Source organism: Rapidithrix thailandica, from assembly GCF_039710355.1.
Taxonomy (GTDB): domain Bacteria; phylum Bacteroidota; class Bacteroidia; order Cytophagales; family Flammeovirgaceae; genus Rapidithrix; species Rapidithrix thailandica.
This window is the reverse complement of record NZ_JBDKWZ010000002.1, coordinates 288,356-346,026: the sequence shown is the minus strand read 5'-3', so window position 1 is coordinate 346,026 and position 57,671 is coordinate 288,356. Positions and strand designations below refer to the sequence as shown.

Annotated in this window: 48 protein-coding genes (2 of these 48 running past the window's edge); 21 read left to right on the top strand and 27 right to left on the bottom strand. The window is 38.9% G+C overall.

What is annotated here, in order from left to right; genetic code table 11:
- The 9 genes from AAG747_RS04890 to AAG747_RS04850 form a co-directional block, all read left to right on the top strand.
- On the top strand, window positions 1-1,348 hold the 3' portion of the coding sequence (locus tag AAG747_RS04890; protein WP_346820017.1) for a TonB-dependent receptor. It extends 1,055 nt beyond the left edge of the window; only the last 1,348 of its 2,403 coding nucleotides appear in the window; its start codon lies beyond the left edge, outside the window; it ends in the stop codon at window positions 1,346-1,348.
- Window positions 1,349-1,667: 319 nt separating this feature from the next.
- The gene (locus AAG747_RS04885) at window positions 1,668-2,942 is read left to right on the top strand and encodes an efflux RND transporter periplasmic adaptor subunit (protein WP_346820016.1); all 1,275 of its coding nucleotides are present in this window, start codon (window positions 1,668-1,670) and stop codon (window positions 2,940-2,942) included.
- 109 nt (window positions 2,943-3,051) lie between these two features.
- A complete protein-coding gene (locus AAG747_RS04880) occupies window positions 3,052-4,413 on the top strand; it encodes an ABC transporter permease (protein ID WP_346820015.1) in 1,362 nt (453 codons plus the stop codon).
- Window positions 4,414-4,466: 53 nt separating this feature from the next.
- Window positions 4,467-5,921, top strand: coding sequence for a TolC family protein (locus AAG747_RS04875; RefSeq protein ID WP_346820014.1), 1,455 nt, complete (start codon window positions 4,467-4,469; stop codon window positions 5,919-5,921).
- Between the two features lie 173 nt (window positions 5,922-6,094).
- Window positions 6,095-7,429, top strand: coding sequence for a TlpA family protein disulfide reductase (locus AAG747_RS04870; RefSeq protein WP_346820013.1), 1,335 nt, complete (start codon window positions 6,095-6,097; stop codon window positions 7,427-7,429).
- Window positions 7,430-7,748: 319 nt separating this feature from the next.
- The gene (locus AAG747_RS04865; protein WP_346820012.1) at window positions 7,749-8,645 is read left to right on the top strand and encodes a nucleoside phosphorylase; all 897 of its coding nucleotides are present in this window, start codon (window positions 7,749-7,751) and stop codon (window positions 8,643-8,645) included.
- A gap of 9 nt (window positions 8,646-8,654) precedes the next feature.
- Entirely contained in the window at window positions 8,655-9,365 is a 711-nt protein-coding gene (locus AAG747_RS04860) for a tetratricopeptide repeat protein (protein ID WP_346820011.1), read from the top strand.
- A gap of 258 nt (window positions 9,366-9,623) precedes the next feature.
- On the top strand, window positions 9,624-11,720 hold the full coding sequence (gene pta / locus AAG747_RS04855; RefSeq protein ID WP_346820010.1) for a phosphate acetyltransferase: 2,097 nt from the start codon (window positions 9,624-9,626) through the stop codon (window positions 11,718-11,720).
- Between the two features lie 427 nt (window positions 11,721-12,147).
- Window positions 12,148-13,005 carry an NmrA/HSCARG family protein gene (locus tag AAG747_RS04850; protein WP_346820009.1) on the top strand — a complete coding sequence of 286 codons (858 nt, stop codon included), beginning with the start codon at window positions 12,148-12,150 and terminating at the stop codon, window positions 13,003-13,005.
- A 78-nt stretch (window positions 13,006-13,083) separates the two neighbouring features.
- Here the strand turns inward: AAG747_RS04850 and AAG747_RS04845 are convergent, their stop codons facing one another.
- Window positions 13,084-14,346, bottom strand: coding sequence for a DUF5009 domain-containing protein (locus tag AAG747_RS04845; protein WP_346820008.1), 1,263 nt, complete (start codon window positions 14,344-14,346; stop codon window positions 13,084-13,086).
- 333 nt (window positions 14,347-14,679) lie between these two features.
- Between AAG747_RS04845 and AAG747_RS04840 the strand changes: the two genes are divergently transcribed.
- The 4 genes from AAG747_RS04840 (at window position 14,680) to AAG747_RS04825 (ending at window position 17,923) form a co-directional block, all read left to right on the top strand.
- Complete coding sequence (locus tag AAG747_RS04840) at window positions 14,680-15,081, top strand: GIY-YIG nuclease family protein (protein ID WP_346820007.1); 402 nt, start codon at window positions 14,680-14,682, stop codon at window positions 15,079-15,081.
- 30 nt (window positions 15,082-15,111) lie between these two features.
- On the top strand, window positions 15,112-15,534 hold the full coding sequence (locus tag AAG747_RS04835; RefSeq protein WP_346820006.1) for a DUF4357 domain-containing protein: 423 nt from the start codon (window positions 15,112-15,114) through the stop codon (window positions 15,532-15,534).
- 57 nt (window positions 15,535-15,591) lie between these two features.
- Window positions 15,592-16,149 (top strand): hypothetical protein, encoded by a 558-nt coding sequence (locus AAG747_RS04830; protein ID WP_346820005.1) that lies wholly within the window; start codon window positions 15,592-15,594, stop codon window positions 16,147-16,149.
- A gap of 199 nt (window positions 16,150-16,348) precedes the next feature.
- On the top strand, window positions 16,349-17,923 hold the full coding sequence (locus AAG747_RS04825; protein ID WP_346820004.1) for a S8 family peptidase: 1,575 nt from the start codon (window positions 16,349-16,351) through the stop codon (window positions 17,921-17,923).
- Window positions 17,924-18,731: 808 nt separating this feature from the next.
- On the opposite strand, the gene AAG747_RS04820 is transcribed toward AAG747_RS04825, so the two are convergent.
- The 6 genes from AAG747_RS04820 to AAG747_RS04795 all read right to left on the bottom strand — a co-directional run bounded on the left by AAG747_RS04820 (window position 18,732) and on the right by AAG747_RS04795 (window position 28,538).
- The gene (locus AAG747_RS04820; protein WP_346820003.1) at window positions 18,732-20,531 is read right to left on the bottom strand and encodes a RagB/SusD family nutrient uptake outer membrane protein; all 1,800 of its coding nucleotides are present in this window, start codon (window positions 20,529-20,531) and stop codon (window positions 18,732-18,734) included.
- A 27-nt stretch (window positions 20,532-20,558) separates the two neighbouring features.
- Window positions 20,559-24,074 carry a SusC/RagA family TonB-linked outer membrane protein gene (locus tag AAG747_RS04815; protein WP_346820002.1) on the bottom strand — a complete coding sequence of 1,172 codons (3,516 nt, stop codon included), beginning with the start codon at window positions 24,072-24,074 and terminating at the stop codon, window positions 20,559-20,561.
- A 193-nt stretch (window positions 24,075-24,267) separates the two neighbouring features.
- Window positions 24,268-25,278, bottom strand: coding sequence for a FecR family protein (locus tag AAG747_RS04810; protein WP_346820001.1), 1,011 nt, complete (start codon window positions 25,276-25,278; stop codon window positions 24,268-24,270).
- A 377-nt stretch (window positions 25,279-25,655) separates the two neighbouring features.
- A complete protein-coding gene (locus AAG747_RS04805; protein WP_346820000.1) occupies window positions 25,656-26,216 on the bottom strand; it encodes an RNA polymerase sigma factor in 561 nt (186 codons plus the stop codon).
- Between the two features lie 913 nt (window positions 26,217-27,129).
- On the bottom strand, window positions 27,130-27,564 hold the full coding sequence (locus AAG747_RS04800) for a hypothetical protein (protein ID WP_346819999.1): 435 nt from the start codon (window positions 27,562-27,564) through the stop codon (window positions 27,130-27,132).
- Between the two features lie 374 nt (window positions 27,565-27,938).
- Entirely contained in the window at window positions 27,939-28,538 is a 600-nt protein-coding gene (locus tag AAG747_RS04795) for a TetR family transcriptional regulator (protein WP_346819998.1), read from the bottom strand.
- A gap of 616 nt (window positions 28,539-29,154) precedes the next feature.
- Between AAG747_RS04795 and AAG747_RS04790 the strand changes: the two genes are divergently transcribed.
- The 6 genes from AAG747_RS04790 to AAG747_RS04765 all read left to right on the top strand — a co-directional run bounded on the left by AAG747_RS04790 (window position 29,155) and on the right by AAG747_RS04765 (window position 38,225).
- Window positions 29,155-32,310 carry a SusC/RagA family TonB-linked outer membrane protein gene (locus AAG747_RS04790; RefSeq protein WP_346819997.1) on the top strand — a complete coding sequence of 1,052 codons (3,156 nt, stop codon included), beginning with the start codon at window positions 29,155-29,157 and terminating at the stop codon, window positions 32,308-32,310.
- A 24-nt stretch (window positions 32,311-32,334) separates the two neighbouring features.
- Window positions 32,335-33,804, top strand: a complete 1,470-nt coding sequence (locus AAG747_RS04785) for a SusD/RagB family nutrient-binding outer membrane lipoprotein (protein WP_346819996.1) — start codon at window positions 32,335-32,337, stop codon at window positions 33,802-33,804.
- 131 nt (window positions 33,805-33,935) lie between these two features.
- Window positions 33,936-34,931 (top strand): endonuclease/exonuclease/phosphatase family protein, encoded by a 996-nt coding sequence (locus AAG747_RS04780; protein ID WP_346819995.1) that lies wholly within the window; start codon window positions 33,936-33,938, stop codon window positions 34,929-34,931.
- A gap of 314 nt (window positions 34,932-35,245) precedes the next feature.
- A complete protein-coding gene (locus tag AAG747_RS04775; RefSeq protein ID WP_346819994.1) occupies window positions 35,246-36,562 on the top strand; it encodes an N-acetylmuramoyl-L-alanine amidase in 1,317 nt (438 codons plus the stop codon).
- 228 nt (window positions 36,563-36,790) lie between these two features.
- Window positions 36,791-37,465, top strand: coding sequence for an ABC transporter ATP-binding protein (locus AAG747_RS04770; protein WP_346819993.1), 675 nt, complete (start codon window positions 36,791-36,793; stop codon window positions 37,463-37,465).
- Window positions 37,466-37,631: 166 nt separating this feature from the next.
- On the top strand, window positions 37,632-38,225 hold the full coding sequence (locus AAG747_RS04765; RefSeq protein WP_346819992.1) for an RNA polymerase sigma factor: 594 nt from the start codon (window positions 37,632-37,634) through the stop codon (window positions 38,223-38,225).
- A 198-nt stretch (window positions 38,226-38,423) separates the two neighbouring features.
- Here the strand turns inward: AAG747_RS04765 and AAG747_RS04760 are convergent, their stop codons facing one another.
- The 20 genes from AAG747_RS04760 to AAG747_RS04670 form a co-directional block, all read right to left on the bottom strand.
- Window positions 38,424-38,885: a hypothetical protein gene (locus AAG747_RS04760; RefSeq protein WP_346819991.1), complete on the bottom strand. Its 462-nt coding sequence runs from the start codon at window positions 38,883-38,885 to the stop codon at window positions 38,424-38,426.
- A 97-nt stretch (window positions 38,886-38,982) separates the two neighbouring features.
- A complete protein-coding gene (locus AAG747_RS04755) occupies window positions 38,983-40,614 on the bottom strand; it encodes a hypothetical protein (RefSeq protein WP_346819990.1) in 1,632 nt (543 codons plus the stop codon).
- A gap of 185 nt (window positions 40,615-40,799) precedes the next feature.
- Window positions 40,800-41,318, bottom strand: a complete 519-nt coding sequence (locus AAG747_RS04750) for a hypothetical protein (protein ID WP_346819989.1) — start codon at window positions 41,316-41,318, stop codon at window positions 40,800-40,802.
- Window positions 41,319-41,455: 137 nt separating this feature from the next.
- Window positions 41,456-42,010 (bottom strand): SMI1/KNR4 family protein, encoded by a 555-nt coding sequence (locus tag AAG747_RS04745; protein ID WP_346819988.1) that lies wholly within the window; start codon window positions 42,008-42,010, stop codon window positions 41,456-41,458.
- A gap of 118 nt (window positions 42,011-42,128) precedes the next feature.
- The gene (locus AAG747_RS04740) at window positions 42,129-42,968 is read right to left on the bottom strand and encodes a hypothetical protein (RefSeq protein WP_346819987.1); all 840 of its coding nucleotides are present in this window, start codon (window positions 42,966-42,968) and stop codon (window positions 42,129-42,131) included.
- 144 nt (window positions 42,969-43,112) lie between these two features.
- Window positions 43,113-43,649 (bottom strand): DUF6985 domain-containing protein, encoded by a 537-nt coding sequence (locus AAG747_RS04735; protein ID WP_346819986.1) that lies wholly within the window; start codon window positions 43,647-43,649, stop codon window positions 43,113-43,115.
- Between the two features lie 140 nt (window positions 43,650-43,789).
- Complete coding sequence (locus AAG747_RS04730) at window positions 43,790-44,515, bottom strand: hypothetical protein (RefSeq protein WP_346819985.1); 726 nt, start codon at window positions 44,513-44,515, stop codon at window positions 43,790-43,792.
- A gap of 185 nt (window positions 44,516-44,700) precedes the next feature.
- A complete protein-coding gene (locus AAG747_RS04725) occupies window positions 44,701-45,411 on the bottom strand; it encodes a hypothetical protein (protein ID WP_346819984.1) in 711 nt (236 codons plus the stop codon).
- Window positions 45,412-45,548: 137 nt separating this feature from the next.
- Window positions 45,549-46,313, bottom strand: a complete 765-nt coding sequence (locus tag AAG747_RS04720; protein WP_346819983.1) for a hypothetical protein — start codon at window positions 46,311-46,313, stop codon at window positions 45,549-45,551.
- Window positions 46,314-46,380: 67 nt separating this feature from the next.
- On the bottom strand, window positions 46,381-47,052 hold the full coding sequence (locus AAG747_RS04715) for a hypothetical protein (protein WP_346819982.1): 672 nt from the start codon (window positions 47,050-47,052) through the stop codon (window positions 46,381-46,383).
- Window positions 47,053-47,168: 116 nt separating this feature from the next.
- The gene (locus tag AAG747_RS04710) at window positions 47,169-47,654 is read right to left on the bottom strand and encodes a hypothetical protein (RefSeq protein WP_346819981.1); all 486 of its coding nucleotides are present in this window, start codon (window positions 47,652-47,654) and stop codon (window positions 47,169-47,171) included.
- Between the two features lie 182 nt (window positions 47,655-47,836).
- Window positions 47,837-48,475, bottom strand: coding sequence for a hypothetical protein (locus tag AAG747_RS04705; RefSeq protein ID WP_346819980.1), 639 nt, complete (start codon window positions 48,473-48,475; stop codon window positions 47,837-47,839).
- Between the two features lie 340 nt (window positions 48,476-48,815).
- Complete coding sequence (locus tag AAG747_RS04700) at window positions 48,816-50,087, bottom strand: HEAT repeat domain-containing protein (RefSeq protein ID WP_346819979.1); 1,272 nt, start codon at window positions 50,085-50,087, stop codon at window positions 48,816-48,818.
- Between the two features lie 54 nt (window positions 50,088-50,141).
- A complete protein-coding gene (locus tag AAG747_RS04695; protein WP_346819978.1) occupies window positions 50,142-50,687 on the bottom strand; it encodes a CbrC family protein in 546 nt (181 codons plus the stop codon).
- Between the two features lie 113 nt (window positions 50,688-50,800).
- The gene (locus AAG747_RS04690; RefSeq protein WP_346819977.1) at window positions 50,801-51,304 is read right to left on the bottom strand and encodes a DUF2004 domain-containing protein; all 504 of its coding nucleotides are present in this window, start codon (window positions 51,302-51,304) and stop codon (window positions 50,801-50,803) included.
- An 84-nt stretch (window positions 51,305-51,388) separates the two neighbouring features.
- Window positions 51,389-52,429 carry an XAC2610-related protein gene (locus tag AAG747_RS04685; protein WP_346819976.1) on the bottom strand — a complete coding sequence of 347 codons (1,041 nt, stop codon included), beginning with the start codon at window positions 52,427-52,429 and terminating at the stop codon, window positions 51,389-51,391.
- A gap of 296 nt (window positions 52,430-52,725) precedes the next feature.
- Entirely contained in the window at window positions 52,726-53,409 is a 684-nt protein-coding gene (locus AAG747_RS04680) for a GNAT family N-acetyltransferase (RefSeq protein WP_346819975.1), read from the bottom strand.
- A gap of 98 nt (window positions 53,410-53,507) precedes the next feature.
- Window positions 53,508-53,831, bottom strand: a complete 324-nt coding sequence (locus AAG747_RS29180) for a DUF2569 family protein (protein ID WP_430300549.1) — start codon at window positions 53,829-53,831, stop codon at window positions 53,508-53,510.
- A 180-nt stretch (window positions 53,832-54,011) separates the two neighbouring features.
- On the bottom strand, window positions 54,012-54,425 hold the full coding sequence (locus tag AAG747_RS04675; RefSeq protein WP_346819974.1) for a hypothetical protein: 414 nt from the start codon (window positions 54,423-54,425) through the stop codon (window positions 54,012-54,014).
- 248 nt (window positions 54,426-54,673) lie between these two features.
- Window positions 54,674-55,180 carry a hypothetical protein gene (locus AAG747_RS04670; RefSeq protein ID WP_346819973.1) on the bottom strand — a complete coding sequence of 169 codons (507 nt, stop codon included), beginning with the start codon at window positions 55,178-55,180 and terminating at the stop codon, window positions 54,674-54,676.
- Between the two features lie 498 nt (window positions 55,181-55,678).
- Between AAG747_RS04670 and AAG747_RS04665 the strand changes: the two genes are divergently transcribed.
- Both AAG747_RS04665 and AAG747_RS04660 read left to right on the top strand, forming a co-directional pair.
- Window positions 55,679-56,734, top strand: coding sequence for a FecR family protein (locus AAG747_RS04665; RefSeq protein ID WP_346819972.1), 1,056 nt, complete (start codon window positions 55,679-55,681; stop codon window positions 56,732-56,734).
- A gap of 141 nt (window positions 56,735-56,875) precedes the next feature.
- On the top strand, window positions 56,876-57,671 hold the beginning of the coding sequence (locus tag AAG747_RS04660) for a SusC/RagA family TonB-linked outer membrane protein (protein WP_346819971.1). It continues 2,684 nt past the right edge of the window; only the first 796 of its 3,480 coding nucleotides appear in the window; its start codon is at window positions 56,876-56,878; its stop codon lies beyond the right edge, outside the window.

Sequence of the window (57,671 nt, the reverse complement as noted above, 5' to 3'; positions counted from 1 at the left end):
CATGTTGAAATACCGGACATTTCAAGGAGGAGTAAAGTTGCGGCATCGGTTTTCTGAAAAACTCACTACCAACTTGATTGTTTCCGGGCTAAGTACCCAAGAGCGATTGTTTACAAATCTGGAAGCCGGGTACCGGATATGTGATGTGGATAATAACCCGGGTTCTTCTACTTTTAATGATTGTGCGGTCATCATCGGGTTGGGTACCAATTTTAATTATGCCCGTAATTTTTTGGATGCCAATATCTATGCCCTGGAAAACCGTAGTGAATATAGCCTCTCTTCTTCTTGGAAAATAGATTTTGGAGTTCGCTATAGTTATGAGGAAATTGATGACAATATTCACGAATACTCTTTCATCGACTCGGCGGATTATGTAAGTGATATTCAACGGGCCATCTCTGACAATTCATTGAGTTCGCAAAGAATATCGGGCTATCTTCAAAGTGCCTGGGATATTACCAGCAATCAAAGGTTGGTGGCCGGTGCCCGGATCAATTACTGGGACTTCAACGAAGAATTGCTGATCAGTCCCAGGATTCAATACTCACTCCAGCCTTTATGGAATGCCGATGTGGTGTTTAAAGCTGCGGTTGGCCTGTATCATCAACCGCCCTTTTACCATGAATTAAGAGATTTTGAAGGAAACGTAAACAAGGAGCTCAAAGCACAATCTTCTTTACATTTCATTACCGGGTTGGATTATAATTTTATCATGTGGGACCGTCCGTTTAAATTTATTTCGGAGATCTTTTATAAAAAGCTTTGGAATGTGATTCCTTATGATGTGGATAATGTGCGGATTCGCTATTATGCGGAAAATAATGCAGAAGCTTATGCTACGGGAATCGATATGCGCTTGAGCGGTGAGTTTATTGAAGGCTTGGAATCCTGGATGAGCTTGAGCGTACTTTCCACTAAAGAAGACTTGGATATTGACCAAAGAGGCTATATCCGCAGGCCAATGGACCAGCGGGTTACCTTTAGTATGTTTTTCCAGGATCATATCCCCAACGACCCAAGTATTCGTATGCATATCCGGACGATTTACGGTACGGGATTTCCCTATGGGCCGCCAGACAATTTGGAATACCGGCAGTCATTGAACACCGGCAATAGCTATACCCGGGTGGATGTCGGTTTTTCAAAATTGATTTCATTTCAAAAATCTTCCCGACAGGATAATTTTTTGGAATCCATCTGGTTGGGCTTGGAAATCCTGAATTTGTTTGGCGTGGATAATACCATTTCCCATACCTGGGTCAAAGATTTCAACAATACCTTCTATGCCGTACCGAACAACCTTTCACAACGGTTTTTTAATTTGAAGTTTACAGCACGTTGGTAACAATGTGAATACTTCCTTTACCTAATTTCTTCCGTTGAAAAAATTAGCCAATAGAAGGAGCATTCGTTGGTCTGATCAAATTTTGCGTTAATGGCTTATTTTTCTGTTGATTACTTTTCATATTGCTACTTTAACTGTTTCAGGGTACATGGATTAACATAATTTTAACAGTATTAATAACTTGTATCCACCGCAGGTAACGTAAATTTACCTTTTAAGTAAAAAAATGAAAATTCTAATTGTTTACGAGCACAAAACATTGATATTTTAGATAGATTCGTTTTTTACAAACTAAAGGTTTAGGTCAATTTCCTGAAATATGAAAAGAAAATTATTTATTGCCGGAGCTATATTGCTGGTGCTCATTGCTGCTTCTTTTTATTGGCTTTCTGGCTCTGAGGACACCCAGGATATCATTGTAGGGGTAAAACAGGGTGATTTTGAAATTACGGTAAACTCTACCGGTGAATTGAACCCACTTCGTTCGGTGAGTATTTTCGGACCTAAGAAAGCGCGAAATTCGGGGGTGCGGGAAATGAAGATTTTGCGCATGGTGGCAGAAGGAACCGTTGTGAAAGAGGGGGATTTTATAGCGGAACTGGACCGGGCCGAACTGTTTAATAAATTAAAAGAAGCCCAAGACCAACTCATCAAAGAAGAAGCGCAGTTTACTCAAGCACAACTGGATACGGCCTTACAATTGCGAGAGGCTCGGGATAAGATCTTGAATCTGGAATTTGCGGTAGAAGAAAAAGAAATACGCTTGGAACAATCCACGTACGAACCTCCGGCTACCATAAAACAAGCCGAGATTGAACTGGAAAAAGCCAAAAGAGATTTTCGGCAGGCGAAAGAAAATTACAAAATCAAAACCAATCAGTCGCGTGCGAAAATGACCGAAGCGGCTATTAACCTGGGCAATGTAAGACAAAAGGTGGAATTTATTCAGGAAATTTTAGACGGTTTTACCATCAACGCTCCACAAGCCGGCATGGTGATTTACGCTCGCGATTGGGGAGGAAAGAAAATACGAGAGGGATCTACCGTATACACTTGGAATCCGGAAGTAGCCACTTTACCGGATTTGACCAAAATGATTTCCAAGACCTATATCAATGAGGTGGATATCATGAAAATTACGAAGGGGCAACATGTGAAAATAGGAATAGACGCTTTCCCTGAAAAAAGACTGTCGGGGGAGGTCGTTTCGGTTGCCAATGTGGGAGAGCAAAAGCCTAACTCCGATGCGAAAGTGTTTGAAGTGGAAATCATGGTAAATGAAATGGATACCACACTCCGCCCGGCCATGACAACCAGTAACCTGATCATTTGTGAAACGGAAGAGAATGCAATGCATATTCCTCTGGAATGCCTGCATAACGAAGGAGATTCCATTTCTTATGTGTATAAAAAAGGAGGAATGGGTATTACCAAACAAGAGGTGTTGGTGGGTAAATCCAACGATAACGAAGTCATTATCAAATCAGGGTTACAGATAGAAGATCAAGTATTTTTGTCCACCCCGGAAGGCATGGCCGATTCTAAAATTAACCTGCTCACTCCCTCCGAAAAGAATTTGGCAATGGAAAAATAAGAATGATGGGGCCAACGTAGTTGCCCCTTTCTTCATTTACGTAAGTTAGCCCATCTCTACACCAGTTGGGTGCCCAAATGTATTGTCATGAATTAGAAACCTAATGATCATGTGGGAAAAATATAGTTCCAACTTTTTTATAGCCCTGGAAGCTTTAATGGCAAACAAACTCAGAACGTTTCTGACCGCTTTGGGGATTATTTTCGGAGTGGCTGCGGTAATTGCCATGATGGCCGTCGGAAATGGTGCTCAACAAGAGGTTTTGGATCAAATCAAATTAGTGGGGGTGAATAATATTGTGGTAAAGCCGATAGTCGAACAGACCGAAGAAGAGGTATCCGAAGAGAGTACGGGTGGCAGTAAATCAATGCTTTCTCCAGGACTGACAATGAAAGATGTCAACAGTATCCGCCAAGTACTACCCAATGTAACCAAGATCAGCCCTGAAATTATTTTAGAAACCTATATCGTACATAATGGAAAAAGACGGTCAGCCAAATTGGTTGGGGTGCTTCCTACTTATTTTGATATTTATAATTTTTCGATGGCCAAGGGGCAAATGTTTAACGCGTTTCAGTTGGAAACCGGAGCGCCTGTTTGTGTTATCGGGCGTGGGGTCCAGTCGCGTTTTTTTAGTGGGGAAGATCCTGTAGGAAAATACCTGAAATGCGGAAAGCATTGGCTCAAAGTGATCGGGGTGATGGAAGAGCGGATGATTACCCAGTCCAGTATTTCGGCTAAATTGGGGATCCGCGATTTTAATATGGATGTATATACGCCCTTGCAAACGATCCTGACCCGTTATGAAAACCGGGCCTTGGTTACTGAAGGGATGATTCAGCAAGCGGCTGCGGCAAGGGGAAACGGGATGATCATTATAAATGGGGAGGGGCAACAAGCCGAATCCACTGATAAAAACTACCATCAAATTGATAAGTTAGTGGTTCAAGTGGACGAAACAGAATACCTGAGTCCTACCGCAGAGGTTATGTCGCGATTGCTGAAACGCAGGCATTGGGAAGTCGTTGACTTTGAAATTACGATTCCGGAACTATTACTGAAACAACAGCAACGGACCAAGGATATTTTCAATATTGTATTGGGGGCCATTGCCGGTATATCGTTGATTGTGGGTGGAATTGGCATTATGAATATCATGCTGGCCAGTGTTCTGGAACGTATCAAAGAAATTGGTTTGAGGATTTCCTTGGGAGCCAAACGGGCCGATATTATTTCCCAGTTTTTATTTGAAGCCGTTTTGATCAGTTTATCGGGTGGGTTTATAGGCATAGTATTGGGCGTTTCCATGGCCTATCTGGTCAGTAATATAGCGGATATTCCTACTATAGTATCTCCCACTTCAGTCATTGTCTCCTTTGGAGTGGCAGCCGGAGTCGGGTTGATTTTTGGCATTACCCCGGCCAAAAGAGCCGCCAGTCAAGATCCGATTACCTGTTTGAGGTATGAATAAAGAGCATTGTTCAGTTGATTGAATCCATTTTAAATAGACAAAATACTAACCAGATGAACCAAAAATTGGCCTTAATTTGCCTGTGCCTTTTGTGTAGTATACCAGCTTTTTCTCAAAAAAAATACACATTGCAACAAGTGATTCGCTTGGCAAAAGAAAACTCATTGGCCTCTTTGCAGGCCGAAAACCGCAAAGAAAATAGTTATTGGCAGTTTAAAACTTTCCGTTCAAATTACAAGCCTCAGCTTAGCTTAAACGGTACCTTGCCTCAGTTTACCCGCGGAATCCAACCCATCCCGCAAAATGACGGAACAACCGAATTTCGCCCGGTAAGTAGTGCCATTTCCGATTTGGAGTTATCGCTGGGGCAAACCATCGGTTTAACCGGGGGACAGGTATTTGTGAGTTCAAGGCTGGAACGGATTGATAACTTTGGCGGTACCGGAGACAAAACCCGTTATGCGTCCACTCCTGTTTCTATCGGGTTTGTACAACCCTTGTTTCAATTCAATTCACTGAACTGGGAAAAGAAAATAGCCCCTTTGCGATACGAAGAGTCCGTAAAGGCTTATGCAGAGGAAATGGAGCGTATTGCATATAATGCTACCGATTTGTTTTTTAACTTATTACTGGCCCAAGTTTCTTTGGAAATAGCAGATAAAAACCTGGCTAGTAACGATACCATTTACCGGATTGCGCAGGGACGCTATCAGTTAGGCAAAATTGCGGAAAATGATCTTTTACAACTAGAGCTGAACCTGATCACTTCTCAACAGCAAGTACGGGAGGCGAAATTAAACTTGGAAACAACTACCTTGAATTTAAATACCTACTTAGGCATTACTGAAAATGAACCTTTGGAGTTGATCGAACCAACGGACATTACGGAATTCGAAGTGTCTGTAAATATTGCCTTAGACCAAGCCAAACTGAACCGGCAGCAATATATCAGTTTCCAACGTCAAAAGATAGAGGCACAAAGAGAAGTGGCCAGAGCCAAAGGAGATGCGGGTCTGAAAGTAGATTTGCGTGCCCGGTTTGGACTTAATCAACAAGGACAGCAATTGTCCGAGGCTTATCGCGCCCCCGAAGACCGGGAAACCTTCAGTGTAGGGTTGGAAATTCCCATTCTGGACTGGGGGAGACAAAAATCGAGAGTACAAACTGCCCAAGCCAACCTGGAGCTTGTCAACAATACTTTACAACAAGAGGAAATTAAATTTGAGCAGGATATTATGGTGTTGGTCAAGCGCTTTCAAATCTTGCGGGAAAAGCTTGTTGCATCCATCAAAGCCGATGACATCGCTAACCGTAAATACATCGTTTCTCAAAAGCGCTATATGGTGGACAAAATCAGTATTACGGATTTAAACATTGCCCTGCAGGAAAAAGACAAAGCCAAACAACAATACATATCTTCTTTGAAAAATTATTGGCAAGCCTATTATGAAATCCGTATGTTGACGATGTATGATTTCGAGAAAAATGAAAAAATAAACCGTAAGTAGTAGGCAATATCACGAATCAATACTTGTATGGACGCCCTCACTGGTAACTGTTTGTCGTCCTGAAAGGAAAGAAGTAGAACACAACGGGCGGCTTGCAATGGTTTACCTGGACTTGCTGATAGTAATCCATTCGTGATCTTTTGATTGTAGGAGATAAAGATTGATTGAAGGTAATGGTTAAATTTCTTTGTTTTATAGGTTGTGTCGGTTTAATATGTCCTATTGTATTACAAGCCCAAACCCACACAGTACCCTACAAGCTCTCAGTTAAATTAGGAAGGGTAATCGGTACGATTGACCCTGAACAAATAAATGTATTTCCAACCAGGCCTGTAAAAGAGGCTTCTGAATTTAAAGGAATTCCTCATCAATACGAACAGTATGTAATCAGGGAGTATCCTATTAGTACGGCACAAAAAGAATCCGAAATGGCTCGCCGGCAAGAAGTGTCTTCGAAGAAGTTTAACAGACTGGTGTATGAATATGGCATTGATACCTTACGGTTATCCAAACGGCCGTTAGCCCAAGCTTTATACTTTTTTATGGCGCTGACGGAGGAGGGGAAAATTGTCGTCATTCCTGATACGAACAACAACAAAGATTTCAGTGATGAAGCTTACTATGTATTCACGCCATCGGAAACGAGAAACCAACTGAATGAAATAGAAGCGGAGGTGGTATCCATGAGTATTGATTGTTTTAATGGAGAGTATGTCAGTGAGAAAACCTTTGCCGTAAAGTTGTATCCCTATATTTCGTATTGGAACGACCGTGAAGAGGATATGCTGAACTTGTATATTTCCCAGGCCGATTACAAAAAAGGTACATTTTTGCTGGGGAATGAACACTATACCGTGATCATCCCTAACGATATTTTGGGTAATGGCAATTTCAGATATACCGAAATTTTTATGCCTGAAGCATTTATAAATCAGGTATCCGATACGGATAGCCACTATTTTCACTATCCGCAGCAAAATGTCCGGTTTAAAAATTATGTGTATAATATTTTAGGTGTGTTTGAAGGAGGAGACCGTGTAGAGTTTGCTTATCAGTATACCGAACCGGACAGTGCGGCCTTAGGGCAGTATGCGGCACAATTGAAAGTCCCTGTGCCCGGTCAACAAGAGTTCGATCTTTTGGCTGAAAAGGGAAGATATGTAATGCTTGTTTTCTTTGGCAGTTGGCAAGGCTTTTCTTTAGGCTCGGTACCAGAACTGGAACCCCTATATTATAAATATGCCGGTCAAAAGCTCACACTGGTTAGCTTGGGAATCGAAGGAAGTCTGGAGCATAATGAAGTACAGCGTTTTGCCCAAAGAAGATATGCACATTGGGTGAACTCGTGGATGTCGATGAAAGACGGGAAAGATTATTGTGATAAATTTAATATTCAAAGCTTTCCCACCACATTACTGATTGACCCAGAGGGAAAGATTGTGTATAAGCAAAGTGGGATGCAGTCTATCCAACAGGCCGGAGAGGTATTGGACAAAGTACTAGAGTAAGCATTGTGTGTACCATTCATAAGTTTTAGTATTTTAAAACTAAAATGCACCAAGGGTATAACCAAGCAAAGCTTTTGAATCCCCTGGAAATTGCTCTAAAATAAAGCGGCTTAATAATTGATTTTTATCAGAAAATTTCGATTAACCTATCAGGAAAGGGAGGCTGTTTTTACATCTGTGCCGTATTTCGAAATGTAGGTTCAGGAGCGGTATTGCCAAAAAATATACCTGACAAGTCAAGTACAATCATAGGATTGTTTATTACTTTTGTACAGAAGAATTTTGGCTATACTTATTCCTGTACTACAATCCTGACTACATGCAGTTTAGAAAACTAAACCCAGGGAAAAAGAAACCTCCTATAGAATTCAAGGAAACAGATTTAATCCTGAACAATGACGGTTCCGTCTATCACCTCAATTTGTTACCTGAGCATATTTCCGATACCATCATTACCGTGGGCGATCCTGGACGGGTTTATCGTATTAGTCATTATTTTGATAATATAGAATTTGAAATTAACCGGAGGGAATTTGTCACGCATACCGGAACCTATAAAGGAAAACGGATTACGGCTATGTCTACCGGTATGGGCACCGACAATGTGGAGATTGTGCTCAATGAATTGGATGCCCTGGCCAATATCAATTTGAAAACCCGAAGGCGGAAGTCCAAGCATACCCGTTTACGCATTATCCGGGTGGGTACTTCCGGGGCCATCCGGGAGGATATACGTTTAAACAGCCATTTGGTCTCCAACTACGCCATAGGGTTTGATACGCTGATGTATTTTTACAAGCTCACCCAAAACGAAACCGAAAACCGGATTTCGGATAGTTTGCAGGCAACCTTGTCGTTGCCCTTCCGGCCTTATTGTGTACAAGGTTCCGAAGAGTTAAAAGATATATTGGGCTTTGATATGGTAGAAGGCAACACAGTTACTTTGCCAGGTTTTTATGCCCCTCAGATGCGTAACTTACGGGCCGAAATTGCTTTTCCCAGTTTGATTGAAGACCTGAACTATTTCCATGAGTGCGATGCCTGGATTACCAACTTTGAAATGGAAACAGCCGGGTACTATGCCTTGGGAAGAATATTGGGACATGATGTGATCTCTTTGAATGCCATTATTGCCAACCGGATCAGTAATAAGTTTTCGAAATCTCCGAATAAAACGATTGATGCCTTAATAAGAAAAGTATTAGATAGAGTTTAGAACAGAACAATGAAAAAAGGATTAATTTTAATGTTAACTGTTTGGTTGTTGGCGGGTTGTGCACCCGAGCCGGAAGAAGTACTGAACCAGGCCAAAGCCAAATTAGACCAAGGAAAATTTAAAGAGGCCATTTCTCTTTTGGATGAAGTAGTCAAACTTGACCCCGCTAATTCCGATGCCTTTAATGCGCGTGGAGTGGCTTACTTCAACCTGGAAGAACTGGGCGATGCCATGATGAATTTCGACAAAGCCATTGAATTGGATTCGTCCCAGTATAAGTTTTTTTACAACCGGGGGAACACGTACCGGAAAATGGCCGATCCGCAAAATGCCATTCAAGATTATACACAGGCATTGGACCGCGATAAGTCTCATTACGATATTTATTTGAACCGGGGCTTGGCTTATTTGAATTTGAAGCAACCGGACAAGGCGGTATTGGACTTGAACAAAGCCGGCTCCATGGCCCCTGACGATGCCAATATCTATTTGTACCGTGGGAAAGCCCACCTGTATTTGGAAAAGTTTGCTGCCTCAGCAGACGACCTGGAAAAGTGTATTAAACTCAATAAAAACTTAGGGGAAGCATATCACTACTTGGCCTTGGCCAAAGTAGGTATCAACGGAGCCGCTAACCAAGAAATCTGTGATTTGCTGGACAAGGCCATCGCTCTCAACTATTCAGATTCAAAAGAACTCAAGGACTTTTATTGTAAATAGAATAACCGGAGCAAGGGTCAGAGGAAATGAAAACGGATGGCAAAAGCTAACACGTTTTTCATTTCCTCTGACCCTTGTTATTTGTATTTGGTACCACTTTTTTTACTCTTATTCTTTTTCCTTCTCAAAAACTGACCTCCCTCATTCCTTTCTTACCGGAGTCTTCCTAGCTTTGCCTTATCATAAAAACTAGTGAAGAGGTTTTCATCTGTTCCATGGTTTGTTATCTTACTTGTCAATGGATCAACAACACAAAATATGGCATATTCAATCTACCTGACCACCACAGAATCACATTGTGGTAAGTCCTTGGTTTCATTGGGGATCATGGATTTGCTACTGCGGAAAAGTAAAAAAGTGGGTATTTTTCGCCCGATTATCACCCAGCGGTTTGGGGATGCAAAAGATAGAAATATAGAGTTGCTCCGCACACATTTTCAACTGGAACAGGGCTACGAAGAGAGTTTTGCCTATTACCGCAACGAAGCCCGTGATTTGATGCAACAAGGACGCAGCGATGAGATGTTGGAGCGGATTATTCAAAAGTACAAAGCCCTGGAAAAAAAGCTGGATATTATCGTAGTGGAGGGGAGCGATTTTGAAGAGGAAGCGGCTTCTTTTGAATTTAATATCAATGCCGAAATCGCCCGTAATTTGGGTTGTCCGGTGATTATTCTCAGCAAAGGGCTCCATCGCGATACTAGTGATATCCTCAGTTCGGTCCAATTGGCAGTGGATGTGTTTCTTGAAAAGGAGTGCCAAGTCCTGGGCACTATTATTAATAAGGCACAACCGGAAGCCGTAGAAGAACTGCGCCAGGCATTGGAAGAAAAAATTTCCTATAAACAACAATTCTTTTCTGTCATTCCTAGTCACCCGGTATTGCAAAGTCCTACGGTGAAGGAAATAGCCGATCACCTTGGGGCGAAAGTGTTGTTTGGACAAGAGCGGCTTCATCGGCAGGTCCATCGCTACTCCATTGCGGCCATGCAAATGCCTAATTATTTGGAATATGTGGATGAGAAATGCCTGACCATTACTCCCGGCGACCGTGGCGATATCATACTAAGTGTTTTGCAAGCACATAATTCGATCAATTATCCTCAGATTTCAGGAATTTTGTTGACCACCGGTTTACAACCTGCTCCTACCGTAATGCGCTTGCTGGAAGGCGTGCCGGACATTATTCCGATCATCTCTGTAGATACAAATACGTACCAAACAGCCACCGATTTGGAAAAGGTAACGACTTTTATCACTCCGGAAAATGAAACGAAAATTGACTTGAGTCTCCGCCTTTTTGAAGAATATGTCAATACCGATGCGGTCAACGAACAGGTGAAAAATATCCGGCAACGGGGCATGACTCCCAAGATGTTTACCTATAACCTCTTTGACAAGGCCCGGGCCCTCAAAAAGCGGATAGTCTTGCCGGAAGGAAATGACGAACGGATTTTGAAAGCGGCCTCTATTCTGATGGACCGGGAAATTGTCGATTTGACGGTTTTAGGAGAACGGGACGAAATTTTAGAAACCACTCACCGCTTAGGAATTAATTTGGATGTCAACAAAGTCACCATCACTTCACCCAAAGAGTCTCCGCACTTCGAACGGTATGTGGAAACGTTTTATGAATTGCGGAAAGACAAAGGGGTGACCATGGATATCGCCAGAGATGTCATGTGTGATGTTTCCTATTTTGCAACCATGATGGTGTATTGTGAGGATGCGGATGGTATGGTTTCCGGAGCGGCACATACTACACAACATACCATTCGTCCGGCCTTGCAATTTGTCAAAACCAAACCGGGTTCCCATACCGTATCCTCGGTGTTTTTTATGTGCCTGGACGACCGGGTATTGGTATACGGAGATTGTGCGATTAACCCCAACCCCAATGCCGAGCAATTGGCCGAAATTGCCATCTCTTCTGCCGAAACCAGTTTGGCATTCGGCATTGAACCCAAAGTAGCCTTACTTTCCTATTCTTCCGGAGATTCCGGCAAAGGTGCCGATGTGGAAAAAGTACGGGAAGCAACCCGTTTAGCGAAGGCTAGACGCCCCGACTTAAAAATAGAAGGCCCTATTCAATACGATGCGGCTGTGGACAAAGAGGTCGGGAAAAAGAAAATGCCCGGGTCGGAGGTGGCAGGACAAGCCACGGTGCTTATTTTTCCGGATTTGAATACAGGAAACAATACGTACAAAGCCGTACAACGGGAAACCGGGGCAATTGCCATCGGACCGGTGCTGCAAGGCTTGAACAAACCTGTGAATGATCTTAGCCGTGGCTGTACGGTGGAAGACATTGTAAATACGGTTGCCATTACCGCTATTCAAACGGCAATCGGTTAAGAAATATATTTAACTTTTAACCGAAACCCCTTCAATGGCCTTGCAAGCATTGAAGGGGTTTTTATTTGAGGGAAATGACGGTTTTTCCCAAAGACTATCTGTGGCTCCTCGAAAGATTTTTGTAACTTATAAATAGTGAAAAATAAAAAATCCCATTTGTCAAATCTTGCTTGACAGTACTCCTAATAATGAAGTGATTTAAACTTTTGAAACTGGACATTCCTGAAAAGTTGCTTTAGGGGTTAATCTCTGTCTACTTCATAGAAAAAACAATTCATAAAAAGTCGAAAAACAAAAGCGTTTTTTAAGATTAAAAACACGATTAAATTCCTGTAAATAAACTAACTACAATTAAAACCTAATAATTAGTTTAAATCACTTTAATTAAAAAAACTAGCAATTTTTAACTTAAGAAATCATCAATACCATGAACAGTGAACAAGCGATTTTAGTAACAGGGGCAACAGGACAACAAGGAGGAGCCGTAGCCCGGCAGTTATTAGCCAAAGGGTTTTCAGTGAAAGCCATGACTAGGAATGTACAGAGTGATAAGGCAAAGACCTTGGCCCGGTTAGGCGCAGTGCCGGTAGAAGCGGATTTGGACGATTCGGCTTCTTTGAAAAAAGCGTTGAAAGGAATATGGGGTGTTTTTTCCGTACAGAACTCGTGGGGAGTAGGAGTGGAGCAGGAAGAAGTACAGGGTAAAAACCTGGCAAAATTATGCAAGGAGGAAGGGGTCCGGCATTTGGTATACACTTCTGTCGCTTCTGCTCATAAACATACAGGAATTCCTCATTTTGAGAATAAATGGCGCATTGAAGAAACCATCCGGAAGCTTGGTTTGCCCTCTTTTACCATTTTACGCCCGGTATTTTTCATGGAAAACTTTCAATCGCCTTGGTACAAACCCGGGATAGAAGAAGGGAAATTAGCCATGTCACTCAAAGCGACTACTTCTTTACAAATGATTGCCCTGGAAGATATCGGAAAGTATGGGGCATTGGCTTTTGAAAAGTCACAAGAGTTGAACGGGAAGGCAATTGATATTGCCGGGGACGAATGTACCATGATGGAGGTTACGGCAGTTTTGAGCAGCGTTACAGGAAAGAAAATAGAATACGTACAAGTACCGATTGAAGAAGTTCGTAAGATGAGTGAAGATTTTGCTTTGATGTTTGAGTGGTTTGAAAAGGTAGGATACGATGTGGATATCGATCAACTTGCCCGGGATTATGGAATCCAACCTATTCAACTCACCGAATGGGCCAAGCGGTCGGATTGGTGAAGTTGCAAAGGTGGGGCTTGCTTTTAATGGGCTGAATATATTGGCCCCACCTTTGAAAATCTGGTTATTACTTTCGAGCTATAAGTGTAACCGGATTTTGAGTTTGTTTAAACCCACTACTGCGCCTAACATTACAAAAGCAAAGACCCATGACCAGAGAATTCCTGGCAAGCCGCTATGAAACAGTTGGGGTAACGGGTGAAAATCAACATACTGAGTGCCTGCAAGAAGGATGGGAGGGAGGAAGTAAATCAGCAATGGGTTCGCTCCTGCCGGTTTCAAAAATACGGACCAGGCCTTTTGTTTTTGCAGATCGAGTAACCAGTACAAAAATGCATAGAGGACTATGCAAATGCCAATGCAATACAAGGCCCAGGTAGGCGTGGCATGGATTTTTGAAATGCCAAAGTAGGGTCTCAGGACGTACCCTAAAGCAAAGACCAAGATGGCAAATACAGCTGCAAAAACCCAAAGAGAAGTAGGGGATGAGTGTTTGTTTTTTTCAAAGAAGATTAAAGACAATACAACTCCTCCTAACGTAAGGGCCATATGAGACGCATTTCCTGCCTGACCTTTCATCCAAGTGAACCAGGAACCTTCAACCCAGGAAGAGTTTGCAAGTGCATAAAATGCAATACAACCAAAAAGCAATGCCAACAGTCCGAAGCGGTTCCCTTTTACCAGCCAATAGCCAATGTTGGCATAGAGATAAGCCCAGCCAATTAACCCGAGAATCCCCCACCATTGTGGTTGAATCGGTTCCGTGCCATCGCCACCCCGGTATAGAAGAAACAGCGTAAGCATTCCTGCCAATCCTACGCCCCGGATCGTCCATTTTTTTTGAAAAGTAAATGACTTGGGATAAATGTTCCAAACCAAGAAAATACATGCGTACATCAATAATGTCCATAAGTGAATCGACATACCCATGGCCTCTTCATTATAGCCCGTTCCAACATTTACCATAAAGACTCCGATGGCCCATAAACTGACCGTCCGTACCAGAATATGTTTCCAAACTTGTAAGGGGCTATCGCCTTTTTTGAAGCGGGCATTGGTGGAAAATGGAATGGACATACCCACGATAAAGAGAAATGCAGGGAATACCACATCCACAAATGTCATGGCATCGGCATCGGCCGAAACGTGTTTCATCCATTGAGGAATACCGGAGACTCCGGCTACTTCATTCACAAATATCATTGTTAAGATGGTGAGTCCTCTCATACTATCGATTGACTCAATCCGGCCTCCTGTCATGCTTTTGTACATCCCAATTGGAGGTGATAGGGGCTTTGTCTCGGGTTTCTGTGTTACCTGAGTGGTCATAATTCTTTTCATTTAACTTTTGGAAAATAAATTTTCAAACCGGAAAGGCTCATAGCAACGAGCTTTCTGATCTTGTGGTGCTAGTGATAGGCTTAAATCCTGATGTATTGGGGGCTATGAAAATAGTGATAAATTTTAAAAGTCTTGTATAAACCGGTGTTTTTTTAATAAAAGTCGAATCAGGCTTGTAACTGCATTACAACTTATCCGGTAAGTTCCTCTTGGAAATTACGATAGACAAATATAGTATGCCGTGAGTGAATAGAGCATATGGTGAAATAGTTGGATTTGCTTAGTTTTGGGAATCGTGGAGAGAAACCCTGGTAAGTATAATCGCAACAAACAATGAAATTTGGGAAAACAATCAAGCTGTTTCTGATAGACGGTGATTCCAATGGCCGGATGACTTGTGAATTGTCAAACTGGTCGGGGAAGGCATATAAGATACCGAGAATCAGAATCAACGAATGTAAAGACCGGGAAGAACTAAAAAGCCCTGGGGTTTATCTACTTTTCGGAAAAGATGAAACCGGTCAGGATTTAGTATATATCGGTGAGGCTGAGGTAGTTTTCAAACGCCTCAAACAACATTTGAATCAAAAGGACTTTTGGAACGAAGCGATTGTTTTTATCAGCAAAGATGAAAACCTGAACAAGGCACATATTAAGTACCTTGAAAACCGCCTGTATGAATTAGCATTGTCCGTGCACCGTTATCAGTTGGAAAACAGTGTGATCCCCATTTAATCTACCATTTCGGAAGCCGACCGGGCAGAAATGGAGGAATTCATAAGCCATAGTAAAGTGTTGATCAGTACGCTCGGACACAAAGTATTTGAAGAAAAAAGAGAGGCGAAAAGCCCGGAACAAACACAAGAGTGTTACTATATCAAAGCCGTTCGTGGGGCGGATGCTCAAGGGGAACCCACCTCAGATGGCTTTGTGGTCTTTGAAGGCTCAAAGGTGGCGACATCTACGACATCATCATTTTCAAAAAGCTTGCTCCGCTTGCGAAACGATTTGATCGATAAAGGGATGATTGTTCAACAAAATGGCGAGTTTCAATTGGTAGAAGATTGCATCTTTTCCAGCCCCTCGACTGCGGCATCCATGGTGTTGGGAAGAAGTGCCAACGGACTCCAAGAGTGGAAGTTGAAAGGTGGAACTACTTTAAAAAAGGTGGAAACAAAAAATGACTGAGCGAACCTTCATCATGAAGGTCGGGGAGTGTAAAAATTAGTAAAGAGAATCAATGCCATGTGTAGATATTCGACAGTATACAAACCGCATTATGCCTGTTTTGCCTGTAGAAAAGCGTTTAAAAGAAGATTGCTGGTGGATATAGACCGGGATGCCGCATTTGACAAAAAATGGGAACCTACCATAGCGAAATGCCCCGATTGTGGTGAAATGATGGCTGATATGGGATTGGATTTTAAATCTCCTCCCAAAAAAGAACGCAAAGCCTGGGAGCATTTGCAAAACCTCTATGAAGCCGGAATTACTTTTCATTCCTGTGGGTGTTCGGGACCGGGATATATTCCTAAAGACCGGGAACAGTTGCTCGCTTATCTTGAAAAGAAACGAACGGAATATTTTGAAAACCTGAAGTTTTGGAACAACTGTAAATCCCAGAAGGAAGTGGAGTTTAAAAAGCAAAAGGGTTGGGAAAACGTATGGAAGTTTTTTTACGATGTACCGAAAGAAGCCCAAACGGGTACCCGGAAAAAACAAAAAGTAGATGTGGATAAAGCTCTGGGATTCTGGACTGCTAAAATCCGGGATGTCAACCGAAAGATCAATACTTTGAAATAGAATTTTAAAACCGCTGTATCTTACTTATATTTTAGTATAAATTGATGTGCTACGGTATCTATATTTCCCTATTTGAATAATTTGTTATCCTCTCTATATTTGGGGAGAAAAATGTCATTAAATATAATGGGTATACATTACTCATTAGAGTTGCTCCTGAAATTTTCCTATTGTTAAATATCCATAATCAACTCCCCTTATGAAGTGTATTTTCAATCTGAGTATTTTCCTGTTCATCTTTACAGTATCTGCTAAAGGACAAAACAAAACACTTGACGAATTAAATCTGAAATACCTTAACTGGTATAATCAAGACCTTGCAAGGGACAGGTTTGCCGGTACCAGTGTCAATAAAGCCTATGAACAAATTTTAAACGATAGTTCCCAGTTTGGTAAAACGATCATTGTAGCGGTAATAGACGGAGGGGTGAACATCGAACATGAAGACCTGAAAGGGCGGATTTGGGTGAACGAAGATGAAATTCCCGGTAACAATATTGATGACGATCATAACGGATATATTGACGATATACATGGTTGGAATTTTATTGGAAATCAAAACGGTGAAAACATACATTATGAAAATTTTGAATATACCAGGATCATTAAAAAGAATAATAAACATGATCCTTCCTATATAAGAGCTAAAAAAATACACCATTCGGAATTGGCTAAAAAGCAAGAAGAAAAACAGAAGATAAACAGATTCCAAATAGCCTACGAAAGAGCCAAGTCCATTATAAAATCCGAAACGGGCATTTCCGTTCATTCGGCAGGCGATTTAGCCTTGATTACAACCAATACGGTTCAAGTGTTTGAAGCGAAAAAGTTTTTGCAAGGACGCTATGCTGCCGGGCTGACAGAAGAAGGTTTACAGAAAATGATTAAATCCAACGAGGAGTTTACAAAGTATTTTCTGAATACCGATTTTGAAGCCAGAAATTTGGTAGGGGACAATCCGGAAGATTTAGACGATAAGTTTTATGGCAATCCGGATGTAATCGGTCCCGAACCGGAACATGGCACCTCTGTGGCCGGAGTAATCGCTGCCATTCGAGGGAATGCAATTGGCATCGATGGCATTGCATCCCAGGTGAAAATTATGGCCATAAGGTCCACACCGGCAGGGGATGAAAGGGATAAGGATGTGGCTTTGAGTATCTACTATGCGGTGGATAATGGTGCGGATATCATTAATATGAGTTTCGGTAAAGACTTTTCTCCTCAAAAGGAATTTATAGACAACGCTGTGAAATACGCTAAAGAGAAGGGAGTTCTGCTGATTCACGCCTCTGGCAATTCCGGAAAAAACATTGATGTGGAAGAAAATTACCCGAATGACCGCGACTTGAACGGTATTGAGGCCAGTAATTGGTTGGAAGTTGGTGCTTCGTCAATGTATTTGAATACGGAAATAGCTGCCTTCTTTTCAAATTACGGAGCAAAACATGTGGATATTTTTGCTCCCGGAGTCAATATTATTTCAACGGATATATCCAATACCTATAGTATGAGTGATGGAACGAGTCTGGCTGCCCCGGTGGTGAGTGGGATAGCGGCTTTGCTACTTTCCCGATACCCTGATCTGAAACCGGAAGAAGTAATCGACATTCTCCTTTCCAGTGCATTGACCTTTACGAAACCTAAAAAGGTGTTAGTCCCTTCCGAAACGCGAAAAAAGAGAAAGAAAACCAAGTTTTCAGCGCTCTCTAAAAGTGGTGGAATCGTAAATGCTTATAATGCTCTTATGGAAGCTGAAAAGAGAAAGAAATAGTAAATCCAAATAGAATAAATGAGTCGATACTATTTGCAATAGTAAAAGGTCAAGAAATCCGGATCAGCGATTAAACCTGTTTGCTATAATCTCCTTGGTCTCTATTCTTTCGGGGATCTTGTTATTCTTCGCATATGAAAAACAAAACAAACAAGTCCTCAGTACTTATTGTGGAGGTTTTGGGTTTTATGGAAAGTCTTTAGTGCTTATGAAAGACAACACATTTAGATTTAGTTATAACGGGTGCGTGCAGGCAAAAGGCTATGTAAGAGGAAGATGGAGTAAACAAGGTTGTTTGCTGACCTTCTTCCCGGAATATTCGGAGAAAAACCTGGACGATCAGTATGAATGCACAGACTCCGGTTTGCTCCCAATTCGCAGTAATAGTGAAAAGTTTACTTTGTGTAAACCTATGGGGAATTTTGTTTCTGACACAACTTTGGATAGGTAGTGAATGAACTAAAACAGAGGTGTATCTCTCTTTAGTCAAAACCCAATCTATACTTGATAAAGGTACCTTTGTGGAGGCTGTCTAAAAAACGGTATATAGCTACAAAGACCAGCAAAGGTGTAATTTTTTATAAATCAATTCCTTGTGTTTTATAGCCTTTATGATGCTTTATGTTCTTTTGACTTTTCCGATAGCCCTCTATAAGTTACTGTCTGAATCAAATGAAAAGCCCTTAGTAAAATGAATTACTAAGGGCTTACATGTTAGGTTAATTGAATTATTCAATAGGTGTAATAGATGAAGCGTAGTTTGTTTTACAAAATTTATTGACAAAAAAATGAAACGCATTTTAGCTAATTATTGCCAACCGAATAGCTGTTCCAATTGAGGGTTTAACAATACTTCGTGTGCAGGAATAGGCCGGTAATAATCTCTTGGTTCGGTAAAAATTCTTTCAGTGTTTTGGGTAATGATATTCCCACCGGATTCCCCGTTTTGCAGATACACCGTGACCTCTTCTCCGAGCAATCCCGCTTTGTAATAGACCAATACTTCGCCCAAAGAATTTTTCTCTTTGTCTTCCAAATCGGGAATATCCTGGTCTTTGCCAATGAGAATGATGTCTTCGATACCGTCTCCGGTCATGTCGTACTTTCCAAGTCCGGGGAAATACATTCCTTCCGGTTTGTTTTCCAGTAATTTTCCGGCATTCCAGCGCATTAAATCGTCAAAGCGGAAACCTTCCAACGCAAATTCAATACGCCTTTCCCTGCGGATTTCAAGCAAAACTCCCTGGTTGGAACCGGATACGTTGGGGTATTTACTCGTCAAGAAAGGGTCAGGATTGGCATTGGCTTCCGCCATGAGCAAATGTGGCATACCAGCCCGGTCTCGTAATTGATTCACACTCATATCCAAATCCGCTTGTGTCAGTTCTCCCAGTTCGGCTTTGGCTTCCGCATAAATGAGCAAGGCTTCGGCAAAACGGTATACCGGTACATCCATACTCTGTAATATTGAGTTTTCCGTTGAATTGATATACCCTTTTAATTGATGATAACCGGTAAAGTTTTTATTGAGTCTTTGTACATAAGCGTTGTCGTTAGGTGCTTGTACCCAACCCGGGTAGACCAAGGTTTGTTTCAGACGAGGATCCCGGTTCTGAAATTCTTCTACAAAAGTGAGGCTCTCATGGGCCGGTTGCTCTGTAAAACGATTGCCATCTTGCATCAGATAATTCATGACCAGGTCTCGTGAAGGAGATTGTTCATAATCGCCAAAGACAGTAAAGTTTATATTGCTGCTTTTCTCTTTTTCATAGTCATAGTAGTGGACTAAGATGGCTTCGGTATTTCCCGAAAGGCTGGTGCTATTGAACAAATTCCGGTAGGCCTCTTCAGTACCTCCTTCCATAGAAATGGCAAACTCTCCGGAAGAGATAATTTCCAGGGCTGCATTGCGGGCTATTTCCAGATACGTATTAGCGGTATTCTGTAAGCCAAGTTCAGCGTGGTATTTTCTGTAGGTTCCCTCGTGCAATGCGATGCGGGCTTGTAACATAAGCGCTGCCCATTTATGAATTGCTCCCTCCGGTACGTTTGCTTTATCCCGGGTATGGTGAACTGCAAAATCCAAATCGGCAAATATACTGTCAACCACAAGAGTACGGGGATCGCGGGGTTTATAGAGGTCTTCATCGGTAGTGCCCAGCGTTTGTGAATACCAAGGTACATCCGAAAAGCGCTTTATTTTATTGTAGTAAAACTGAGCCCTGTAATATTTGGCCACCCCTTCATAATGATTTTGCGTGGGTGCATCTAAACTGGCTTTGTGATAATTCTCTAAGAAGAAATTGATATCTCGCAAATACGCCCAGTTCCAACCCCCGGAAATGTTTTCGGAAGTGGGGTTTCCTGTCATAATGTTTTTAATCTCTACTACCGCGGTAGTAGCCATATTGTCTGTACCTTGATCTCCCTGATATTGGTATACCGAAGAGACAGAATGCAAGCCATATACATACATGGCCAGATCTTCTTCCGAATTAAAAAAACTTTCCGGGGCAAATTCGGTCCGGGGATAGCGGTCAAGAAAGCTGTCATCACAGGCTGCCAAGAAGAGCGTGAAGATGCTTAAGAATATATAGACTCTTTTCATGATTTTTCAGGTTGAAATAAAAAAGATTTAGAACGTGACATTCAATCCGGCAGAATACTTTCTTTGAAAAGGATAAGCATACCCTCTGAATTGAATTGCTTCAGGGTCAACAAAATCCTTGATTTCGGAAGCTTCCCAAAGGTTTTCACCAGTCACATAAAACCGTACGTTGGAAAGTTTTAATTTTTCTGTAAAAGAGTTAGGCAAGGTATAGCCAAGGGTGATGTTCTTCAAACGGAGGTATGCCGCACTGAGCAAATACTTGGTTTGTGGAATGTCCAGGCCGGACCCGTAATTGGCATCGGCCAACCAAGCTTGTAATACAGGATATTCCGCATCAGTATTGGCTTCGGCCAGACCAAGGTCTAAATATGCTTGTGAATGTTTGGCCCTTTCGGCTTCGCTGTCGGCTTCTCCTCGGTAAAAATCTAACAAGTGGGGGTAGGTATTGGCATAGGGTTGTTGGTAAGGACCCCAGAACAAGTAATGGCGCGGGTAGTAATCCCGCTTACCGATACCCTGAAAGAAAATCCGGGCGTCAAAGCCATTCCAATTCATATTCACAGTGACTCCGTAATTATAACGGGGGGTAGAGTTTCCTATAATTTTGAAGTCTTTAGGGTCTTTGGCTGATTGGGGTTTTTCAATTTTTCCGTTGCCATCCAGGTCTTTAAATTTTGGCCAACCCGGTACGATGTCCAAAGCTCCCCATGGAACAATGGCCGACTGATCCAGCTCTGCGATTTCATCTTCCGACTGAAAAAAACCATCGCTTTCCAATCCCCAGATTTCTCCTATTTGTTGACCTTCCCTCCATCGACTGAATAGTTGGTCTTCGTTTTTGTAGCGTGTAATATTAGCTTTATTATCCGATAGAGTTGCTCTGAGATCAAAAGCTAAAGGTTTGCCAGCTACATTAAACTCATCTTTGTAAGTAAGTGAGACTTCCCAGCCTTTGCCTCTCAGGTCAGCAACATTTGCTAGAGGTACGTTAGCTCCCAGTACATTGGGCAGTTCTTCGCCAGGGGCAAGCATGTCTTTGGTATCACGCTCATAGTAATCAAAGGTAGTGAAGATTTTATTATTAAATAAACCTAAATCGATACCAATATTTTTCGTAACAACTCTCTCCCAAGTATACGTTTGCGGGTCTATATCTAAGGCAGGTGCTCCTGAGACTACTACCGGCTTTTCTCCATCAAGTAGGTAGCCGGAGTTATGAACTCCCATTTTAAGTATATGTCCATAGTTACTTACCGATTGATTGCCTAATGAGCCATAGGAGGTTCTGACCTTTAGAGTATTGATGCTATTACTCAACCCCCTCATAAAAGGCTCCTTGCTTACAATCCAAGCTGCGGAAAAAGAAGGAAAGAAACCGTACCTGCGTTCTTTCGGAAAGCGAGAGGAACCATCGTAGCGACCATTGAATTCGAAGATATACCGTTCTGCAAAAATATAATTAAATCGAGTAAATACACCTCTTACTCCCCAGTCAGTAAAACGTTCATCAACTTTTTCCTCACCGGTCGCCAGTTTCAGATACGGAAAGGTAGAAGATATCAACTTGTCTCTTTGTGCGCTAAACCATTCATAAACGCTGCTTTCTTGGTTGTACCCAGCTAAAAGGCTGAATTCGTGTTGGTTGAACGTTTGTTTCAACGTTCCGTATAAGTTATATCCGTTATAGCTGATCAGGCTGGCTGCTTCATAGGCATAACCTTCTCCTCCTTCTTCCCGTATGTCCTCAGGTCCATAGCCAATACGGTATTTTTGGCCATCCCAATGGTCTTTATTAAAGTCCCTTCTGAATGTAGCGTCTCCATTTAGTTTCAAAGCTCCGTCAAATAAAACCAACTCCAATTTGGCACTGGTTTGAAGGCCGTAGTTTCTATTGAAGGTACGGCCTCCTTCTATCATCTGAGCAGCCGCTTTTCCTGCATCGGTATTGGCCCAAGAACCATCGGGGTTTTTAATTACATCGGTGGGTTTCAGGTCATATACATTGGTAATGTTATAAGTAGGGCGGTCTCTTTCGGCTTGTGTCAGAGAGGTGTTGTTTTCCAGGTTTAACCATTCATAGGGTGAATAGTTGATTTTGCCCCGAAAAGCATAGCGTTTCCAGTCATCTGTAGTCAACTTAGCCAATCCATCTTCTTTGCTGTAATTAGCGGATAAATAGTAGCTGACTTTTTCTTTGCGGCCACTAAAGGCAATGTTATGATTTTCCGAATAAGCAGCTTTATTGAAAAAATAATCGTTCCAGTTCGTATTTCCCATATACATCCACTTATTCGGGTCATTGGGATCAATCCGTACATCCTCTACACTGGGGTTTTCAGATCGCTCTTTAGCCCATTGATAGAATTCGTCCGAGTAGTTTACATAATCCCAGGGAGTATTGTTTGTAGAAATTTCCAATAAGCGGGAAAAGATATAAGGATCAGTAATAGGGTCTGGTGTAATGGTAGGTTTGGACCAGATAAAATTACTGGAATAGGTGATTTGGTTTTTGTCTGGAGTTTTCGTAGTAATTAACACTACTCCATAAGCTCCCCTAGCACCATAAATAGCCGCTGAAGAAGCATCTTTTAAGACTGAAACATTTTCTACATCATTGGGGTTTAATCGAGTGACATCAGCTTCATTGGAAGGAATACCATCAATGAGAATTAAGGGATTGCCTCCATTGATAGAAGTAAAACCACGGATATTGAAGCTTGCAGTACCTCCAGGCTCTCCACTAGGAAATTCCACATTTAAATTAGGAATCATCCCTTGCAAACTTTGTGAAAGGTTAGCGACTGCTCTGTTTTCCAATTGTTTGGAGTTGATATTATCCACAGCGCCAGTGAGATTGATTTTCTTTTGTTCTCCATATCCTACAACCACTAATTCTTCCAAAGTCTGAATATCTTCTTGTAACTGAATATTAATGTTGACGGCTTCTCCTACCGTTACTTCTTTGGGGAGGAAACCTACGAAGCTAAAGATGAGCGTTTCCCCTGTTTCCACTTCCAGTTTGTACTCTCCGTTGATATCGGTGATGGTTCCCTGGTTAGTGCCTTTGATCAAAATACTGACTCCGGGCAAGGGTTGGTTTTGTTCATCGGTAACTTTGCCACTAATCAATTTGGCTACGACAACTTCCTTGCTATGCACAGGATGTTTGACCTTGGGCATTCTGTTAACAATGATGCTGTTGTTGATTTGTTTGAATTTCAAGCGACCTTCTTTGGCTATTTGCGTGAGTAAGTCTGCCAAGGTGATTTGATTGGTTTTTTTGCTGATCCGGATTTTCCGGTTGAGGTCTCTTTTATCATAGGCAAAGTAAAAGTCCGTTTGTGCTTCGATATGCGCAAAGGTTTCGAGTAACGAAGCATTGGAAAGTGCAACGTTTACCGTCACTTCCCGGATACTTTTGACCTTTTGTGCCTTGCCTGGGGAGGCCAGCAACAGTTGGATGCAAATGACCTGGGCAATCAAGCCATATATCGAATATTTCGATAGCATTATAATTAGTGGTAAAGGTTTAAATTTCATATCTTTGAGTGTTTTAATTGATGGGACAATTGATTAAAACATAGGTTATCCGGCCTTTTTGACATCCCGCATCCCCCAATGCCTCTGTCAAAAGGAATAGATACCTGCAATACTCTACCGATAATGTAACCTGGTTATATTATCGGTTTTTTGCTTCGAGTCAGGTAGAAAAGTGTTTCATACTTTTAAGCATTTAATTGAATAGGATAAGGACATTATTTTGCGCGATCGAATAGGTAAAGCTTTTTGAGGTTCCTATGGCTTGTAATACCGTTTCCAAGTCTTCTTTATGAAATTTCCCAGTGAATTGCCAAGGTCCTTTTTGACGGTTTTTAAATTCAAAATGCACTCCGTACCAACGGGATAACTGTTGGAAAATCTCCTCAAAATCCGCATCTTTAAAATAGAGCGTGCCGTTTTTCCAGGCTAAAGTCAATGCGGGGTCAAAAGGCCTTTTCTCCCACTGTAAAGTATTTGGATCGTAGGCTACCTCTTCCTCCGGATGCAGCAAAATGGACGATTTTGCTTGTTGAACAGCTACTTTACCCGTGGCCAATGAAACGGTTACTTCGTTTTCATCGCGATAGGCTTTGATATTAAAAGAAGTCCCTAAGGCGGTAGTTTTTAGTGATCCGCTATGTACCATAAAAGGCCTGGAGGGATCTTTGACTACTTCAAAAAATGCTTCCCCTGTCAAATGTAATTGGCGGGTACTGTCGCTGAATTGCTCCGGAAAGCGAAGGGTACTCCCCGCGTTTAAGATGACTGTTGATCCGTCTTTTAGTTTCAGTGTACGTTTTTGCCCTTCCGGAACAGTGATGGTAGTGTAGTGGATAGAAGCAACTGTTGTTTGAGCTGAATCTTGGAGTGAATTTTGGTAAAACCAAAATGAAATGCTCAATACGATTAAGATAGAAGCTGCTATTTTCAAACCGTAATTTTTATCTCCTTTTCTTAGTGTATACTTTGTTATTTTTCGTTCTTTTCCCGGCTTGAGTGCTGATTTTTTGTCAAAGTTGGCCCAAAGCTGTTGATGCTTTTTACCAAAAGAGTTTTTATGCTCCCGGCTTTCTTCCCAATAGCGATCAAAGTCATTTTCCATCTGTTGCAAAGCATCCTGACTGTTCATCCAGTCCATCACTTTTCGCGCTTCTTCTTGGCTGCATTCTCCTCGGTAATATTTTTCTATGAGTTTAGGGTCCACCGTTGTAATATTAAAATAGGAATAATCGGGTTTATACTCTTAATACACTTAAGCCAAACACTTTACTCAGTGGGGTTGAATGATTTTTTTAAAAAAATGTTTTGAGATCTTGCAAGATAGGAGAAGCCAAGCTTTTATACGAAAATTATTGGCACTTACTCAGAATGGTATCAAGGTTTCCAACCGGGTACCAGTTGAATCAATCCTTTTGAACAATGATGAACCCCTTTAAAAAAGACTGTCGTGTGAGGTAGGCATACCTGGCGGTAGTAATATTATGGCTTTTCCACTGATTTTTTTACTTTTCAGTAAGTACTTTTTAACAGTAGAGGGGAGAGTTGGGTTGTATATGGTTTCAGAAGTATTCCTTTGAAGCATTATATAAATAGGGATAACAATAAGACTTTGCTCAAAGAAAGTAGAGGATGCATATGTGTTTTAAGGTATTTCATTGCCCGGAAATGATGGTTTTCAACAGTCCGTTTGGATAAATTTAATTGTTCGGCAATTTCTTCATGGCTAAGACCCTTCAACCTACTGAGCTCAAATATTTGCTTTTGTTGGGGAGGGAGCTTGTCAATACAAGACTGGGCATATTGTGTGAGCTCCGTACTGATCACCTCTTCTTCCGTTGAGTTACGGTGTATGTCTTGTTGCCCTAATAAATAATGTTGATGAGCCATTTCATGGGCTTTTTTCCGGGCATTGTTGATGATCATATTTTTGGCAATGCTGGCGATAAAGGCATTGAAAGACCGGGCCGGATCAATTTGTTCCCGCTTTTCCCAAATCTTGATAAATACCTCTTGAACAATTTCTTCCGCATCGGCATGACTGAGATGAAATTTCAGAGCGGTAAAATATACTCTTTCCGAATACTTGGAAAACAAAGCGCTGAAAGCCGGTTTATCTCCCTGTCGCAGCTGAGTCACCAGCATTCTGTCAGTGTTAGATGAGTCCCGTTTCAAAGGTATGAGATTAAATTGAATGACTATTCAGTGAATTTTTACAATTTTAAATATAAATTTTTTCGAAGAATAATAAAACAGATTAAGGAAATATTAAATGTATCCGTGTGCGATAATCGGCTTCTCGTTAGAGCCTGCCCTTTGACCGGCTAGAAAGCTGTCCACTCTTCGGTCGTCATGAAAAACACCATGTGTTAAGGAAGAAAGGAAATTTTGCAGGTTGTAAAAACATACTACGACCTGAGGAAAGGGTAGAGGTGCAGGTCACCGAGTGTCGAACCACAAAATTATTTTTTCTCGGCCTTCACTCACTCATTCGCCATTTCACTCATTCACGAGTTATTGGGCCGTAAGTGCGATGTTTAAATCCTGCATTCCTTCTATCCTTCTATCCTTTATTACATCACTGAGAACCCTAAACTGAGTAAACCCCTATTATTATTTTTTCTCGGCCTTCACTCACTCATTCGCCATTTCACTCATTCACGAGCTATTGGGCCGTAAGTGCGATGTTTAAATCCTGCATTCCTTCTATCCTTCTATCCTTTATTACATCACTGAGAACCCTAAACTGAGTAAACCCCTATTATTATTTTTTCTCGGCCTTCACTCACTCATTCGCCATTTCACTCATTCACGAGCTATTGGGCCGTAAGTGCGATGTTTAAATCCTGCATTCCTTCTATTCTTCACTCCCCCAACCCTTCAATCTTTTATTACATCGCTGAGAACCCTAAACTGAGTAAACCCCTATTATTATTGTTTCTCGGCCTTCACTCACTCATTCGCCATTTCACTCATTCACGGGCTATTGGGCCGTAAGTGCGATGTTTAAATCCTGCATTCCTTCTATCCTTCACTCCCCCAACCCTTCAATCTTTTATTACATCCGGTCGTATTCCACATTCAGTTGCCCTTCTTCAAAACGCAGTGTCAAATACGCAACGGAATTCACCGCCTGATTTTTTTTAGAAGCGGCTTTCCACTTCGGCATCTTGTTAATGAGTTTTTTGAGGTTCATGTCCCCGTTTTGTTGATTACTTTTATTAATAATGCTTTTGCAGCAAGGTGTCCCGTCATTTGCAATCAAGATCTGCAACATAACATGCCCTGTATATTCCTCTACCTTTTTGCCCAGCTCTTTTTCAAAATAAGCTTTTAAGCCGCCATCCTCAGAAAAACTGGGCATTTCATCTACGAAATACTGAAGGTTTGGCAGGTTGCAATCCTTGAAAATTTGCGCATTGGCTTGATTTACGAGGCTATTTGTTAGCCAGAATCCTAAACAAAAGAGTATTGAGTACGCTGTTTTCTTCATGTTTGGTTTACTTTATTACCATTTTAAAAAAATTAAATGGCTTTGTAATTATAAAGCCATGTTCTATTTCTTTTCAGTTATTTGGGCAATCTGATTGCGAAATTAAAATATACAGTAATACAGTTTTCATAAATTGTACCATTGAAGTGGTTTTCTCTTATAGTTTTTGACCGAAAATGAAATCAAAATAGGCTCGTCAAGGCACTTTTTGAAGAGAATAGCCAACGCTATTGTTGAAAAAAAGTAACACAGAGGAGGTGTTTTTGAAACATTTTTCAGGAAAAAGAAAAAGGTTCATTCACTTCATAGCATACAAGTACTTTATTTCAAGGGCTTCAGTCAAAAAAAGCCCTTGAAAGGCGAAGAAATAGATTTTACTTGGAGAGTCCTAAAAGGTTTAGTGCTTCTTTTTTATAGTTCATAAGTTTATCCTGATATTCTTTCGGATCATCAATCATACTTAAATAATAGTAAGCGCCATCCGAAAGTAAAAAAATCAAATCGGCAGAATGATGGGCATCTTTTATACTAAGGCTTCCTTCTTCATTACATTGCTGTATATAGACGGCCAAAGAACCTCTTAAGAATTCATGAAGCTCTTTGTACTTTTGGCGGATGATCTCATTGCGAAAGATCAACGCAAAGCAACTGTAAAATACACTATCGGCAAAGAGCATATTCCATTCTCTGGAAAAGATGTTGTCAATGACTCCCAACAGTTGGTCCAGCGGCTTTTTACTTTTGTGGTGATTTACCTGGTAAATGCTTTTGTACTGATCTACGATGAAGTCGATAAGTGCCAGGATCATGTCTTCACGCGATTTGAAATAATGGATGATCAAGCTTGGATTGATATCCATTTTACTTGCTATTTTGGCAAAGGAAGTATTTTCAAGTCCTTCTTCTTGAGCAACTTGGTAGAATACCTGGAGAATTTCTTTTTGCCGGATTTCTTTTAAACTTTTTCGTCCCATACCCCAAACATAAAAAAAGAAAGGGGAAAAAAATCCCCTATACTTTGACAGAATGTATAATTAATTCTAGTTTTGTGTAAAATTAATTGAATGTTCATTTAATTTTTAGGTAACATAGAAATCACGATTAATTAACTACAGTAGTGATACAACTTATTGGCTAATCCATCACTTTTGCATGGTTCGACTTTGCTCCTTATGATAAGGAGAAGTTTTACAACTTAATACATAGAAAAGTAACAATCATGCGCTACCAATGAACCCATCAAAAACAATCAGGGTCTTGATCGATCAAAAGGAGAAAGTACAATTGCTTTTAAGAAAAAACAAAGCCAGAGGGAATAAGAACTGATACAACTTACAGAAGTGATTTTTTATGGATAAAGAATCTTGTTGTGCACAATCAAACACTGTGTACGATAGGCTTGCTATGTCAAGTCAAACCGGGTAGTAATTAAAAAGAGGCTTATACAAAATTGTGCTTTTTAGAGAAACAGCTTTGGAGTACAGTCAGGATGACAATCTGTAATAGCCGGGGAGTGATTTTCTCATTGTATAAATTCAAGTTCAACGTCAAATAAATATCTATCTAATCTAAAAACTATAATTGGCAATTATGAGACTTAAGTTTTACAAACTTGGGCTGCCTTTCTATGCCCTTTTTCTAAGGACGGGGCTGGTAGTCTTACTTTTACTTTCAGTGCAAGGATTGTTTGCACAAGGAATCAGTTTAAGTGGTATCGTGACCGACCCTACCGGAATGAGTTTACCGGGAGTAAGTGTGGTGATCAAGGGCACTTCCAAAGGGACGATTACGGATATGGAAGGAAAGTATACCCTTCAGTTGAATTCCGAAAATGACGTATTGATATTTTCGTATGTTGGTTTCGAAACGATGGAGGTACCGGTAAAAGGTAAATCCGAACTTTCCATCGTATTGAATGAAGAAACCCAGGAGCTGAGTGAAGTGGTGGTAACGGCTTTGGGAGTGGAAAAAGAGGCCAAAGTATTGGGATATGCGGTGCAAAACGTGGAAGGAAAAGAGTTGGTGAAAGCCCGGGAATCCGATATCATGAAGTCTTTGACAGGTAAAGTGGCCGGTTTGACGGTATACAATTCTACCGGGCTTTTTGAAGATTCCGGTGTGTCATTGCGGGGTAAAGAGCCGTTGATTGTGATTGATGGTATTCCTAACCCCAAAGCGAAGTTTTGGGAGATCAGTGCCGATGATGTGGCGAACATTGATGTATTGAAAGGACCAACGGCTTCCGCTTTGTACGGTGCTTTGGGAAAGGACGGGGCCATTATGGTTACAACCAAGAGAGGAAAAGAAGGCAAACTGAGTGTGGATGTGAACTCCAGTACCATGTTTCAAACGGGCTTCTTACGCATTCCGGAAGTGCAAACCACTTATGGGGCGGGAAATAACGGACAATATGCTTATGTAGACGGTTCCGGTGGCGGTACGGAAGGTGCCGGTTGGATTTGGGGACCCAAACTGGATCAAAAAGACCCCAGTACGCCTAGCGGATATTTTGAAACGCCTCAATTCAATAGCCCGGTAGATCCGGTAACCGGTGAGCGGATGCCGACTCCGTTTTTATCAAGAGGAAAGGATAATGTGCAGAATTTCTTCCGTACAGGAATGATTTCTACCAATAACGTCAGTGTTACGGGAGGAAACGATCGAGGAAACTTCCGGGTATCTTTATCCCATATGCATCAAAAAGGTATGGTACCTAACACAAAGTTGGATGCTACGACTTTTACGGTTTCCGGTGGGTACAAGCTGGCCGAGAAATTAAAAGTGGATGCTTCACTGTCTTACAACAAACAGTACACAAATAACTTCCCGGAAAGATCGTATGGGCCTCATAACTATTTGTACAACTTAGTGCTATGGACCGGGCCGGATGTGGATGTCAGAGATTTGGAAGATTATTGGGTAAAAGGAAAAGAAGGCTATCAACAAAAGCATTACAATAATTCTTGGTACAATAACCCGTATTTCCAAGCTCATGAGTTCTTGAGAGGCTATCATAAAGACAACACCTACGGCCAAATGGCATTGACCTATTCTCCAAGTGAAGATTTCGAGGTCTTGTTCCGCTCCGGGGTAAACTGGCACAACCGTAACCGGTCTTATAAAGAGCCGAAAAGTTACATCCGTTATAGTGTAGTATCAAAAGGAAATTATGAATTGTATAATGATTACAATTTTGATTTGAATACGGACCTTTTGGCAACGTATAAAAAACAAATTAACCAAAATTTCTTAATCAAAGCTTCTTTTGGGGTAGCCAACCGGTATTCTAATTCCAAAAACTTGTCTATTCAGACAGACGGATTACACGTGACGAATTTTTTCAATTTGTCGAACTCAATCAAAAAGCTGACAGGTAGCAACGGACAGACGGACCAAAAGGTGAATAGTATTTACGGAACCTTGGACTTTGAGCTTTTCCACTCTGTGTTTTTAACCTTCACCGGTCGTAACGACTGGATTTCGACCTTGCCGGTTGGAAATAATTCCTATTTCTACCCATCAGTGGCCTTGAGTACTGTGGTTTCCGATTTGATAGAAATGCCGGAGTTTATCGACTTTTTCAAAGTGAGAGGATCTTGGTCACAGGTTTCTTCGGGATACATTACCCTGAACGGTGTGGAAAATCCTTACAACCATATTCAGGCGTACAATGCCGGAAGCACTTGGGGAGAAAACGCTTCTGTATATTTCCCCGGTACTAAAATCAGTGCAGGGCTGGAACCGGAAACGACCGATGCTTTTGAAGTAGGTATGGACTTGAGAGTATTGAACGACCGGATCGGTTTGGATGTAACCTACTATCAGATGCGGGATTATAATAACCTAACGACTATCCCGGTTTCAAAGAGTTCCGGTTTTACACAGAGATTGATCAATGCGAATACCTATACCCGGAAAGGGGTGGAGGTGATGTTGCACGGTACGCCAATAAAATCAGCAGCGTTTACCTGGGATGTGAATTTGAACTGGAACCTACACCGTAGCTATTTGAAAGAAGCATATGATGAAAATGGCAAAGTAGGTAATTTGCATGAAGGAGAAAGAGCGGATGCAATTTACACCAGTGTATGGCAACGCTCACCCGAAGGAGAAGTCATTTACGGGGCAAACGGTTTGCCTCTGGTCGATTCGTATGTGAGAAAGATTGGCAATGGAGATCCGGATTGGGTATATGGATTGCAAAACCGCTTTACCTACAAAAATTTGAGCTTGAACGTTTCCTTTGACGGACGGGTAGGAGGTAAATTCTATACGTCTACCAATCAGAAAATGTATTGGGGAGGTACCCATCCTGCTACAGTAAACCAATACCGGGACGATGCCAACGAAGGAAAAGCCTCGTATGTAGGAAAAGGTGTAGTTGTGACAGACGGAGAAGTGATTTACGATGAGGAAGGAAATATTACCAGCGATACCCGTCAGTATGCTGAAAATACCACTGCGGTAAATTACATTTCATGGGTAAGAGATTATTATGATGGAGATGCTTCTGAGCCGGGTTATTATGATGCTACTTTCTTAAAGTTGAGAGAGGTGACATTGACCTATCAATTGCCTGTAACGCTTTTGGATAAAGTGTTCATTGACCGCGCTTCGATATCCTTGGTAGGGCGTAACTTATTGCTTTGGTCAGATATGCCCAACATCGATCCGGATCCGGGAAAAGACAATTTGCAAACACCTTCTACCCGCAGCTTTGGTTTTAACATCGACCTTAAGTTTTAATGACAACCTTGGAAATCTGATATTATGAAAATCTTTAATTATATATATGCAATTGCTTTGGTGCTGGTCTTTGGGGCTTGCCAAACCTTTGACGAATTGCAATTGGACCCTAACCGGGCAACAGAAGTCAATCCCGATCTTATCTTGACCAACTTGGAAACATCCACCATGCCGCAGATCTCCCTTTCTTCTGCACTGGCTGTCCGCCAGATGGTCAATATTGACGGTGCAAGTACCAGCCAATACTATGGCTGGCAAAGGAGTAGTTTTGGCGCTTATGAACAGTTGCGCCAAGTCTATAAGATGGAACAAGAAGCCCAGCGGTTGGAACAGGAGAATTATCTGGCCTTGGCCAAGTTTTTCCGTTCGTTCATTATCATCAATTTAACCCAAACCTTTGGCGATGTACCTTACTCAGAAGCCATGGCCGGGTTTGAAGAAAATTATACTCCGGTATACGATCGACAAAAAGATATTTATGCGAAGGTAGTAAAAGAGTTGAAAGAAGCGAATGAGGAATTGGATGCCAACAAAGGAGAAATTGCAGGGGATGTGGTATACGGTGGAGACATTCTTCAATGGAAAAAGATGATCAATTCTTTCCGTTTAAGAATACTGATCAGTTTGTCTCATAAAGAAGGTTGGTCGGAAGTGGATGTGGAAGGACAGTTCAAAGAAATGGTTGAAAACCCTGATACCTATCCTATTTTCACGGACAATGCAGATAATTTTGCCTTGACTTATCACGATTTGGAAGGGAACCGTTATCCGTTGTTCAATAACAATGGGATCCAAACGGCTTACTATATGGAAGAGTCTTTTATCAATCATTTAAAAGACCGTCAAGACCCTCGCTTATTTAAGATAGCCGAACCTGATCAAAAGTCACAGGATGCCGGATTGGAGCCTACTGACTTTGATGCGTATTCAGGTTTGAAAGGAAGTGAAACCCAAGGGGAAAACAGCAACCGGATCAATATCTTGAAAGAAGGCTCTCAAATCCATCCCCGTTATTATCAGGAGGCAACCAATGAGCCCAGTGTGGTATTGAGTTATGCCGAAGTGGAATTCACTTTGGCAGAAGCCGCTGCCCGGGGTTGGATTGCTGCTGATGCGGAGGTACATTATCAAAAAGGAATAAAGGCTTCTATGGAATTTTATGGAATTGAAGCGGCCGCGATTACCGCGTATCAAAACCAGGCTGAAGTTATGTACGATGCCAATAAAGGGTTGGAAATGATCCTGACCCAAAAGTATTTGGCTATGTTCTTGAATTCAGGATGGGAGCCTTTCTATAATCAAAGAAGAACCGGCATTCCTGAGTTTGATACCAGTGGCGGAGGAATGATGAACAATAGCCGGATTCCGAAGCGTTGGATGTATCCTCAAGAGGAGTTGAATTTGAATACGACTCATGCAGTGGAAGCTATTCAGCGCCAATTCGATGGCAATGATCATATCAATGCTGTGATGTGGATTTTAAAACCGGAATAAAACTTTTTGACTGTGTTCGGATTTGAAAAAGTAAGCTCCATTCATCATTGGGAGTATTTAAATAGTTAACCTAACAGGGATGGGCAAGACATTGCTCATCCCTATTTTGTAAATTCAAATATAATTTTCGCATGATCAGGAATTTGACAATTTTATGTTTGGGGCTTTTGGGAATGCTCGCTTGTTCCAAACCTTCCTCAGAAGACACGCAAAAAACAAATGCGGCCAAGAAAGAGAAAACAAGACTCAAAGTAATGGCTTATAATCTCTGGCATGGGGGAGATGCAGGTAAGCAGCCACTGGAGAAGACCATGGAAGTAATTCAAAAAGCCGGGGCAGAAATAGTCGGTATATCGGAACCGGATGGATTCAATCCCAATGCGGGAGAAGAGCAATACCAAAACCGCCCGGATAATTCAAAAATTATTGCGGAAAAGTGGGGCTGGCATCATTTCAGGCAGAAAGGGGGCGCTTCTATCATCAGTAAATATAAAATCGTGGAGGAGTTGCCAAACCAAACCGGAGTGAAAATCGAATTGCCCAACGGAAAACATGTGTATTTTTTCAATGCTCACTTTATTCATATTCCTTACCAACCGTATCAATTGGCCGAAATTAAGTACGGTGACTATCCGTATATCAAAACCGAAGAGGAAGCGATCCGCTGGGCCAATGAAGCGCGCAAAGGTGAAGTAGAAACCATACTTACCGAAATGAACAAAGTGGCCGGAGAGAATGCTCCCATGTTCATGACTGGAGATTTCAACGAGCCCTCCCATCTTGACTGGACAGAAAAGGCCGCCGAAGCAGGTGTGGTGCAAATCAAAGTAGAGTGGCCTGCTACCAAAGCTTTTGAAGGTTTGGGTTTTGTAGATGCGTACCGTACGATTTTCCCGGATGAAGCCAAGTACCCGGGCGATACCTGGACCCCGCTTTCAACACCGGAAGATGAGAAAAACGGAGAAGATGTATTGGACCGGATTGACTTTGTGTTGGTAAAAGGTGAGCAGGTAAAAGTGCTGGATACTAAGATTGTAGGAGAAGTGAGCGAATATTCGGACATTAAAATTGAAAACTACCCCTCTGATCACCGGGCTGTGGTAAGCACCGTGGAATTAACCTGGTAGCTAATTCTTTTTTAGGTAACAAAAGTCTACCTGAAAAGGAGGTATATAGCCACAAAGACACTGAGATTCACACAAAAAAATGAGTTATAAATTAACTATTCGTGTCTTAGAGTCTTTGTGGTATTTTATGTTCTAGACCGTCACTTTGATTTCTTCTTCCCTCCGGAGCATTCGTCTTACGCTTCATCTTCCTCGGCCCAGATGTAAGATCCAAACATATTGATTCTTATCTTTGTTAAATTAAATTGTAGGAGAGTTGCTCAGAAACCAATTCTGATGATTCAGCTAGCAGTAATTGTAAATGAACAGTTCATATGATAATACTTTACATTTGGCTGTGGTTATTTCCCCTTTTGGTCCCGGAAGAGAAGAAGGATGCCAACGCTTTAGCAAACCACTATTCGGAAAAAGCCAAAAAGTATTTGGTAAAAGATAGTCAGGTACATAACTTTTTCCGGATTGACCAACGTGGGGTTGCAATGTTTGCCTCCTTTAGAGATAAACAACTTAATAAACCGGAATTTTTTTTGGCCTGGAGCGAATTGGAGGATTTTAAGAAGTTGATCAAATATGCCGACAGGTCTTATCAGTTCGAGCTATACCGGGCAAAAGGCACTTCACCCTTCGATCAAAGTATGTTGATGACCATCAATATCTTAGAGCAAAATCATTATTTTGTGCCGGTTAGTCGTGATTTGCCTCTTTCCGGCTTGCGAATTGCAATTGACCCCGGACATATAGCGGGCGATTTGGACGTAGCGAAAGAGGAGGGACGGTTTGTGAACATGAAAGGTCCGGGAGGCAAGGAATATAGTTTTTTTGAAGGGGAGCTAAACCTGGCAACGGCTTTTGTGTTGAGAGACAGCCTGGAAAAAATGGGAGCGGAAGTAATGATGACCCGCCACAAAGGCAACTACAGTGCTCTGGGGATTTCTTTTGACCATTGGAAAGAAACCAAATTACCCGAGGCCATGAAGAAGGCCGGGGTAGCCAATTCCCAATTGAAAAATCAACTCAAGAACACATCGGCTTCCATGCTCTACCGGATGTATTTTTTACGGGCGGATCTGGACGCCAGGGCAGATAAAATCAATTATTTTAAACCGCACTTTACCGTAGTGATCCATTACAATGCGGATGAAAAAAATGTAGGCTGGAAAAAGCCCAGTAAACGTAATTTCAGTATGGTCTTCGTGCCGGGAGCTTATATGAAGCATGAATTAAAAACCTCTCTTGATCGCTTTGACTTTATACGCATCTTGCTTTCTGATCACATCCAAGAGTCCGTTAATTTATCAGAAAAAGTGATGGGAGAATTCAAAACCTACCTGAAAGTTCCTCCGGTGAGTACTTCAGAGGAGCCCTCTTACCTGAAAGTGACCAGTCTAAGAATCAATGAAGGGGTCTATGCCCGTAATTTACGCTTGTGCCGTTTATTGAATACGCCCATATGCTATGCGGAACCCTTGCTACAAGACAATGAACATGAACTGAAAGCTTTGGATAAAAACAATTTGCAAAAAGGGCAAATAGCTCCCAGGGTAGTGCAAGTTGCTAATAGTTATTACCGGGGAATCATGCGTTATGTAGCCGAACGTAGAAAACGGCAAAATTTCCTGGATCAATATTAGCTATGATCGCACTTGACCCCTTGGCTTGTCAATTAGTAACGTGCACTGATTGAGGGCAAGATGCGCTAACCGAATGCACCGTTATCTCAACGGAATAGAGGTAAATTATAAAGAGTAAAAGAGCATTTGAAACCTCGCTTTTTGGAACAATGAGTTTGGGGCTGGTGACAGAATATGGTAAGCTAAGGACAAATTTGTATTTTTGAGACGAACTCAATTCCTATGGGCATGTTAAAGGCAAAAAATATCACAAAAAGTTATAAAAATTTACAGGTACTGAAGGGGATAGATCTGGAAGTGAAAACCGGAGAAGTGGTGTCCATTGTAGGAGCATCCGGAGCGGGTAAAAGTACCTTGTTGCATATATTAGGAACACTCGATACCCCTGAAAACGGAGAGGTATGGATACAGAATACGAATTTGTTTAGCTTGGCAGATGACCAATTGGCAAAATTTAGAAACCAACAAATCGGTTTTGTTTTCCAATTTCATAATTTATTGCCGGAATTTACGGCTTTTGAAAATATCAGTATGCCGGGATTAATTGCCCACCAGGATCCTAAAAAGCTGGAGCACAGGGTAAAAGAATTGATGGAAATGTTGAACATATCCCATAGAGCAGAACACCGGCCATCGGAAATGTCAGGAGGAGAGCAACAGCGTACGGCAGTTGCGCGGGCTTTGGTCAATGACCCGAAAATTGTGTTTGCCGATGAACCTAGTGGAAATCTGGATTCGCACAATGCCGAGGAATTGCATCAATTATTCTTTCAGTTAAGAGAAAGGTTTAATCAAACTTTCGTAATTGTGACCCATAACGAAGCATTTGCCCAAATGGCCGATCGTACCATCGAAATCAAAGATGGTAAAATTGCATCCCAACAAGCAGAAGTCAACTCATAAACTCCAAAGGATTGTTGCTGGTATTGAGTGAAATAGAACAAAATCCCTCGGTCGGAAACTAGCCAGAGGGATTTTGTCTAAGCAACCGTTTGAACAGTATTCTTTTATTGTTCGAAAAAATTACTTACTTCGTGGATTCTAATTTTTTTCAGCCTGTACAAAACAAATGACCGCTTTACCAACCAGTCAATATAGTGACCATGAACTTTGGGGAAAGATGAAAAATGGAAGTCAGAAAGCTTTTACCCAATTGCTCAAACTGTACTATAACGACTTATATTTTTATGGAAAACGGATTGCGGGAAGTATTGTCGTTGCAGAAGACTGTATACAGGAAGTATTTGTGGATATCTGGGAAAAACGCGAATCCGTTTCGGATGTGCGGAGAGTAAAGCCCTATTTGATGAAAGCGGTTCGTTTGCGTATTATCCGGAGGCTGAGTTCCAGAAGGCATTTGGTGGGGGAGGAAGCCGCCCCGGAACAAACTGCAATCACCTTTTCTATTGAAGATGAAATCATCCGGCAACAAAGTACCCAAGAGCAGTCAGAACAGCTCCATCAAGCCTTAATTCAACTCTCCAAACGCCAAAAAGAAGTAATTTACCTTAAGTTTTTTCAAGGACTTAGCCATGAAGAAATTGCCGCGGTAATGGGGCTTAATAAACAATCCGTCAAAAACCTGTTGCACGAAGCACTGAAAAAACTTCGAAATATTTTACTGTCTATTTTATTGATAATTTTGGCTATGCTCTTTCAATAAGAGTATGGTTAAAATTCTTTTTTGGCCCAAAGGGTAAAATTTAAACATGCTCTAAGAAAAAATTGACCATGGGATGAGCTTTGTAGTATTGCCATCACTCAAAGGTCGTAAAAAATACTTTCACTTCCTTTGGTAAAGAACTCTGCCCTTGTTACCGGCAACCGGTGGAAACAACATTCACTTCGTTAGCCGTAGCGATCATTCGTCTTCGCATTCCTCATATTCACTATAAACCTCGGCCCAAAATTTATTGCTTAAGTCCATTTTGTCTTTTATCCTCTTTTGGATGTTTTCATCCATCGATTCGATTTCCTTTAACCATTCCAGCTGATTAGAAAACTCATGTATACTATTCGATACTTTGATTGGGTTCCAACTTCCGGCTCCATGCCATGCAAAGTACACCGGAAAATTTTCATTTTCTTCATGAATATCGATGAAAAACGGATCATTCGAATAACCTGAGCATATAACAAACCAACTTTCCCGAAAATCACCTTGATCTTCTCCGGTAATTTTTTCACCTGTATTTCCATGAATTTTATATCCAACTTGGAAAGCTTCAAATGAATCTATTTCAGGATAAAAGTGAGGAAGGCAAAAGTTTTCTAATTCAATCCGTTTTTCTATAAACTCTTTTATTTTTTCAGGTATTTTCATTTTTTAGGTACTAAGTTTTAATTATAGTTAACGCACACGATTATGAGTAGTCGTGTGCGTTAGCATTTACTTTGCAAGTATACAGCTGCTCTAAAAACTAATAAGATGATGCTTTTTTGAGAGTGATTTCGGTGACTGTTTTAGAGTTTTCAGTAACCAATTTGTCATTTTGATCATAGAGCAAGAAACTGCCTTCGTCATTATAGAGGAGAATTCCTACACCGGTATAGCGCTGAACAATATAACGGGTAAATGTTTTGTCTGATAATAACCGGTTATCCTCTGCAGATAATAGTTGAAAACCCTCTTTTCCTTTTTCTCTAGCGAGCAATATGGATGGGCATAAATATTCTATTTGAGAATAAGGAAGTTGAGAAACAACTTGTTTGTCTTGGTCGAGGTAATAATAGTCTCTTTCCTCAATACCTTTCGTGTAGAAATATTTATCAGAGTGATAGCCTGTTTGTTGTGAATATACAAAATTAATAGAAGATGGGATTGAGGTAATTACTTTTCCATCTTTGTTGATAAACTCTGTTTTATCTTCTAATTTATGCAGATAAAGTCCTTTTACCGGGGAGTTATTTTTGAGTGTGGTTAGGAAGGTAATTGTATCACTTCTGTTTTCTACATATAAAGTAAAAGAATTAACATTTCCTTCTAAGGTTACTCTGTCTTTTTTAGCGTTTTTAAGAGAACCGTTATGGTTTTTTAGATCTAAGTATTTTAATGTAAGAAATGCTTGTTCTTTTGTATTTACACCGTTTATGTATTCAGAAGTGATTTTTATATAATTTAGCATTTCATTGTATTCTTGTTCTGGTGTCTCAACAGACAAATTACTTATACTGAATCTGGTTTTTAAGGCTCTTCCTTCATTAGTATAATAGTATGCTTCAAGATAGGGGTCATAAGCATTCGGTGTTTCATATTCTACATAGTTGTCTTCCATTTTAAGAAGTTTAAAAGCCCCTTTTTGTACTCCTATTTCATTCTTTTCAAAATGAATTGAATCAATTTTGGTTAAGTACCTGATTTTGAACTCCATTTGTAAACTATCAACATGTTTCATTTTCTCAACTGGAATAGAATTCAAAGGAAACGAATGGGGTTCAATTGGAACCGGAACATTCTTTTCAGTGCCATCATGATAATAAATATTCATAATTCTCAAATCCTGTTCAGAATGAGAATTTAAAGAATAGTAGGGTAGGGTAGTTTCTTCATTTTCAAAATTATAAGTAGCAAACCCGCTATTCATTACCTGAGGTTTAATAAAAGATTTATTGTATTCAAAAAGTTGATTAAAGTAAGTACCTTTTTGTATGGTATCTCTATATTGTATATGGTTGTTGTTTACTAATTTCAAATGTATATTTTCCTTGTCAATATATTTTTCTTCGTTGGGTAAGTATAATTTCAATTCACTATTAATTCTTTTATCTATTTCTTTTTGATTGTTATTAAGTGCTTCAAGGATGGTACCTCTGTTATTTAAATAATAAGTTAAGTTATCATTCACTTGTTTTTTTAAGTGCTCAATACTTACCGTATCTAAAAAAGATTCAATTTCATTTTCTATTTTTTGAATTTCGTTTTTGTCTTTGCATAACTTTTCTTGTTCTATAACCATCGATTCGGTAACGGGTTCTCTAGTAATCGTTTCTTGAGCTTTGGAAAAACAAGAAGTGAATAAACATAATACAATAATTGATTTTTTTTTAATCATCGTAGTCCTTTTGATTTTATAATGCCTTTTCTGGTTTGGAATGGTCTCGTGTATGAGTAGTAGCGTGTAAAAAAAACGGATTAACAATAGCTGCATTAAAAATTTGCTGGTCTTTGTAAACAAGGACAAACCTTTTGTGGCGTAGTTACTAGCGATGTTTTATACAGCGTGTTGGCAGTAGTGTTTTATCCCCCTATCTTTTCTACAATTTCCTCGGTTGATGGTTCGTACCATTCCCCATTTGCATCTTTTTGTCGATTAAATATTCGATAGTTATACTTTTTAAAATTTATTTTGAGAAGTTGGTGATAATAATCACAAATTTCCCATTCAAATCCATTCTTTTCAATAAAGTCAGTTTTTAAGTATTCAGGTAATTTCATCGAGGTAATTCTGAATACAATTTCAGTTAATTCTTCTTTGGTGAGGTTGTCAACAATCATAGGGTGTGGCAATGCGATTTTAAAGGATTCTCTATGTTCACCGTCTGCTTCCCAGTATTCCCATATCGCATAATCAGATTCCTCAATATTTTTGCCCGTTAATTGAGTCAAATAAGCAACTACTCTTTGATACTCTTTATTTTCTTCATCACCGTTTTCATCAACATATTTTGTGTAATCTAAGAGGCATTTTAAAATACGAGGATAAATTTCTTCCGCTTTGTCAATTTGAGGTTCAATTTCCTTTCTTAATTCAATCATCTTATTTGAATTCTGATTTTTTTGATCGTACTGCTAACGGTCTAAGTTATGAGCTGTAGCGGATTTTTATTCGCTAACTTTCAGTTTTGCACTGAATTTTGCTTTACCACTTAAACCGTTATTTCTTGCAGACTTTTTTACCCATTCACCAGTTCATCTATGTTTTCGGTGCCATTGATAAACTCCCTAAAGTCATTTGCGATCAGTTTAGCTCCTTCCCATTCTAAATAGCTAGAATGAACACCGTAGATTTTATATTCGGTATCCTTATCTTCCGGACGCATATCAAAGATTATATGATTACCGGAACCATCTAAACCAAAAGAGACGGCTCCGTCAATATATTCGGGCAGTTCGTAGGCTATATTCATTTTTCTTAATTCATTTGGAGCAAAAATACTAAATTCTCTTTCTCCTTTTATGAAACAGCAACCGCTATACCCTTTTATCAATTCAATAAATTCTTTTGGAAAATTTCCTTTTGGAAAAGTCCAATCTTCGAACTTTTTTGGTTTCCACTCTCCGTAAGTTTTGTCAGTCCAATATGATGGTTTAATGTCATTTTTCTTTAAATCATCTATTTCAACATCTGAAAGTGGCAAATTCCATTCATTTTGGAATTTAATTAGGTTGTCTTCCGTCAACTCTTGAGGTTTTCCATCTATTTCATCAAATAATTTTTCGACATCCATTTTTACTTCTCCTTTGTTAAAGTATTCCGCTACCCATAATCTTCTTCCTCCTCCGAATGATGTCGCATAACAACATTCCGTCAGTTGTTATGCTTTTGTTGGCAGCTGCTTTTTGTTTTTAACTTCCACAGGATATAAAACAAGTTGGCAGGTTGTCAATCATTTCGGGTTCTTCATCTGTTCCTTCAAAAAAAACATGGTCGCCAAGTTTTTTGTTTGTTTGTTGGTTATGTGCTTTCATCAAGAACTCTAAAGCCGTGAAGTTTTTTCCATTATCAGCCTTAAGTTTGGCTATAATTTCCACTTGATGTTGATCTTCGTCCGGGTATTCTTCGAAGGTATTTTCGTCATCCTCAATTAACCTTTCATTTTCAAGTAGGTCAGTTGGTTTTGTAATCCAGGCCATATACTGAATTTGTAATTCGGGCAATTCAAACACTATTTCATTCGGTTTCCATTGCTCGTCAGTTGTGTAAATGCCTTTTTGGTAGTTTATAACTTTTTGATTAAATTCTTCAGAGTCAGTATAAAATTTGGATGAAAAACTCCACGCAATGTTGTTTAATGTCATTTTTGATTTGGTTTGAATGATTTGTTGAGCATCTTGGTTTATTTCTTCGATGCACCATTTCTCGAAGTCTTTTGCAGTAGTATCCCCTAACGCAGAGCTTTTTTGAAAATAGGGTAGTGCTTTCCCGGGTTCATTGTTATAATAGTAAGCATACCCAACCCTAAAATTCCATAATGCGTCATCCAATCCGTTAACACTTTCGGACAAAAGAATTTCGAGCGCTTTTTGGTACTCTGAAATATTGTTGTAGGCTCGCCCTAATAGGTTTTTCAGTTCGTAGTTTAATTCAGATTTAGAAAATTCTTCAATTGTTTGAATGATTTTATCATGATTGTCCGATTCATGTAACTCATTTAGTTGCTGAATTAGTTGTTTGTTTACCTGCATAATGTTTTGTAATGTTTCGACTAACTGATTTGGTTATGAGTAGTGGAGGGTTCCCACTACAACTTTGCAAAACGAGTATTCACCCATTATTACCTATAGCCATTGTTATGGGTTGGCTTTTTTATTTACGAATTTAAATATGTCCTAAGTAGTTGCAATTCCTCCAACAGCAATTACTTTATTATTTTCAATTTTAACTTCCATACCGTGTTCTTCATCAAGGTCATAACGGATAGGAATTTTTAGTGTTTGATTATCCCAAATCCTAATACCTTCCACAATGCCTTTCATATATTCAAAATGTTTTTCCTTTGTGTCAATATTCAGAGGAGGATGAAGTTCTTCATCTTTGCATTTTTGAACTTTTGAATTCTCAAAAATCACTTCAAAAGGTTTTTCATAATAACGGGCATAAATTCTTTGATAATAATCAAATGCCGATTGTTGGATATCAATGATCACTTTATCAATATCCGTCAAGAACCTTTCCAAGGTTTGAGCAAATTCATCCAGTTGCTGAGGAGTCGGTGGAGTTGTCATTTCTTCCCCATCTTCATCATATTCGGCTCCTAAATAAACTCTGATTTTTTTATCAAAATATGGAATCAACGTTTCTTTTTCCGGGTGAAAACTTGCCCATTCATCTTCTATTATTTTACCAAAGTAATTATGTTTCATCATATGGTTTTTGTGTATTTGGTTTAATACATAACCTCAATACCTATAACGGTTCCGGCTATAAGTAGTTACGTGAATGAGCAACTTAACTTTGCACTCCTTCAAGTTGAAAATTCCCTATAGCATTGTTGTTCGTTCGTTTTCTATGAATAGTGATTTATACAAATCGCTCTATGGTTTTCTTTGTCATAAATCAGATAAGTATCATTTCCATCTGTAAAGAACTCGTGTCCGATCACAAATCCAACTTTTTCATACTTTTCAATTTCAATAGACTTGGGAAAAAAATATTCTTTATTTATTTCTATGTCTGCATACCCCGTAGTGTTATCATTTTTTATTTCATAAATAATCGGGCTTTCATCGGGTTGATCCCAATCATATATAATTTGGTTAAAGGCTCCAAAATTCCCCGTCTTTTGATAGATTAGTTTATTGATTGAAAACTGGTAAAAGGTCTGTAAAAAATATTTCGCATCTAATTCTCCGAAATCGAGGTTGTAGTTCTCCAGAATGTTTTGGATATAGGATTCGGTTTTTATTTTTTGAGCCAAATATCTCTCACCATTCTGTTTAAAATCAGCTTCTAAATTCTCAATTATTTTTGGCGCTTGTTCATAACCTAAATATACATTTAAATCTCCTTTAAAAGAGTATTTTCCGTTATTCATTTCAAAACAAGTAAAACTTGCTTGATTATATTCATTTTTAATATTCTCATTCACCCAAATTCCATTACTTGAGACAAAGAATAAAGGGCTATTCATTGAAGAGTTGATTTCAGACACTTTGCAAAGAGGATAGAACACTCCTTTCAAATCATCATTTTCAAATACTTCTTCAAATTCGGGATATAATTCTATTTTCATAATTTTCTGTAAATGAAGTGTAACGGATTTTACAAAACGTTCGCTTTAAGTTAAATGCTTTTTTGCTGGTTTTACTTTCTTTTCCGTTAATTCTTTTATCTCTCCTACCGGCATTTTTTACACCGTGTTGGAATTAGTTTTTATATACTCTACTTTCATTTATTTTATGTAGAATATCCTCAATTTCATTCTCTTTGTTTTGGGGGTATCAAAAGGTGATAGGTTTGGAAATTATGACCTCGACCCGATGGTCTTCTTATTTTAAAATTAAGGCATTTCATTTCTAAAAATGTTTCATATGTACATTCAGATAACCAACCGTCTTGATTATGATAGGAGGATAGGATATGGTTTTTATTTAGAAGAATTCCTGAAGTAGTGATTTTTGCTTCGGGCTTCTCTTGTCCTAAAGTATTTGCTTTCAATTCTTTTAATGAATTAACAACCCGCCAAGAAATAAGTGTAATTAATAATAAAACTATAAAGCCTATTGTAATAAAGACTTTTACATTTTCATTGTACAGAAGTATTAACAACAATGTTATAATGGGAGTCAAAACGATTAAAGCGGTTCGATATTGATTTAATTTTCGGGTATAATTTTTATTTGCAAATAAATTCCATTCCTTTTTTGAATAAGTAAAATATTCTATTGCCGGGCAATTAATATCTAACTCTAAAACTAATCTTCTTTTAAATGCCTTGTCGGTTTGAATCATATAATTCATCGCAAACCAAAGTACAATTGCTCCAAATGGCATCAAGATTAAGCCCAGCCAATATTCGTTATTTTCGCTAAGTAACATCCACAAGATCGATGTTACTAAAAGGAAAATAGAAAATGGAATAAGTAAGACTGTAAAAATTGATTTGGTATTCCAGAAAGGATTTTTCATAAATGAAGTACAACGGTTTTTGTGTGTGGTTTCGTTGCGGAAAAATCTAACCGGTTTTTCCACCGTAGACTAATGTAGTAAGTTTAATTGGGATTTTCGCTAGAAAATTCTACTGTAATGTTGTGGTGTGTAGCCTTTTATTCAGTTGTATTTTCTTTCCAATGGATTTTAGTTACCTCAAATGTCCTTTTCGATTTATTTAACTTGTAATTTATTGAATTTCCTTTCAGGCAATGATCAGCCTCATTTTTGTTCAATAACCACGAGGATATTTCAACCATATTTTCATCGCTAAAATCGTATTCAAAGGTCAGTAGGTTTTCTTCTAATAGTTGTATACAATCCGTAGAATTGTTTAAAAGCAAGTTCGTGTAAAACTCACCAAACCAATTTATCATTTTGGTGGGTGTTAGTTTATTATTTATAAAATTGAATGTTTGTATATCATTTCCATCACCAACCATATCATTTGTAACAACAAAAAAATCGTTTTCATCAAATTGATAGATTGACAAGGTCCAAAATCCATCAACAACTTGAATTCCAATTGTATTTGGTTGAATATATTTGATAGTATTGTACATTTCGGTCGTATCCACGATGAAATTATTTTTTTCTATGAATTCCACCGTTTTCTCCCTTTCTTTTTTAGACCATTCCCAACTCCCCATTGTACTTTCAGGTACTAATTTTAAAATCTCAAGTAGTTTTTTATTTTCAAGGTAGTTGATAGAAATCGTATCAGCATATTGGTTTTTTTCTTCTACCTCCGGTACCGGATCTGAAATCATCGTTTTGGTATTTTCCGTTTCGACAATTTTGGTATTTGACTTAATCTTGGAGTCACAGGAAAAAAATCCAAGTGACAAAAGCAGAAATAGGGTGATTTTATAGTTTGTCATTTATTTGTCAGGGTTACACACAACGTAAAGTATGAACAACGTGTAGCTTGCCGGTAGGCGGTTAGTCCTACAATGTTTTAAGTTGCTTTATTTCTTTTTTTAAATAATCTAAATATGTTGAGTATGCGTTATCCGAATGTTCAATGAACTGATAGCTTATCGTTATGGAATTTTTGTATAGCAAGTCAAATTTTACCCAACCTCCAATTTTTTCAATTACATATTTGGGCTGTTCTTTTCCGATTACGGAATCGTATTCGAAATCTTTAAGAAACTGCTTATGAAGCACCTTTATATCTAATAGCTTTTCATCATGTATCAATGAAAAAAGTTCGGTTTTTCTTCCCCAGGATGGTTCAAAGTACAAACCGGAAAGCTGATAATTTTCTTGATAGAAAAGAAATACATCCTTTAGGTTTTCAAAACCCAAAATAGTTTCTGAATTCCTCGGGAGAATGAAGAGATGATCCGGTTTATTCTCCACATAACAGATCATATCGCCATCGGTAGTGGAAGCAAGTTGAATCGCTCTCCTAAGATCTTGCTTGGTAAAATTCTTATCAAACTCCCAAAAGTCAAACTCTGAAAAGGTACGGTGAATTACTTGCTCGTCTGGTTGGGTGATATTAATAAGTCCGCAATATGTCCCGTACCCATACTCACCGATAAATTCAAGATATGATTTTGGCAAGCCATTACTCTCATTCTTGACTGGCTTTGTGAATGTGATTACTTTCATGATTTACTTGCAAGATTTTAGTATCCGGTAAGTAGTACCCCGCAACGAATTTTAAATATGCTCTTATTACAGCTAACCGTTGGGCTAAACTGCGTTTTAACACAGTTTTGGTTTTGTTACCTACAGTTATTGATTATTCCCTTTTTCATTTCCCTTAATTCCTCTATAGATAATTTTTCGTTATGTAATCTATAGATTCCCGTTTTCTGTTTGTATGAGGCTAATACTTCAATGATTACTTTGTCATCATAAATGAACACTGCTCTTTCTTCTGTTTCTGACATTCTTGAGGTTACTTTTGCCCAAATCCTTGCTCCACGTTTATTATACCGGATTTCTAAAAAATCCATTTTTTCAGAATATAATGTAGTGTCTTTAACCGTAAGTTTTTTGAAGTATTTACAACTCAGAAAAGGTGTCGGGTGAATTAAAAATGCTCTCTTATAATAGTCCGAATTCACCCTTATTCCGGTTAAACTATCATTTGATACGAAATACCATCCGGTTTTAAACTTATTATTTTGAGTTTTATCAGGGGTGTTGAATGCTACTAAAATGGAAAGCCCTATGAATATAAATATTGAAAATATAGCTGATTTCATATTAGATTAAGTGTTAGTAACGACCCTCGATGAATCTCGGTTTACCAATGATCTTTGTTTTATGTACTGTTGGTTTATCACTTAAACCGCTATTACCGTATACAGAATCTTGGCATCCGTTTATGTATTGCTTTTTGCAGGGTTTCAACATTGTCTTAACCCACAATCCTTCATAATGGCGGCTATACATTGTTGGTGGTCGTTTTTTCATTTTGAATAATGTCAAATGTGCAAGTATCATTGTCTGCTTTTATGAAATTTTCATTAGCTATAGTCTTCTTGGTAAACCTGAAAAGGTAAGCAAAATTTTTACTTTCTCTTTCGAGTTTGTTTTTTCTCTTTAGTCCGATAATATCCAGCGCATATTTTCCTTTCTCGATTTCTAACTCAAGAGCAGAGTTGTAATTCTCCAGGATTTCTTCAGCCCCGGTTGGTATCAGTTCACTTTTTTTAGTAATCCCTTTTTTTATCGATTCGCCTTCATATTCCATAAAGTCAAAATTGGCAAAACATAGTTTTTCATCTATACCAACCTCTATGAAAAAGCCTTTGTATTCATATACTTTCAAATACTCTTTAGGGATGTCTTCTTTTTCTTCATCCATTGAAACAAATAAATCATATTCAAAAGAGGCTAATTGGTATAAAGGAAGGATTTTTCCGTCTTTTATGGTTTGATAGAAGAATTCTTTATTCTTATCAAAATAAGATAAGAATTTTTTGGCCCTGCATTTTTTTAATTTCAGATATTCATTGAAGATGTATGGTGAAAAAATCATAATACCATAACCATCTGCACTTAAGTCTCCTATATTTTTCATATTCTGTTTTTGATTACTGCCAACGGTCTGGGCTATGAGCAGTAGCGTCCGGTAGGGCGTTATTGCTCATAGATGTTGTTGTCTGGCGTTATTTTTATTTTATAAGTAATTCTATCGTATCCGTATTCCTCTTCTGAAACCTTTAGTTCAACAGTTTCTTCAAAATTGTCATATGTAGCCTTGTAAATACGATTTATTAGCCGAACGTTCCTTTGAGTCATTACAACTTGTCAGAACAGTCAGAAATATGGATACTATGTAAAAGATGTTATTCTTCATTTTTTTATCACCGCCAACCCTTTAGTGCAAAATGCATTTATGCACCTTGTTGTGCGTTTGGTTATTCCTTTAATGCTTCTAATTCTTCCCTCATCACATATTTTGGTGAAAGAGTATTGTAGAAATCAACTTTTCTTTTGTTTGACCAATTTGTCAGGTTATTTATTGTAACTCTTAAAGAATATTTGCTAACCCCATTATCACTGCAACGGATGTACCGATTGATGATTTCCTCAGTTATATCACTATTTAAAGTATATAGCGCGTCAAGGTAAACGGTACTGAAACCATTATGCTGTTTTTCTCTTGCGGTGAAGTATTCTTTCAATTTTTTCTCTACTCTTTTATCTCTTATGATGTTAGGGAGTATTCCTACCAGCATTTCGTCATAAGCCTCGTACCACACTCCACTACGGTGATACGCTTGTAGGGGCACTTTTTCTTGAACGGCTTCAGTTAAATCAAAAAACCATCTTTCCTCTAAATTTTCGAACAAGGTTCTTTCAAACGAGAATCTCGTATCGATCTCACCGTATTCATATTGCCCCCAAAATAGCAATCCGGAATGCCTTTGCGTTTTTTTATCAAAAAATAATGCTCCGAATGTATCCTTTAGATATGTTCCTCCGGAGTTTTTCAAATATGATGCAAACTTTTCATACACCTCTTTGGAGGGTTTGGTCAGTAAGTTGGCTATGAATACCGGTGATAACCAATTTCCTTTATATTTTGAATATAACTCTTGAGCCAACGATATGAGGTTTTTATCCAAATTATATAAAATTGACATAGATAAAACCGCCGGAAATATTTTTTTAGCATCATCAATAGAAGGAGACGGTTTATAAAAATGTAGATATGTATTAATGAGTAAGCCATTGTCCGATACTCGATAAATGAGTTCGCTCAATTTATCCATATTCTCTGCAATCAACATATACATTTCTTGTGTTTTGGAGCTCCCTTTACCCAAAATTATAGATAGATATGTCTTGAATTTCCTCCATTCCTGTTCTGTCATAACGTATTCACCAGGCTGGCAGAGTAGATGGGAGATGAAAGCTATAAACTCTTCAGCAATGAGATTTGACACAGCGTCTGAAGTTTCTCCTAAAAAGATTTTTTCACCCATGCTTTTGCTTTTCAAGTGCTTTTTCCAAATAGGGATTGCCGGTGGATAATCAAATCTTACTAAAGCCCTTAATGCTGCTTGTTGATACCTTCCTTTTTCAGATTGAGCTATTGACAGGAGCAAGTCAGCATTCTTTACATCTTCACCTAATGATAGAATTGCTTTTTCCTTTTTTTCTCCTTCAAGATTATTTAAATACATGCTCTCGCTTTTTTACTGAAATACAACGGTCTTGTATATGAAACGTAGTGGTTTTTAATCGCAATCTGCGTGTAATCTATGTTTGTTACATTTTACACATTTGAACAAATAACCCACTAAATGTCCATCTTTCGAAAGGTGATTTTTTATGTAATCCGGGTTTATTCCAATAGTATGTTCGATATCATCTTTGAGTTCGTCAAGCATTGGTTTTATGGTTTCAGCATCAGCATAACCAATAAATGCACAAGGTTCATTACAATGGGATAACCATTGTTGTTGTTGCCAAGAAGAATAACTTGGTGTTTTACAGACGATTTCAAGAAGTAGTTTTTCCGGAATGTTGGGTCTTGGATCATTGGGGTCAGGAGAAACTCCTTCAATTCCGCAATAGCTATTAAACTCTCCGTCATACTTTTCAGAGGCTTTTCCGTTGGAAATGCACCAAGGACAAATATATTCGGGCTTATCAATGCTATAAAAAGAACTATTATATTTTAGATTTCTTTTTTGCTCACATACGGAGCAAATTCCATCAACCTTGTCGAACAATGCTAATTCGTAAGCATTTGGACTGTATTTGAATTTTGGGAGTTCCATTTGTTTTATCTTGTTTTTTAATTACTTCCAACGGTCTAGGCTATGAGTAGTTGCGTGAATGAGTACGGAACTTTCAGAGTAGGGGAGAACACACAATAACCTAAAGTTATTAGTTAACTTTCCCAAGCTAAATATAAGAGTTTGCCTTCCATGTCAATGTTCACAACAATTATTTGGTCACTTAACTTTCTATCCACTACATAATCAAACACCACAAATGACTCCGTTCCATATTTTCCATCCGGATAAAATCCAATTCTATCAAGTTTCAACTTTTCCATTAATTGTTCTTCATGACTCTTGGATTCATCTTCAAAACTCATGATTTCAGAAAGTTCCTCGGCTAGTTCTTCTATATGGAATTCTAAATACTCTTTTACAGTATCTCCATGCTCATCTTTGAAATCAGAAGCGATATAAGTCCGGTTTTTTGAATCTTCAAGCTCAATATTTTCAAGGATTGATTTTATGAAGTCAAATATTTCAGATTCAATTTTCTTTCCTTCAAAATTTAAATCTATTCCAATTTTTTGACCGTGTTGTTCAATTTCAACTTTATAATATTCGTCTAATTGAGTTAAGTCTATTTTCTCAAAATATGGCAATTTATATTTCATTCAAATTCTTTTTAAAACTAAAACCATTGGCTTTTAATATTCTATTCGTTTGATGTTATCACATTCATACTGTTGTGTGCTGGCTTATTCATGTATCACATTGTCTAATTTTACATTTTGTATATCTTTTAAACTTCCTTTCAAAGAATTTACATCTCCTTTCAAGTCGTACCTCTTTCCATTTACTTTAACAAGTATCCCCACTTTCTCAACCTTATTTTGCTTGTTGATTTCATAGATTTCGTAAGTAGCATTTTGATTTTCAAACATTAATTTACCTTCTTCTTTATTGATTTTAAAGTCGGGATGCTTGTATTCCATTTCAATTGGATACGAAAACTCAACCGTTCCATCCGGTCGAAGCAACGCATAATTAAGTATTTCGTCATTTATATTAAATACGACAACCTCTTTCTGATTTTTAGTGAGTTTGAAGGAAAATACTTCAGTAATACCGTCTTGTTCCAGGTCTATCGTTTTTTCCATTTTTTCACTCCTTTCCTTGCCATTCCATTCTATTATGATTGTTGAATGAAAAGGGAAATCCATAGCATTTTCCTCAACGACTAAAACAGGAGCTGGTATGTTGTTCACTACTTTAAATGTTGAAAATTGATGCCAACAACATCCGCTTTTTGTCATAGTATGGATGGTTTCGGTTTCGTAATCAGTTTGAAACATTCCACAGTATTCTTGGGCTAACCGGGTAAACTCCGGGCTAAGTATTAGTTTATTGTCAATTTCAAGGTACACCTGAAAAGAAGGTCCGTGATAACAACTATATTGTCCGTCCATCACAGCCAAATCTTTTATACCATCAAAATTGAAATCCTGATATATTAATATACTTTGCTCACCGTACGGTAGTTCTAAAACATTCGTTTTAACGTTTCCAATTGAGTCCAAATCAAAAAATAATTCCTCAGCGTCAATTTCTACTATTTTTGCATTTGTTTTAGATTCAATAATTGCAATATTCCCTTTTTTGAAAACTTCATTTTCATAACCTTTTTCAATCGTTAGAATCCCCTTATACTTTTCAGAAAACCCTTTGATTTCATATTTGGACTGACCAAATACGTTCAAAAAAGCGAAAACAAATAGGACTGTTAAATACCTTTTCATTAATTTTTACTTGTTTGCATACGACGATCTCGTATAGCCGTCAGTTATGGGATTAAAGTTTATGTTTTTCAGTTAAGTACAGATCTTAGCCGTTCCGAGTGGTTTTGGCTGCGTTCGAATCCACTCGGAATGGCGGTTATACTTTATTGTTGGTGGTTTTGAAATTACCATCAACGGTCTAATTAGAATTTTTTTCAATCAGTCATTTCATTCTCACCCATTCGGTTATCTATATCGTCAGGTGTATACCGGTCTCGTGTATGAGTAGTTGCGTGCCATTGTTGGGATTCCGTTTTTTAATTTATTACAAAATTCCAAAAGCTTATTTTGCGTCTGTTTACAAATCCTAAGTTTTCATATAGTTTAATTGCTCCAACATTTGTCTCGGCAACGTGTAAATAAGGGAGCTTGTTTTCATTGAATATATGTTGTGTAGTATGCTGTATTAACTGTTTGGCATAACCTTTTCCGGTATGATGAGGATGCGTGACCACAGCACTCACTTCCGTATATTTATTCATTTTCATCCTTTCACCTGTTACTGCAACAAGTTCATTGTTTTTATATATCCCGAAGTATTTCCCTAAATCGGATGTTTTATGATTAAAATAACCCGGTTGAACTACATTGACCAGATTGAACAAATCTTTTTTTTGAATATCAGCTTTTAATTCGACAATTTGTTCATTTATGTCAAGTATGATAGGCTTTTCCAAAATCATTTGCTGACAAACTAAATTCTTATTTAATGTGAGTTCGTTTTTGTATTCTGGTTTTTCTCCAACTACATAAAAGCTATTAATTAGACTAGCATATTTACTTATACTTTCGGAGGCGTTTTCTAAGGCTGTAAAACCTCCAAAAGGGCAATATTCCGGTCTATAAAATTTTACACCTTCATATTCTATCGAAAAATTGTTATGTGTTTCGTTCAAAGAATTCCAGACAGGGTTATCCAGTTTTTTTTCTTCTGTTTTCATGTTTTTTAATGAATGCCAATAATCTTATTAAACGGACCTGGTGATTTGTTGAAGGGCACTACATCCGGGAGTAAATGTAGTAAAATAGGATGGATTTCCTAGTTTGCCCGGTTCAATACTCCAGTTAATAGAAAATATCCAAGTAATCCCATAAAAATTGATGTGAACTTCCTTTTTCGTTGAAAGAAGCTCACAAGACTCCAAATAGTAATTATAAGTCCGATTACCATTGAGAGAATAAAATAGACGTAAATATTCATGCGTATTGGAAGCCGCTCGTCTGTTGTTTGAAAATACAGGTTCCAATCGTCAGCAAGCAATTCTTCTATAGTGGTTATGATACTTATGAGAATCTGAAGTCTACTAGCAATTATGTTTATCATAATTACCCATAACCATCCGCCAATTGGTTTTCCTTTCAATTCAAGAGTTGTTTTTGATTTTGTTCTTGCATTCCTTTTTAGTGGTTACAATTATACATAACCGCCTTGGCTATGAGTAGTAGTGTGGGTTAACACACTTTTGTAAGTACATACCAAACATGAAAGTCCTTGCGGGTTTTCAGAAGTAGGTGAGTGTAAGCAATTACTGTAAGTTACTTCTTATATCATATTCAGCATCAAACTTCTTTTTTCTAAAGCTTTCCATTTATGAATACTCTTTTTATCAAAAATCACACTTTTTGTCGGTCCCTTTCCATATATTCCACCATGCAAACTTTTACATTTTATACATTCATAATATGCAAGATATATCCCTCCACCCCATGGAGATTGATTCTTCCCATATTTATAGGTGTATAATCTATAGCTAACAAAAAACAAATAGCCAACAATACATAAGGCAAGTATCGCTTTTGGAAATATTGTATAACTATCAGGAACAAAGTATTTTCTTAAAATAATAAGGCATGTTATTCCGAAGAGTAAACTGTAGATTATGAGTGATAGATATAACATTTGAATTTTGCCCTCATTCATATATCTCATCATTTCTTCTAAACTTGGCTCTGTCATAGGCTTTATAGATTGAAGTGAATTAAACTTTTTCTTTTTCCTAAAAAATGTTTCAAAAACGTCTCTTCTGTGTTACTTTTCTCAACAATAGCTTTGGCTATTCTTTTCAAAAAGTGCCTTGATGAGCCGATGTTGATTCCATTTTCGGTCAAAAACTATAAGTTTAAACCACTTCATTGTCTGACTAACGTATATGAAAAATACAATTAATTGTCTTTTACAATTGCTCTTAGTTACCGCCGAACACGCTACTTAAGATAGACTTTATTGTAGGTATTTTTTAATTCTTTAGTTTTTTTTACCTTACAATCATGAATGGATAAGTCCAATATTGAAGGTGCACTTTTTCCTTTTCTATAGTCTTGGTAAAATGAACTCCATGCTTTTGGAAACAATATTCCCGATGCAGCAAAAAGAAGACAGAATATGCTGTAGTTTCCATTTCCGAGTAGATACATTTGCATTCTGATTTCATCTATTGAAGACATACCATATCCAAGAATCAAATGTTTTAAATCATGATTTTCAAATTTTGGAATCACCTTCAAGTCATGCTTTTTTAACAATTGGTAAATGTCATACCCAACAGTCCCTTTTTGAGAGTTTTGCAATTCTATAGTGTGATTCTCCATAGATCGTCTAAATAGAAACTGAAGAGGTTTAATGACCATCCATACTTTTAAGCCTTCCACAATTTTTTCTCGAAAGTTTAATGCTTGTGTACTTTCTCTCTGGTAAATACTAATGCTTGTCATGTTCTAATTTTAAAATTATAGCTTCCTTTTCAGGGATTTTGTGGGATAATAATCAATGAATGAAGTGAAGTTCAACTTTTTCTTTTTGCTGAAAAATGTTTCAAAAACGCCTCTTCCGTGTTACTTTTCTCAACAGTAGCTTTGGCTATTCTCTTCAAAAAGTGCCTTGATGAGCCGATGTTGATTCCATGTTCGGTCAAAAACTATACGTGTAAACCACTTCAATACCTGAAATTTAAAACATTTTCATCAATACGGAAAAAATGAATGTAATCGAAACACTTCGAGCTGAGTACTGTAGGAACTTAAAAAAGTAGATTTGGCGTACTGAGAGGAGATTGATATATTCGTGTACCACATAAATAAGGCGCTATCATAAATTAGTGAAATATGTTGTGTTGTGAATTTTTTTTGAAAAAAAATCAAAAAAATACAGTACGCTAAGCGGGCTTCCGTATCTCTTTGGTAAATGCCAATCAAGCAAATACCAAACGATTCATGTCACCAGACCAATATACATCCGTTGAGCAATTAGTGTTAGATGAAAGTTTTCAAGCTTGGATACTGGAAGAGGATGCGATTGCCAGAGAATTTTGGGAAGAATGGCTTATTCAATACCCGGAAAAGCAACACTTGCTGAAAGAGGCAAAAGGGTTGTTACTTTCCTTACAAGTGGTGAAGAAAGAACAACTAAGTGATGAGGAGATTGATTCAGCCGTACAGACCATTCAATCAGTCGCTTTTAGAAAAGGGCCCGGTACAGTTCCCGTATATCCTATTCACCGGAAAGCAAACCGTATTCATTGGTTGAGTGTAGCCGCCAGTATTGCTTTACTATTTATTGTTACCTTTCTGGTTTACCGGAAATATAAAAATGATCAGGCATTTTCAGAGGGGACGTCACCGGTAACGATGATCGAAAAGTACAACCCCAGAGGTCGTAAAGCTACATTTATCCTTTATGACGGAACGAAGGTCAAGCTCAATGGTGATAGCCGTTTATGGTTTCCCAATAAATTTTCGCCGGAAGAACGAGTCGTAAAATTACAGGGAGAGGCTTTTTTCCAGGTCGCCAAAGATTCCCAACGGCCTTTCAGGATTCTTACCGGGGATGTAGTGACGACTGTGGTAGGTACCTCTTTTAATATCAATGCCTACGAAGAAGAAGAAGAGATTCAGGTTGCTGTGCTTGAGGGAAGTGTTTTGGTAAATTCAAGGGGGAATCAACGAGATTCCGTACTCTTAAAACCTCATGAAATTGCTAATTATAACAAAGTGCAAGCGGAAATAACGAAACATACAGGTTTTGATTACGAATCGGTATTTAGTTGGAAAGATGACGTCATGTATTTTAAAGAAGCTTCGCTTAGCGATATTAAAGATCAGTTGGAGAGGTGGTATGGAATTGAAGTGGAAATTCAAGGCAAAGACGATTTTACAGCGCTTTATACGGGAAAGTTTTCCAATGAACGCTTGGAAATCGTGATGCAAGCCATTGCAGAGGTAACGCATTTACACTATAAGATTCAAAATGAAAAAGTGATTATTTATTAACTAAAAGTCATGTATACAATGAATACAGGATAAGTACTTGTGAATAAAAGGATTAGCCCTTGACTATCGTTGGGGAACGGCTGCAAGGGCTAATTCAACATTTGTTTCGTGATTTAATAACCACCAAAACAGTTTAAATATATGAAAGTGAATTTACTCAGACAAGTCATTGCTATGTCTAGACAGACCTTTTATGGCCTCATCTTGCATTGCTTATGCGCAGGAATACTACTGGCCAACCCTGGGAATGCCCAAAAAAATAAAACCGAAGGACAAAAAAGTATCAAAGAAGTTAAGCTTTCCGTCAGCTTGCACGATGCTTCTTTAGAAGATGCTTTTACCCAAATTGAAGCACGCACCGGGTTTAATTTTTTATACAAAACCCAAAGCCTGGACCGGAAAGTACGGATCTCCACCAAAGCCAAAAATACGTCCTTGCAAGAGTTGCTCACTCTGTTGGCTCAACAAGGGAAATTACAATTCAAGCGGATCAACTCTACCATTGTGGTCAATCCTTCTACTCACGGTATCGTCATCACTGAGGAAATTTCCCCTCTGCAAGAGGTTGTTGTTTCCGGGAAAGTTACTTCATCAGATGAAAAGTTAACGTTACCAGGTGTGACTATTTTGGTGAAAGGAACGACTAAGGGAACAACAACTGACTTTGAAGGGAACTACAAAATCAATGCTCCGGTGGGGAGTATTCTCTCATTCAGCTACATCGGGTACATTACCCAAGAAGTGGAAGTAACAAAGGAAACGTCCATGAATGTAGTTTTGGAACCAAATGTTTCACAACTGGATGAAGTGGTAGTGGTGGGATATGGTACGATGAAAAAAAGTGATCTGACCGGATCGGTGGCTTCGGTAAAGGCCGAAGAGCTTCCCATGGCTGCCAATACTTCGGTAGGACATATGCTTTCCGGTAAGGCGGCTG

What these genes read in the sequence shown, in the direction of transcription:
- AAG747_RS04765 (WP_346819992.1), top strand. Translation starts at nt 37,632, where the DNA reads ATGACCGCTTTACCAACCAGTCAATATAGTGACCATGAACTTTGGGGA.
- AAG747_RS04880 (WP_346820015.1), top strand. Translation starts at nt 3,052, where the DNA reads ATGTGGGAAAAATATAGTTCCAACTTTTTTATAGCCCTGGAAGCTTTA.
- AAG747_RS04725 (WP_346819984.1), bottom strand. Translation starts at nt 45,411, where the DNA reads ATGAAAAATCCTTTCTGGAATACCAAATCAATTTTTACAGTCTTACTT.
- AAG747_RS04735 (WP_346819986.1), bottom strand. Translation starts at nt 43,649, where the DNA reads ATGATGAAACATAATTACTTTGGTAAAATAATAGAAGATGAATGGGCA.
- AAG747_RS04695 (WP_346819978.1), bottom strand. Translation starts at nt 50,687, where the DNA reads ATGGAACTCCCAAAATTCAAATACAGTCCAAATGCTTACGAATTAGCA.
- AAG747_RS04835 (WP_346820006.1), top strand. Translation starts at nt 15,112, where the DNA reads ATGGAGGAATTCATAAGCCATAGTAAAGTGTTGATCAGTACGCTCGGA.
- AAG747_RS04815 (WP_346820002.1), bottom strand. Translation starts at nt 24,074, where the DNA reads ATGAAATTTAAACCTTTACCACTAATTATAATGCTATCGAAATATTCG.
- AAG747_RS04845 (WP_346820008.1), bottom strand. Translation starts at nt 14,346, where the DNA reads ATGAAAAGAATTATGACCACTCAGGTAACACAGAAACCCGAGACAAAG.
- AAG747_RS04780 (WP_346819995.1), top strand. Translation starts at nt 33,936, where the DNA reads ATGATCAGGAATTTGACAATTTTATGTTTGGGGCTTTTGGGAATGCTC.
- AAG747_RS04685 (WP_346819976.1), bottom strand. Translation starts at nt 52,429, where the DNA reads ATGAAAAGGTATTTAACAGTCCTATTTGTTTTCGCTTTTTTGAACGTA.
- AAG747_RS04865 (WP_346820012.1), top strand. Translation starts at nt 7,749, where the DNA reads ATGCAGTTTAGAAAACTAAACCCAGGGAAAAAGAAACCTCCTATAGAA.
- AAG747_RS04800 (WP_346819999.1), bottom strand. Translation starts at nt 27,564, where the DNA reads ATGAAGAAAACAGCGTACTCAATACTCTTTTGTTTAGGATTCTGGCTA.
- AAG747_RS04825 (WP_346820004.1), top strand. Translation starts at nt 16,349, where the DNA reads ATGAAGTGTATTTTCAATCTGAGTATTTTCCTGTTCATCTTTACAGTA.
- AAG747_RS04675 (WP_346819974.1), bottom strand. Translation starts at nt 54,425, where the DNA reads ATGACAGAGCCAAGTTTAGAAGAAATGATGAGATATATGAATGAGGGC.
- AAG747_RS04730 (WP_346819985.1), bottom strand. Translation starts at nt 44,515, where the DNA reads ATGAAAATAGAATTATATCCCGAATTTGAAGAAGTATTTGAAAATGAT.
- AAG747_RS04785 (WP_346819996.1), top strand. Translation starts at nt 32,335, where the DNA reads ATGAAAATCTTTAATTATATATATGCAATTGCTTTGGTGCTGGTCTTT.
- AAG747_RS04710 (WP_346819981.1), bottom strand. Translation starts at nt 47,654, where the DNA reads ATGAAATCAGCTATATTTTCAATATTTATATTCATAGGGCTTTCCATT.
- AAG747_RS04750 (WP_346819989.1), bottom strand. Translation starts at nt 41,318, where the DNA reads ATGATTGAATTAAGAAAGGAAATTGAACCTCAAATTGACAAAGCGGAA.
- AAG747_RS04705 (WP_346819980.1), bottom strand. Translation starts at nt 48,475, where the DNA reads ATGAAAAATATAGGAGACTTAAGTGCAGATGGTTATGGTATTATGATT.
- AAG747_RS04875 (WP_346820014.1), top strand. Translation starts at nt 4,467, where the DNA reads ATGAACCAAAAATTGGCCTTAATTTGCCTGTGCCTTTTGTGTAGTATA.
- AAG747_RS04795 (WP_346819998.1), bottom strand. Translation starts at nt 28,538, where the DNA reads ATGGGACGAAAAAGTTTAAAAGAAATCCGGCAAAAAGAAATTCTCCAG.
- AAG747_RS04745 (WP_346819988.1), bottom strand. Translation starts at nt 42,010, where the DNA reads ATGGATGTCGAAAAATTATTTGATGAAATAGATGGAAAACCTCAAGAG.
- AAG747_RS04665 (WP_346819972.1), top strand. Translation starts at nt 55,679, where the DNA reads ATGTCACCAGACCAATATACATCCGTTGAGCAATTAGTGTTAGATGAA.
- AAG747_RS04720 (WP_346819983.1), bottom strand. Translation starts at nt 46,313, where the DNA reads ATGACAAACTATAAAATCACCCTATTTCTGCTTTTGTCACTTGGATTT.
- AAG747_RS04840 (WP_346820007.1), top strand. Translation starts at nt 14,680, where the DNA reads ATGAAATTTGGGAAAACAATCAAGCTGTTTCTGATAGACGGTGATTCC.
- AAG747_RS04740 (WP_346819987.1), bottom strand. Translation starts at nt 42,968, where the DNA reads ATGCAGGTAAACAAACAACTAATTCAGCAACTAAATGAGTTACATGAA.
- AAG747_RS04755 (WP_346819990.1), bottom strand. Translation starts at nt 40,614, where the DNA reads ATGATTAAAAAAAAATCAATTATTGTATTATGTTTATTCACTTCTTGT.
- AAG747_RS04805 (WP_346820000.1), bottom strand. Translation starts at nt 26,216, where the DNA reads ATGCTGGTGACTCAGCTGCGACAGGGAGATAAACCGGCTTTCAGCGCT.
- AAG747_RS04830 (WP_346820005.1), top strand. Translation starts at nt 15,592, where the DNA reads ATGTGTAGATATTCGACAGTATACAAACCGCATTATGCCTGTTTTGCC.
- AAG747_RS04850 (WP_346820009.1), top strand. Translation starts at nt 12,148, where the DNA reads ATGAACAGTGAACAAGCGATTTTAGTAACAGGGGCAACAGGACAACAA.
- AAG747_RS04690 (WP_346819977.1), bottom strand. Translation starts at nt 51,304, where the DNA reads ATGAAATATAAATTGCCATATTTTGAGAAAATAGACTTAACTCAATTA.
- AAG747_RS04885 (WP_346820016.1), top strand. Translation starts at nt 1,668, where the DNA reads ATGAAAAGAAAATTATTTATTGCCGGAGCTATATTGCTGGTGCTCATT.
- AAG747_RS04670 (WP_346819973.1), bottom strand. Translation starts at nt 55,180, where the DNA reads ATGACAAGCATTAGTATTTACCAGAGAGAAAGTACACAAGCATTAAAC.
- AAG747_RS04820 (WP_346820003.1), bottom strand. Translation starts at nt 20,531, where the DNA reads ATGAAAAGAGTCTATATATTCTTAAGCATCTTCACGCTCTTCTTGGCA.
- AAG747_RS04715 (WP_346819982.1), bottom strand. Translation starts at nt 47,052, where the DNA reads ATGAAAGTAATCACATTCACAAAGCCAGTCAAGAATGAGAGTAATGGC.
- AAG747_RS04760 (WP_346819991.1), bottom strand. Translation starts at nt 38,885, where the DNA reads ATGAAAATACCTGAAAAAATAAAAGAGTTTATAGAAAAACGGATTGAA.
- AAG747_RS04870 (WP_346820013.1), top strand. Translation starts at nt 6,095, where the DNA reads ATGGTTAAATTTCTTTGTTTTATAGGTTGTGTCGGTTTAATATGTCCT.
- AAG747_RS04790 (WP_346819997.1), top strand. Translation starts at nt 29,155, where the DNA reads ATGAGACTTAAGTTTTACAAACTTGGGCTGCCTTTCTATGCCCTTTTT.
- AAG747_RS04775 (WP_346819994.1), top strand. Translation starts at nt 35,246, where the DNA reads ATGATAATACTTTACATTTGGCTGTGGTTATTTCCCCTTTTGGTCCCG.
- AAG747_RS04770 (WP_346819993.1), top strand. Translation starts at nt 36,791, where the DNA reads ATGTTAAAGGCAAAAAATATCACAAAAAGTTATAAAAATTTACAGGTA.
- AAG747_RS04860 (WP_346820011.1), top strand. Translation starts at nt 8,655, where the DNA reads ATGAAAAAAGGATTAATTTTAATGTTAACTGTTTGGTTGTTGGCGGGT.
- AAG747_RS04700 (WP_346819979.1), bottom strand. Translation starts at nt 50,087, where the DNA reads ATGTATTTAAATAATCTTGAAGGAGAAAAAAAGGAAAAAGCAATTCTA.
- AAG747_RS04680 (WP_346819975.1), bottom strand. Translation starts at nt 53,409, where the DNA reads ATGAAAACAGAAGAAAAAAAACTGGATAACCCTGTCTGGAATTCTTTG.
- pta (WP_346820010.1), top strand. Translation starts at nt 9,624, where the DNA reads ATGGCATATTCAATCTACCTGACCACCACAGAATCACATTGTGGTAAG.